The organism is Pseudomonas sp. GV047 (assembly GCF_003058245.1).
In the GTDB taxonomy this organism is placed as follows: domain Bacteria; phylum Pseudomonadota; class Gammaproteobacteria; order Pseudomonadales; family Pseudomonadaceae; genus Aquipseudomonas; species Aquipseudomonas marginalis.
The window spans coordinates 114806-172476 of record NZ_QCWA01000010.1; the positions used below are offsets into that span (position 1 = coordinate 114806).

Genomic DNA, 57671 nt, shown 5'->3' on the forward strand with positions numbered 1-57671 from the left:
GTGATCACCGCCCGTTGCGGCACGCCCTTGGCGGAGCTGGCAGAAGTGCTGGACGCCGCGCACCAGATGCTGCCCTGCGAACCGCCCTCCTTCGGTGAGCACGCCACCGTCGGCGGCATGATTGCCTGCGGACTCTCGGGGCCGCGGCGTCCCTGGTCAGGATCGGTCCGCGACTTTGTCCTCGGGACGCGGGTCATCACCGGACAGGGCAAGCATTTGCGCTTCGGCGGCGAGGTCATGAAGAACGTCGCCGGCTACGATCTGTCGCGCTTGATGGTCGGCAGTTACGGCGCACTTGGGGTGGTGACCGAAGTGTCCCTCAAGGTCCTGCCCAAACCACGGCAAACCTTGAGTATCAGCCTGGAAATGGACACCGACCGTGCCTTGCTGCGCCTGGCGGAATGGGGGCAGCAACCGCTGCCGATCAGCGCGGCGTGTCACGATGGCCAGCGCCTGCACCTGCGGCTCGAAGGGGGCGAAGGCTCGGTGGCGGCGGCCCATGAGCGCTTGGGCGGCGAGGTGCTGGACGCTGCCTACTGGCAAGACCTGAACGAACACCGGTTGAGTTTTTTCGATGAGGAACTGCCCCTTTGGCGCCTGTCCTTGCCGCACAACACGCCCCGACTGGCGCTGCCAGGTACCCAATTGATCGACTGGGGTGGCGCCCAGCGCTGGCTCAAATCCGACGCCGACGCGAGGGTCATTCGCGCGGTGGTCGAAAAAGCCGGCGGGCATGGGACCTGCTACCACCCGGGCCTGATCGACAGTCCCTTCCAACCGCTGCCCGACACGTTGATGCGCTACCACCGGAACCTGAAGCAGCAACTCGATCCACGGGGCATCTTCAACCCCGGTCGCCTGTACGCGGAGCTTTGAACCATGCAGACCACCTTGAGCGAAGACGCCCGCCGACTGCCTCGCGCCGAAGAAGCCGAACGCATCCTGCGCAGTTGCGTGCACTGCGGTTTTTGCAATGCCACCTGCCCGACCTATCAACTGCAGGGCGATGAACTGGATGGCCCGAGGGGACGCATCTACCTGATCAAGCAGGTGCTCGAAGGCAATGAAGTCACGCAAAAGACCCAGCAACACCTGGACCGGTGCCTGTCCTGCCGTAACTGCGAAACCACCTGCCCCTCTGGCGTCGACTATCACAACTTGCTCGACATCGGCCGGGCGGTGGTCGACGCGGCAGTGCAACGCCCACTCAGTCAGCGTTTGCTGCGCGAGGGGTTGCGCAGCGTCGTTCCCAATCCCGCCCTATTCAACCTGCTGATCGGCAGTGGCCAGCTATTTCGGGCATTGTTGCCCAACACCTTGCAGGCCAAGTTGCCTCGCCGCGTCTACCCGCCCAAACCGCGCCCTACCACGCGCCACGCCCGCCAGGTATTGATGCTTGAGGGCTGCGTGCAACCGAGTCTGTCCCCCAATACCAACGCCGCCACGGCGCGGGTGCTGGATCGCCTGGGGATCAGCGTCATATCCACCCGCGAGGCAGGCTGCTGCGGTGCGGTGGATTATCACCTCGACGCTCAGGCGGCGGGCCTTGAGCGCGCCCGGCGCAACATCGATGCATGGTGGCCGAGCATCGAAAACGGGGCCGAGGCCATTGTGCAAACCGCCAGCGGCTGCGGGGCCTTTATCAAGGATTACGGCCACCTGCTCAGCACCGACCCGGCGTATGCCGACAAGGCGCACAGGGTCAGTGCCCTGGCCAGGGACCTGGTTGAAGTGCTGCGCGGCGAGCCGCTGGATAAGCTCGGTGTACACAGCGACCAGCGCCTGGCGTTCCACTGCCCCTGCACCTTGCAGCACGCGCAAAAACTCGGCGGAGCCGTTGAAACCCTGCTGACAAGCCTGGGCTTCAACCTGACCGCGGTTCCCGACGGCCACCTGTGCTGCGGCTCGGCGGGCACCTATTCGCTGACCCAGCCCGAATTGTCGCGGCAACTGCGCGATAACAAGCTGAATGCGTTGGAAAGCGGCCACCCCGACGTCATCGTCACCGCCAATATAGGCTGTCAGTCCCACCTTGACGGAGCAGGACGCACCCCGGTCAGGCACTGGATCGAACTGGTCGAGGCCGCGTTGCCCTCACCAGGTACTGCAGAATCCTTGCAGCTGCACGCATCGAAGCCCCCAGCAAACTAGCCGGGGCGCAATGCCTGGATTGAATCGGCCCCCTGTGGTGAGCGGGCTTGCCCCGCGCTGGGGTGCGAAGCAGCCCCTGATGAAGACGAATGCGGTGTATCAGGCACGCCTCTGCGCCTGGTTTTGGGGCTGCTGCGCAGCCCAACGCGGGGCAAGCCCGATCACCACAACAAGCCCGCTCGCCACAGGTTTCTTTGCGCTCTCCCGGACAGGGTTCAGCCACGGCGGCCTTAAGCAAGCGTGAGGAACAATGCCGAGGTCCAGACCCGGGACTGGTCGCGTTGGCGCGCGCAGATGAACAGCGGATGCTCGCGCCCCGCGTGCAGATTGAGTGGCGCCAGCTCGATCTGCCCCTGCAGTTCACGGGGCAGCGCTTCGGCGGTGGTCCTTTCCAGGGAGACTTTCAGCTCCGCCCCTGGCAGCTCTTCGATCACCTGGGATTGCGCCAGCAGTTCTTCGCCGGACAGTTCCATCAGCACCGTCGGCGCATGCACGTAGGGCTGCGGTTCGGACGGATCGCCGACCTTGATGTAGTTGTCGATGCGGCTGCGGACCTGCAACGTCGCGCCGGCCAATTGCGACAGGTCGATTTCGATGCTGTCGGTGTCGCCGTTGGTGTCGGTGCGAAAGGCCAGGGTCGTGGCGTCCTTGCGCCATACGGTTTGCTCCGGATGATCGAGGCCCAAGGCGCGAAAACCATTGATGACCGCGCCCGTCACCCGGATTTCGCCGGTCCAGTACGCGCCGCGATAACGGTCCTTGATGCGTGCGCCCCCCAGGCGCAGCCGGATGCGTTGGGCGGAAAACCCCAGCTCCTGATGCAGGTTGCGCGACCAGATCAGTTTATCGCCGTCGAACAGGTCCACCTGCTCCCAGCCCGCCTCGCCCAGCAATCGATAGTCCAGCGTCGCATTCGAATCGGCGCTGAAGACCTCGCCCATGAAGTGCTGGCCCTGGCGCAGGCTGGCAAATGCACGCTCGCCCGTCGTGGCAAAGGTGCGACGGGCGCGAAGGGCCTTGCCGACACTCGAACGGTCGAAAGACTCGGCAATCACACCGGTCAACCCGCCGCGAGAGCCAAACACGGCCGTGGCCGGAACCCCGCCGCCGCAACGGCCCTGATGCTCATCGCTGTTCGCCGCGGCGCCGACCCGATAGCCACGCTGAAGGGCTTCGGCGTAGACCCAATGGAACTGGCCCCAGGCCGAGCCGACTTCGATCAAGCGTTCCAGCTCCGGATGGTGCCAGTCGAGGTTGCAGCGGCGCCCGCCGACATGGGGCATCATCAGGTGACCTTCCGGGTCTTTCGCATAGGCCGCGTACAACTCGTCCACCGGCCAGGCGCCCGGTTTGATGGTGCCGGCAGTGAACTCGTTCCACTCGAAAGAGCGCACCAGGCGCCCTTGGTTGTCGAACGGAAACTCGGGCTTGCGATCATGCAGGAAGACGACATTACGGTCGCCGCCCGCGCAGGAGTTGCCGCACCACTCGGTGCCGGGGTAGCAGACGAAACGGCCGGGCTCGTTGAGTTCGTGAATCAGCTTCACCGCCTGATCCCAGCGTTGCTCGGTAATATTGAAGTCGTTGGCGGTGTAGCCGAGCACATCGAGGCCGGCGACATCGCGGCCGTAGCTGAGGTTGTAGAGCGTGTCGTTGGTGCCCACGGTGTCATCGGAATGCACATGCAGGTCGGCGTACAGCGGGCGCAACGCGCTGCCGGCCGGGTCAACCGTCACGAAGGCCTGGGCGCCACGCACGCCGGGCGCCTGCACCTCGGCGGACAAACGCCACTCGCCCACCGCCCCGAGGTCAAACCCCTCGAGCCGCACCGTCGCCCACCCTTCATTGGCCAGGGTAAACGCTTGCTGGCGCTCGCCGCCTTCCGGATCAACCAGGGTCAGTACCCCGTTGAGCGGCAGGTTGCGGCACGTGTTGCCCCAGGCATCGTCGACTCGCAGCAGCACGTCGAACGCCTCACCGGCGCCGACCAGGCGCGGCACAATCAGCTGCACACTCTGCGCCGGTCCCGGCACGATGTTCAGCAACGGATCGCCGGGCACCTCGGCAAATTTCGAGCTGCCCAAGGGGTCGATAAACAGCCGGAAACGGAAGTCTTTCTCGACGAAACTCTGCACCCGTGTGCCCGCCCCGCCCTGGCGACGGTCACCCAGGCGAATAGTGATTTTGTCGCCGGGATTCAGGTAGCCGTCGATGATGTCGATGATGATCGCTTTCTGGAACGGCCGTTCGTGACCCTTCTGGTCGAAGCGCACTTTCAGGTGCTGCACGGTGGCCTGGCTCTGCCCGGGGACCAACTCGCCCGCCTGGTACTCGGCGCTGACGTAGTTGGGGCCGGCCGGGTTCGAGGTCTGGAACAGTGCCCAATCGGAGTAGAACTTGAACGCCAGTTTCAACCAGGCGCCATCCGCCAGGCCGCTGCCGCCGACCTCGTAGACCAGGGTGATTTCATCCCATTGCCCGGCAATCAGCGTGTACCGATCACAGTCGATGCTGCCGAGGAACGGGCGTTGCTTGTTGCGTTCGTAGAGGCCTTGGGGGGCGATGTAATGCCCGGCTTCGCGGGGATCGAATACGTTACTCACATGACACCTCGTGCAGTGGTCCACTGAAGGTTTGAAAGGGTTCGAAGGCAAAGGACGATGCTTACTGCACGCGCCATTTCTGGTAGTGACGCTCGATGCGCCGGAACACAAAACTCTCCATCAGCCAGGCAATCAGGCCGATCAGCACGATGCCCAGCAGCACCTGGCTGCTGTTGCCGATCTGCCCGCCGGTGGAGACCATCCAGCCGATGCCCTGGGAGGCGCCGATCATTTCTGCGGCGACCAGTGCCCGCCAGCCCTGGCTGAAACCGATGCGCAAGGCCGCCGTCACGAAGGGCAATGAGGCCGGCAGGTAAACGTGGGCCAGCAATTGCCAGGGGTTGGCACCCAAGGTGCGCGCCGCGCGGACTTCGCCACTGCGAATGCTCTGCACGCCTTCCTGGATGGTCACCGCCATGGGGAACATCGCGGCAATGAAAATCACCAGCACGATGGAGACATAGCCCAGGCCGAAAATGATCATGATCAGCGGCGCCCAGGCAATCGGCGGGATCGCCATGAACAGGCTGTTGAGCGGCGAGATGAAATCGCGAAAGCGCGAAGACAAGCCGCCGGCCGTGCCCAGCACAATCGCGACAAGCACCGCCGCACAGAAGCCGCCGACTTCCTCCAGGACGCTCGCCCTGAGGTGCTGCCACAGCGAACTGTCGCTGAGCCAACGCAGCGCTTCGCGCGCCACATCCCAGGGCTGCGGCAGGATGTAGGTGGGAAAGCGGCTGGCCAGGGCCATCCAGATCAACAGCAGGAATGGCAGCGAAGCCCATCCCCAATTAGGTTTTGGCAAGGACATGACAGGCTCAGACTCAGCGCGAGGCTTTTTCCAGGTAGGCGGTATCCACGATCTGCTCGGTCTTGAGCGTGGTGTCGATAAAGCCCAGGTCGTGGGAATAATTCATCAGGCGCTGGATGAATTGGATATCCGCAGGCTGCAAGTCCGCCGACCAGCCCAATCGCGTGCGCGCCTGGGCGACGATGGCCTCCGGGGCAATGGTCTTGCCGTCAGGCCCCTGGACCGCTTCAAGCTTGAACGCCTCGGCGATGATGCGATTCGACTCGTCGGGATGCTCGTTGAGGAACGCGATGGCCTTGCGGTGCGCACGCAGCAGCTTGACCACGTCGTCCGGTCGCTCCTGCAAGGTTTTGGGCAGCGCGATCACCACGTACCACGGGTAGTTCGGCAGCGCCTGGTTGACGTCGAGCAGAATCCGGCTCGACCCGCGCAGCAACGATTGGCTGACAAAGGGTTCCCAGGAAAACGCCGCGTCGACGATACCGCGCTCCAGCGCCGCGTTCATGTTGCCGGGTGGCATGTCGATGATGTCGAGGTCCTTGTCCGGGTTGAGCCCGGCTTTTTCTTTCAGCACATAGCCGCGCAACAACACGTCCATGCCACTGCCCTTCTTGACCCCGGCAAGCTTTTTGCCCTTGAGCTGCTCCAGGCTGTTGATCTGGCTATTTGCATCGACAATCACCGCCGCCTGACCGTAATTGACCTTGGCCAGAATCCGGCTTTGCAAGCCTCGGGAGAACCATTGGTACACCGGCGGCGTGCCGACATAGGCCACGTCCAGCTCATTGGCGGCCAGCGCCTGTTGGATCACCGGGCCATCGCCCAAGGCCTTGAGGTCGACATTCAAGCCTTCCTCGCGGTAGTAACCCTGCTTGTCGGCGATCAGCGCCGGAGCGTTGGCCATGGCGAACACATACCCCACGCGCAGGGGTTTCTCTTCAGCGGCCACGGCACCTGTGCTGCTTGCCAAGGCGGCAACAGACAAGGAAAGAGCAAGCAGCGAACGTTTGATCATGGGGTTAACTCGGGTTGGCAGGTGGGGTTAGGGATGGCTTCGGCCGCGCCCATGACCTGGGAAATGCGCTCCATCAGCTCATTGCGGTAATCGAGAAAGGCCGGCAGGCGTCGTGTTTTGAGGTTGGAACGCGGGCGCGGCAAATGGATATCCAGTTCGCTATGGATACCGCCGGGGGCGATGTTGAGCACGATGACCCGGTCGGCCAGGAACACCGCTTCGTCGATGTCGTGGGTGATGAACAGCACCGTCTGACCCAGCTCGGCCCAGATCCGCAGCGTCTCTTCATTCATGCTGTTGCGGCTGATGGCATCCAGCGCGGCGAAGGGTTCGTCCATCAGCAATACGCTGGGCTCCAATGCCAAGGTCCTGGCCAGGGAGACGCGCTGCTGCATGCCGCCCGACAGCTGATGGGGCAAGCGCTGTGCAGCGTTCTCCAGGCCGACCAGGCGCAAATACTGCAACGCCTGGGCACGCTGTTGCGCCTCGCTGAGCTGCGCCGTCATCCGCAGGCCGAAACGCACGTTCTCCAGCGCGCTCAACCAGGGAAACAACTGCGGCGCCTGAAACACATACCCCAACTCCGAGCGCTCCGGGCGCACGGCGGTCTGGTTGATGCTGATCCGGCCGCTCTGGGGTTGCTGAAAACCCGACAACAGATTCAGCAACGTGGTTTTTCCGCAGCCCGACGGCCCGAGGATCGCGACGAATTCGCCCGGCTTGGCATTCAGGCTGAACGCGTTGAACACCCGATGGCCGTTGGGGTAGCTGAAACTGATGTGATCGACCGTCAGGGCGTCGGCTTGCGGTGGTGCGTAAGGCAAGGAGTCGGGCATGGCAAGTATCGTCAGGTCGTTTACAATGGGAATGCCTGACATAATACGTATTAATACAAGTTATCCCAATAACCTATTTTTATAACCTTAGAAGTGAAGGCGCACCGCCCCACTCCTAGGCCCCTGGAAGCCGACCGTGTCCACGTCCATTCTGCGCGACAGCACCACCTCGCTCTACGAACAGATCGCCCATCGTTTGCTGGAAGAGATTCAGCGCGGCGATTTCGAACCCACCGGCAAACTGCCGTCAGAAGCCGAACTGGGCGAACGCTTTGGCGTGAGTCGCGTCACGGTGCGCCTGGCGGTGGGCAAGCTCAGCGACGACGGCGTGGTGGAGCGCAAGCAAGGCAAGGGCACGTTCGTCGCCGCGAAGCAGGTTCGGCATGGCCTGGATGCGTTGCGCAGTTTCCATGAAGCCTTGTTATTGCAAGGGCTCAAACCGAGCATGCAGGTGATCAGCCACACGCTGCAGCCCGTTCCGGAAGCCTTGATGGCGTTGTTTGAAGGCGCCCACGATTGCCTGCTGCTGGAGCGCCTGCATTTCGTGGATGATGAGCCCATCGCCCTGGGCCGCAGCCATCTACCGGCCGAGTTGGCCGGCGTGGTCTGGACAGACGTCGAGCATCAACCAATCTACTCGATCCTGGAATCGATCACCGGCCAGGCCGTCACCCGTGCCGACCTGGCCATCCGTGCGCAAGCAGCCGATGCAAGCCTGGCCAGTGCCCTGCACGTCAAACGCGGTGCCGCATTGCTGGTGATGGAACGCAGCTCTTACTTTGCCGACGGCCGTTGCTGCGACCGCACCACCTTCTTTATCCGTCCGGAACGCTATGCGTTTGTCCTCAGCGGCGTATTCAAATCCGGCCCTGCCAAATAGCGATCTGTACAGGTCATTTGAAGGGATCGGCAGACACGCGGCGCTGGGTCTTCTAGCGATAGCCCCGCGCCTGAACGTCGAACAGCTCGGCATAACGTCCACTCGCAGCCATCAGCTGGTTATGGCTGCCCTCCTCCAGAATCTGCCCGCGTTCCAACACAATAATGTGATCCGCACTGCGCACACTGGAAAAACGGTGGGAAATCAGCAGGGTCATGCGGCCCCTGGCATGCTCACGGAAGTGCTCGAACACCGCCGCTTCAGCCCCGGCATCCAGCGCGGCAGTGGGTTCATCGAGGATCAGCAGATCGGCATCCTGACGCATGTACGCCCGCGACAAGGCCACTTTCTGCCACTGCCCCCCGGACAGTTCCTGGCCTCCAAACCAGCGTCCCAGTTGGGTTGAATAGGTATGGCTCAAGCGCTCGATAAATTCCGCCGCCACGCCTTGAGTGGCAGCGCTGCGCCAGCGGGCCTGGTCGTCCAGGGCATCGACGTCCCCCACGCCGAGGTTCTCGCCGACACTCATCTGGTAGCGGATGTAGTCCTGGAAAATAACGCCGATGCGCTGGCGCAGGGTGTGTTCGTCCCATTCCTGCAGGTCGCTGCCATCCAGCAGGATGCGGCCTTCATCCGGGGTATACAGACGGGTCAGCAGTTTGATCAGGCTGGTCTTGCCGGAACCATTTTCACCCACCAGGGCCAGGCTTTTCCCCGGTGCCAGGTGCAGGCTGATATTGCGCAGCGCGGCGGATCCGGCGCCTGGGTAGGTGAACCCCACCTGCTCGCAGCGCAGGCCATCGCCGGGGCGCGCGCCCTCGGTGAGCCGGCCGCGCGGCGTGATCACCGGGGTTTCAAGGTATTCATACAGGTCCGAGAGGAACAGGCTGTCGTCGTACAGCCCGGCAATGGCGCTGAGGCTGGCGGTGATTGCGGCCTGCCCCTGCTTGAACAGCACGATGTACATGGTCATCTGGCCCAGGCTCGTCTGGCCACGCACGGTGTCGAGTACCACCCAGGCGTAGGCCAGGTAAAACGCTGCGGTGCCCAGCAGGCCCAATGCGAAGCCCCAGGCGTCGCGGCGCAGCGTCAATTGGCGGTCCTCGGTATACAAGCGCTGGGCGTTGTCGCGATAGCGCTGGAGGAACAGCGGTGCCAGGCCAAACAGCTTGACCTCCTTGGCATGGGACTCGTGGGAGAGCAAGGATTCCAGGTAGTTCTGCCGGCGCGTCTCCGGTGCACGCCGGTGGAACAGGCGGAACGCATTGCCGGAAAAATGCGTCTCGGCGAAGAACACCGGCAACGCACCGACCACCAGAATCAACAGGGCCCACGGCGAAAAGTGCACCAGCAGGACAGCAAAGCTGACCAGCGAAATGAGGTTCTGCACCAACCCCAGTCCTTTGGTCACCAGGCTCAGCGGGCGCGTCGAAGCCCCCTGGCGCACGCGCACCAGCTTGTCGTAGAACTCGGCGTCTTCAAATTGCAGCAGCGAAAGGGTCTGGGCTTTCTCCAGGACCATCAGGTTGACCTTCACGCCCAGCTTCACCCGCAACAGCGACTGCTGCATCGACAGCGCCCGTTGCGCCGCCGCCAACAAAGCCAGCACACCGGCCTCGGCCAGCACGTAGCGCATCACCGGCCACACGGGGGCCTGGCTGCCGGCCGCATGAACCTGCATGGCGTGGACCACGCCATCAACGATGCGCTGTCCAATCCAGGCGGCCAGTGCGGGAAGCAGTCCGGCGACAATCGTCGCCAGCAACAGCCCCGTGAACAGTGGCCGCGAGGTTTCCCACACCAGCCCCAGTGCCCTGCGCGCCTGGGTCGAAAACGCGCTCAATCGATTGAACAGCACCATGAATGGCACGGACTCCTTGAGGGGGGGTGAAATGAGGCCGGACGGCCGAGAGCCATGGAGATGGGCGGGTCACTGCGCCACTCGCTCCCGGATCCAGGCGCGCCCCGGATTATGACAGGCCGTGACACCAGAACCACGCGTATTCATCGATGTTCTTCCCAGGCGCGTCGTCGCCAGTGGTTGGCGTGACGTCTTTTGACTCGATGGCGGTTGGGCGCCCGACCTTAGGTCAAGTCCTGACGCCCCGCGCGGCCCAGCGACCAGCCAAAGTTCATGCCCGCAGCCGCCAACAGGATCGCGCCTGCGCCCATCACCTGCAGGGTGCTGAGGGGATGGGCGAAGGCTACCCAGTCGACCAGGATGGCGACAATCGGATAGATGAACGACAGCGCCCCGACCAGTGCCGTGGGGATTTTCTGGATGGCGCTGTACAACAGGGTCGACATCAGCCCGGTATGGACCACCCCGATAATGATCAGGTAAGTCCAGGCGCCCTTGAGCGTTTCGCCCCCAGTGAAGTCCACGAACGGTGCCAGCACCAGCACGCCGACCACCATCTGGATCAGCACGATCAGGTGCGCGGGCAAATCCTTGAGACGCTTGGTGATCGCCGCCGCCACGGCATAGAAGAAGGCTGAAGCCAGGGCCAGGCAGACACCCAGCACGTAGTCGGCACCGGTGGCCTGCCCACGGCCCTTGGCGGACACGATCAGCATCAGCCCGGCGAAGGCCAACAGCAGCCAGCCGACCTTGGCGATGCTGAGGCGTTCGGCAAAAAACAGCACACCCAGGCCAACCAGCATGAACGGCTGAACGTGGTAGACCACCGTGGCAATGGCAATGGAGGAATGGGTGTAGGCACCGAACAGCAGCACCCAGTTGAGGACCAACGCCACCCCGCCCAGGCACACCAGAAGGAATTGCCGGGCAGTGATCCGGGAGCGACGCAGCACCCCAAGCGCCAGGCACGCGACCAGCATCGCCAGGGCGCCGAACAGGCAACGCCAGAACACCACCGCCTCCGGGCCCTGCCCCGACATAACGACGAACCAGCCGACTGTGCCGGAGATGACCATGGCCGAGATCATTTCGAGCGTCCCACGGGTTTGCGACTTCATCACTCACGGCTTCCTTGCTATCGACATCACCATGGCCCAAACCACCGTTCGCGGAGAAATAGGCTGGCAAATACAACTTTATAATGAACGTATGGCCGATATACTGAACATGGTGCCCAAGAGCGTCAACCCATTTAGGGATGGTTTATAAAACAAATGACCGATATAACGAACGACCTACCGAAAAATAATCTGACTCGAATCGATCTGCTGGCGCTGTCAATCAAGCGCGAGCGCCTGGCCGCCGGGCTTTCCTTGACCGAGCTGGCGAAGCGCGCCGGGCTAGCGAAGTCGACCTTGTCTCAATTGGAGTCGGGCATCGGTAACCCCAGCATCGAAACCTTGTGGTCGCTGGCGATGGCCATGGGCTTGCAAGTCACCCGGTTCTTCGAGCAACCCCGGCAGGCCCTGCGGGTGATTCGCGCCAACGAGGGCATGACCGCCTATGCCGAGACGGCCCATTACGCAGCGACCCTGCTTGCCGATTGCCCGGCTGGCGTACAGCGCGACATCTACCGACTCAAGGTGCAGCCCGGCGAAGTTCGTCTGTCTCAGCCTCACCCGCAGGGCACCGTAGAGCATGTGGTGCTGTGCAGTGGCAGTGCACGTATCGGCCCGGCGAGTGGCCCGGTGTTGCTCAACGCCGGCGACTACATCAGCTACCTGGCGAATGTGCCGCATGTGTTCGAGGCACTTGAGGCGGACACCACGGCGGTGATGGTGATCGAGCATTCCTGAGGTGGGAGCACCTTGACGCCTGTCAAATCCGTAGCTGCCGAGCCCTGGCGAGGCTGCGTCGGCCGCGACTCGGGCTTGAATCGGCAGGGGGATCGCTAGCAACTTGACCCTTTCATCTCGTCCATTTTATCGAGCAGGACGCCAATAACCCCCGCCTTTTTTTGGGGGGGCCATCAGTTGCGCGTCAAGAGCGTGTGCGGCGCAACCCCAAACGCCTTGCGAAAAGCATGACTGAAGTGGGAGAAATCGGAAAAACCGAAGTCCAGTGCGGCTTGGGAAACGCTGCGCACCTGGCCGCACTCGATCGCCGCGCGACTGGCATTCAGCCGTTCTTTCCAGATCTCCGCGACCGGGCTTTTCTGATGACGGGCGAATGCACGGGTCACCGTGCGGGTGGACACGTGGTGGGCTTGGGCGATCAGTTCGATCGACAGTTCTCGGTCGCTCAAGTGGTGCTGGATGTAGGTCATTATCCGCGCGTACAGATCCAGCTCCTGGTGAGTGGTCTTCAGGTCCTGGAGTTCCAGGCTGATCACGAGCAGGTCGATTATCGTGTTGGAGTAACGATTGCAAATGCCTCCATCCTCCAGAAGCACGGGAGTGTTCGCCATCTGGCGCAGCATCTCGCGCAGCGGCACCACGCCGGGGCGGCGGTCATCCAGCACCATTGCGGTGCATTCCGCCACACGCGGCAACCGCTCGGTCAGCAACTGCCGAGGGATGCGCATCAAGTGGTTTTCGCTCCCCCCCAGGCTGAATCGGAACGGTCGGGTTGCGTCATAAAGGAACAAATTACCCGCGCCCAGTGTGGCCTTGCGCCCCTCTTGCTCAAGTTCGCCATACCCATTGAGGGTGAAGCCCAGCCACAGGTCGTCGGCGGGGCCACTGCGTAAATGCCGCTCGGAACGGACCCAATGGTGCAGCGGGGACGACAGCCTGGAGACATCCAACGCCCCTACGCCGGAGACCTGGAGCGTTCCGTTGAAATCGCTCTGGGTCGAGGGTTTGCTGTCAGCCATAAGACAATGGCGACACACCACTTCTTTCCAGTAATCGAAGCGACGCGGTTGCGAAACGGCAAGGGTGGAATAGTGATTGTTCTGAGCCATGGCACTCACCTTAATGCAACGACTTGAAGCAGCGACACGCTGCCGGTCGATCTTGGAAAGCAAAATTCAGACCACGCACAGCCCCCTTTATCGCGCCTGAGCCCTGGCATCGGGCATCTGTCTTTTCCAACCAAACGGTTGTCCTGGCGAACAAAGCGAGGCGGTTCGTACCTGCCTGACTATGACCTCACAGCCTGTCCAGCCCGCTACGCCTGAACCTGAAAAAAACAAGGAGCCGCCCATGGAATCTGCGATCGACAAACACCTTAGATGCCCACGGACGTTGTCCCGCCGGGTGCCCGAGGACTACCAGCCGCCCTTCCCTATGTGGGTCGGCCGCGCTGGCGAACAATTGAAGCAGGTAGCGATGGCCTACCTGGGCGTGCAGTTTCGCGGTGAGGCGCAGCGTGAGCGTGCCCTTAAAGCCATGCGCGACATCGTCGGCAGCTTCAGCCTGCCCGACGGCCCGCAGACCCACGACTTGACCCATCACACGGACAACAGTGGCTACGACAACCTGATGATCGTCGGCTACTGGAAGGACGCCGCAGCCTATTGCCGCTGGTTGCGATCACCGCCCGTCAATGACTGGTGGGCATCGCCGGATCGCCTGAACGATGGCCTGGGTTATTTTCGCGAAATCACCGCGCCGCGTGCCGAGCAGTTCGAAACCCTCTATGCGTTCCAGACGCAGTTGCCGGGGGTGGGCGCGATCATGGACACCACCAGCGGCGAGATCGAAGAGCACGGTTACTGGGGGTCGATGCGCGATCGTTTCCCGGCGTCCCAGACCGACTGGATGAGCCCCACGGGCGAACTGAAGGTGGTGCAGGGAGATCCGGCCAAAGGTGGCCGCGTCATCGTCATGGGCCATGACAACATCGCGCTGATTCGCTCCGGCCAGGATTGGGCTGACGCCGAGGCTGACGAGCGTTCACTGTACCTCGACGAAATCTTGCCGACATTGCAGGACGGCATGGATTTCCTGCGCGATAACGGTGCGCCCCTGGGCTGCTACAGCAATCGCTTCGTGCGCAATATCGACCTCGACGGCAACTTCCTCGACATGAGCTACAACATCGGCCACTGGCGCTCGGTCGAGAAACTGGAACGCTGGGCGGAATCCCATCCCACCCACCTGCGCATCTTTGTCACCTTCTTCCGTGTGGCGGCCGGCCTGGTGAAGTTGCGGCTGTACCACGAAGTGTCGGTCTCGGACGCCAAGAGCCAGCTGTTCGAGTACATCAACTGCCACCCGCAGACCGGCATGTTGCGTGATGCAGGTGTCTCGCAAAGCTGACACCCGGCACCGCCCCATTCGTCCCGATTATTTTTTGGCCCTCATCTCTAGCGCATGGGGTCGGGGCCACTTTTTGACAGGCATCTGACCACGAAGTGGCACCGCGCTGAGCTGTCCTGTTCAGCCAAGCGAGTGTCCTGTTCAACCAAGCCGCAGTGGCAAAAGAGGCCTAATTTGTTCTCCATTACGACCCGGAATGATCCGACCCCGACAGTGCTGGAAGTGTTTGAACAGTCTCAAGTCTTCCCGCCGTTCATCGATGACATCAAGGAAAATCATGGCCATTATTCGACCCACGCTTGATCAACTGCAGGACCTCGCCACCCAGTTGCACATGCAGCTGACGCCGGAGCAGGCTGCGCAGTACCTGGACCTGATGCAACCGAGTTTCGACGCGTACGACCTGGTCGATGAGCTGCCTGATTTCGTTCCGCCCGTACGCTACGAACGCAGTTCGGGCTATCGGCCCTCGGACAAGGAAAACCCGTTGAACGCCTGGTACTACCGGGCTGAAGTGAACGGGGCCCGGGAGGGCCTGCTGGCCGGCAAAACCGTCGCGCTGAAAGACAACATCGCCCTGGCAGGCGTGCCGCTGATGAATGGCGCCGCGCCCCTGGCCGGTTTCGTACCGTCATTCGACGCCACTGTGGTCACGCGTCTGCTGGATGCCGGGGCGACGATCCTGGGCAAGGCCACCTGTGAGCATTACTGTTTGTCCGGCGGCAGTCACACCTCAGACCCTGCCCCCGTGCACAACCCCCATCGTCACGGTTATGCCGCCGGTGGATCTTCATCGGGCAGTGCGGCGTTGGTCGCGGCCGGAGAGGTGGACATGGCCGTTGGCGGTGATCAAGGCGGGTCCATCCGAATCCCGTCGTCCTTCTGCGGCACCTACGGCATGAAGCCGACCCACGGCCTGGTGCCCTACTCCGGGGTCATGGCGATTGAAGCCACGATCGACCATGTCGGCCCCATTACCGCCAACGTGCGCGACAACGCGCTGATGCTGCAAGCCATGGCCGGCGCGGATGGGCTTGACCCGCGCCAGGCTGCGCCGCAAGTCGACGACTATCACAGCTACCTGACGAGGGGCGTGCGCGGGCTCAAAATCGGTGTGTTGCAAGAGGGCTTCGCACTGGCCAACCAGGACCCTCGCGTCGCCGAGAAAGTGCGTGACGCCATCGCCCGTCTCGAGGCGTTGGGCGCGCAGGTCGAGGCGGTGTCCGTTCCCGAGCACAACCTGGCGGGCTCGTTGTGGCACCCCATCGGCTGCGAAGGCTTGACCATGCAGATGATGCATGGCAACGGCGCGGGCTTTAACTGGAAAGGCCTCTACGATGTCGGCCTGCTGGACAAACAGGTCGGCTGGCGCGAGCAGGCCGACCAATTGTCCGCGTCGCTCAAGCTGTGCATGTTCGTCGGCCAGTACGGGCTGAACCACTACAACGGACGTTATTACGCCAAGGCGCAAAACCTCGCGCGCTTTGCCCGGCAGGGCTATGACAAGGCGCTGCAGACCTACGACCTGCTTGTGATGCCGACCACACCGATCATTGCCCAACCCCATCCACCGGCGGATTGCTCGATCACCGAGTACGTGGCGCGCGCGCTGGAAATGATCGGCAACACCGCGCCACAGGACATCACCGGGCATCCCGCCCTGTCGATTCCATGCGGGCGGGTCGACGGCCTGCCCGTCGGGCTGATGCTGGTCGCCAGACACTATGCCGAAGGCACCCTTTACCAGGCTGCGGCGGCGTTTGAAGCCTCCGTGGACTGGCGCACGCTCTGAGCCGTCTATGGGCGCCGCCGGCGCCCGTAGAACAATAAGAAATCCAATGACTTTACCACCGTGTTGACTGATAGGAGTGACCCCATGAATACAGCGACTTCAACGCCCGGCGAAAGAGCCTGGGCATTGTTTCAAGTCCTCAAGAGCAAGGAACTCATCCCGGAGGGCTATGTCGAGCAGCTCACGCAATTGATGGAGCACGGCTGGAGCCCCGAGAACGGCGCCCGTGTGGTGGCCAAGGCGTGGGTCGATCCGCAGTTCCGGGCACTGTTGCTCAAGGACGGCACGGCGGCCTGCGCCCAGTTCGGCTACACCGGCCCCCAGGGCGAATACATCGTCGCCCTGGAGGACACGCCGACGCTGAAGAACGTGATTGTCTGCAGCCTGTGCTCCTGCACCAACTGGCCGGTCCTCGGCCTGCCACCGGAGTGGTACAAGGGTTTCGAGTTCCGCGCACGCCTGGTCCGGGAGGGGCGCACGGTACTGCGCGAGCTGGGGACGGAGTTGCCCCGGGACATGGTGGTCAAGGTCTGGGATACCAGCGCCGAAAGCCGCTACCTGGTGCTGCCGGTCAGGCCGGAAGGCTCAGAACACATGAGCGAAGAGCAGCTTCAAGCGCTGGTGACCAAAGACGTGCTGATCGGCGTCGCCCTGCCCCGCGTGGGCTGAAAACAACACCTCATCATCGTTCACTCCCGGAGTTTTGATTATGGATGGCTTTCACGATCTCGGCGGTTTCCAAGGCTTTGGAAAAGTCCCCCACACCATCAACAGCCTGAGCTACAAACAGGTGTTCAAGCAGGACTGGGAGCATCTGGCCTACAGCTTGATGTTCATCGGTGCCGACCACTTGAAAAAGTTCAGCGTGGACGAAGTGCGTCACGCCGTCGAACGCCTGGATGTGCGCCAGCATGTCGGCACCCAGTACTACGAACGCTACGTCATCGCGACCGCTACCCTGCTGGTCGAAACCGGCGTGATCACCCAGGCGGAGCTTGATCAGGCCTTGGGCTCCCACTTCAAGCTGGCGAATCCCGCCCATGCCGAGGGCCGCCCGGCGATCACGGGGCGGCCGCCCTTCGAGGTGGGGGATCGGGTGGTGGTGCGAGACGAATATGTGGCTGGGCACATCCGCATGCCCGCCTACGTGCGCGGCAAGGAAGGCGTGGTCCTGCACCGCACGTCAGAGAAATGGCCGTTCCCGGACGCAATCGGCCATGGCGATGTGAGCGCAGCCCATCAACCCACCTACCACGTCGAGTTCGCCGTGAAGGACCTGTGGGGAGATGCCGCCGATGAGGGTTTTGTGGTGGTCGACCTGTTCGAAAGCTACCTGGACAAGGCCGCCGGCGCGCGCGCGGTGAACCCATGACAGACGGCGCCCAGGCAAGCCGACTGCCGGTGACGGTCCTTTCGGGCTTCCTCGGCGCCGGCAAAACCACCCTGCTCAACCACATCCTGCGCAATCGCGAAGGCCTGCGCGTGGCCGTCATCGTCAATGACATGAGCGAAGTCAATATCGATGCCGAAGAAGTGCAGCGCGATGTCGCGCTGCACCGTGGTCGCGATGAGTTGATCGAAATGAGCAACGGGTGCATCTGCTGCACCCTGCGCGCCGATTTGCTCGAGCAGATCAGTATGCTCGCACGCCAACAGCGTTTCGATTACCTGCTGATTGAATCCACGGGGATCTCCGAGCCGATGCCGGTCGCTGAGACGTTCGCCTTCCTTGACGCTGAGGGCTTCAGCCTCAGCGAACTGGCGCGCCTGGACACCTTGGTAACGGTGGTCGATGGCAGTCGTTTCCAGGAACTGCTCGAATCGCCGTACACCGTTGACCGCGAGGACGCCACGCCAGACGCACCCAAGCGCCACCTGGCCGATCTGCTGATCGAACAGGTGGAGTACGCCAACGTCATTCTCGTCAACAAGCTGGATCTGATCGATGCAGCGCAGTATCAGGCCGTGCAGGCGATCCTCACGGGGCTTAACCCGACGGCGCGGATCATGCCGATGGCCCACGGTAACATCCCGTCAGCCAGCCTCCTCGGCACCCATCTGTTTGATTTACCCAGCCTCGCGGCGTCGCCGGGCTGGATGCGGAAAATGGAGGCGGCAGACGCGCCGGCCTCCGAGTCAGACACCTATGGCGTGACGTCCTGGGTGTACCGTGAGCGCGCACCTTTCCACCCGCAGCGGTTGCTCGCCTTTCTCCAGCAGCCCTGGAGCAACGGGCGGTTGCTGCGCAGCAAAGGTTACTTCTGGCTCGCCAGCCGCCACCTGGAAACCGGCCTGCTGGTGCAAAGCGGCAAGCGGTTCCAATGGGACTATGTCGGGCGCTGGTGGAACTTCATCGAGCCGTCGCAATGGCCCCGGGACGAATACCGGCTGCAGGGCATCAGGGCCAAATGGGACAGCGTGGTCGGCGACTGCCGGCAGGAGTTGGTGTTTATCGGCCAGGGCCTCGACACCGACGCGTTACAGCGCGAGCTCGACCACTGCCTGCTGAGCGCCCAGGAAATCGCCGCCGGCCCACTGGCCTGGCAGGCACTGCCGGGGGCGACCGCCTTTGACCGACAGGCCCTTGCCCGCACCCCCACACAGCCCATGGCGATTGCCCCCATTTGATCCGAGATAGAGGTGCCCCATGCTCTTTTTCAGCCGAACCAACCGCTGGGTATTGGCTCCGCTTGCCGACAGACTGGATGAGCCTGACCAGGCGAGTACACCGCTGTCGTCGAGCAACCCGTTATTGCGACGCATCCTGGCGGGCGTCGAGACATTGCTGCAAGAGCGGCGAGCCCTGAAAGCACAGACACACGCGCTGGCATTGGAAGCCACCCAATTGACCGAGCACCTGGCCCGCCGCGACGCGCTTTTGCAGGAGCAGGAAGCGCGCTGGGCACTTATCGCCCAAGGCGCAGGTGAACTGTTTTGGGAACTGCAACCGGCAGGTATGGCTGCACCCGCACCGGAGTGGGCTATGAAGTGGACAGGGTCCGCGTCGATCCCGACCCAAGGTATTGATCAACTTGGTCGCTGGAACGAGCACCTGCACGCGACGGACCGGCAACGCTTTCTCGACGCGCTGGCCCGGCACCTGGCTGATCGCAGCGGGCGAACGCCCTTTGCGCTGGACGTACGCATGGCCCTTGCATCAGACGGTGACTATCGTTGGTGCAGGATCAGCGGTGTGGCGCGCCGCGATGCGCAAGGCGTACCGGTCGCCATCGGCGGAAGCCTGCGTGACATTCATGAACAGCGCCTGCACGAAGAGTCACTCGAACTGGCGGCCACACGCTTCGAGATTTCCCGTGAAATGCTCCATGACGGGCTCTGGGACATTGAGGTGGTGGCGGGTGACCCGGCGAACCCGAACAACACCATCTGGTGGTCTTCGCAAATGCGGCGACTGCTGGGGTACACCACGGTTGAGGAATTTCCCAACACATTGGAAAGCTGGACCTCACGCTTGCATCCAGACGACAGCGCACGGGCAATCGCGGCGTTTGTCGCCCACGTCGAAGACCACAGCGGTAAAACACCCTTTGATGTCGATTATCGGCTCAAGCACAGCAGTGGCAATTACCGCTGGTTTCGCGGCCGTGGGCAGACGCGACGCGCAGAGGACGGCTCCCCGCAAAGGGTGGTGGGTGCCATCACCGATATCCATGCCCACCATGAAGAAAACAGCATGCGTGAGGCTCAGGAACACCAGCACCGAGTGATGCAGGAGACCCTGCGCAAGCTGACGCACATTGTCGCCACCATCCAGGGCATCGCCAGCCAGACCAACCTGTTGGCCTTGAACGCCGCCATTGAAGCCGCCCGCGCTGGCGACGCCGGACGCGGGTTCGCGGTGGTCGCCGATGAAGTTCGCAAGCTGGCGACCCGCACCAGCCAGGCGACCCAGCAAGCGGCCGACATGATGGACAGCTAGCGCCACCGCGCCGAGTCGTGAGCAGCGCAACTATTGGCCGTACAAACCCAACAATAAGAACCAGGTATCGTTATGCGTGATTATCAAGCTGTGGCCACATCCTTCAATTACCAACAGACCGCCGAACTGGCTTTGCAAGGTGACCTGACTGCCCTGAACGCCTGCGTCGAATGCTGCGACCGGCACGCCCACGACGACGCCGTGGCGTTGTATTGCGAAGCACAGGATGGCAGCGCCGCCCAATACACATTCAGCCAATTGCAGGCCAGCGCCGCCCGCTTCGGCCATTTCTTGCGTGAGCAAGGGGTAAAACCGGGCGACCGCGTCGCCGGCCTGATGCCGCGCACGGTTGAACTGCTGATTGCCATCTTGGGGACCTGGCGGGTGGGCGCGGTCTATCAACCGCTCTTCACCGCATTTGGTCCCAAGGCGATCGAGCAACGATTGGGCTGCTCCAACGCGCGCTGGATCGTGACGGATGCGCAGAACCGTCCCAAGCTGGATGAGATCGGCAACTGCCCAAGCGTGATCGTAACCGGCGGGGGCCCGCAGAACCCCAGCGATTATCCGTTCTGGAGCATCCTGGACGGCCAAGACGTCGAGTGCGAACCGGTACTGCTGGACGCCAGCGCGCCATTCCTGTTGATGTGCACATCGGGTACCACGGGGCCGGCCAAGCCTCTGGAAGTGCCGTTGCGCGCCATTCTCGCCTTCAAGGGTTATATACGCGACTCCATTGGCCTGCAGCAGGACGACCGCTTCTGGAACCTGGCCGATCCCGGCTGGGCCTATGGCCTGTATTACGCGGTGACCGGCCCGCTGGCCTGTGGTCATGCCACGCTGTTCTACAACGGCCCTTTTACGGTGGAGAGTACGTGCCGAGTCATTGCCAAGTACGCCGTCAGCAATCTGGCCGGCTCCCCGACGGCCTATCGCCTGTTGATTGCCGAGGGGGCAGCGTTCGCCGACGCCGTGCGCGGCCGCCTGCGTGCCGTCAGCAGTGCCGGCGAGCCGCTCAACCCACACGTGATCCGCTGGTTTGCCGAGCAACTCGGCGTGACCATTCACGATCATTACGGCCAGACGGAAATCGGCATGGTGTTGTGCAATCACCATGGTTTGCGTCACCCGGTCCGTGAGGGCTCGGCGGGTTATGCGGTGCCCGGCTACCGCATCGTCGTACTGGACGACGCGCATCGGGAATTGCCGGCGGGTCAGCCGGGCGTCCTGGCGGTGGATCGCGAACGCTCGCCCCTGTGCTGGTTCGACGGCTACCTGGGCATGCCCACCCGGGCCTTTGTGGGGCGCTATTACCTCAGCGGCGACAGTGTGGAGCTGAATGACGACGGCAGTATCAGCTTCGTCGGCCGCAACGATGATGTGATCACCACGTCCGGCTACCGCGTCGGGCCGTTCGACGTCGAGAGCGCGCTGATCGAACACCCGGCGGTGATCGAGGCGGCGGTGATCGGCAAGCCCGACCCGCAACGCACCGAGCTGATCAAAGCCTTTGTCGTGCTCGACAGCCAGTACCAGCCCAGCGCCGAGCTGGCCGAAGTACTGCGCCTGCATGTAAGGCAGCGCCTGGCCGCCCATGCCTATCCCCGGGAAGTGGAGTTCGTCGAGCAACTCCCCAAGACCCCCAGTGGCAAGTTGCAGCGCTTTATCCTGCGCAATCAGGAAATTGCCCGGCAGCAGGCGCCGGGGGCATGAACCCGTGGCCGGCGTGCCGGAGCGCCAGGCGTGCGTGCAATACGGGGCAAAGCGTGTGCTGAACCGATCAGACTTCCAGCGCAAAGCCTCGGAGTTATTCAAGGAGCGCAGTTTCAACCAGGTCAGCATGCGTGAACTCGCCGCCCATGTCGGCATAAGCCCGGGGGCGATCTATCACCATGTGGAAAGCAAGGAGGCGCTGCTTTACGAACTGCTGATGGAGCTGTATCAAACCCTGTTGTCCCAGGTGCACGGCATCAAGAATCGCCGATTGGCACCCGACCAACGCCTGGCCCAACTGATCGACTGTCACCTTCAATTGCATGAACACATGACCGGACACTTCAAGCTGGCGGTCATGGACGCCAATTGCCTGGGCGACTCGATGCAGGCAAGCGTCCAGCGCCTGAGGCGTGCCTATGAGTCGGAAATAATGGATTTGATCGGCCAGGCAGGCCATCCACCGGGCGGGCCGTTGCGCGAGGGCGCGCTCACGGCCATCTTGCCCATGCTGAACAGTCTACCCACCTGGTTAAGCCCGATGCTCGATAACGCCCAGCGGCGAACGATTACGAAGACCATCGCCTGTGCGGTGTTACAGGCCATTGATTCCCTGCCCTGAGCCCACCATGACCCATACTGAAACCCCAGGCTGGCCCGAGGCGGATTGCCGGAGCGCCTTATCAATCAGCACAGAACCCCGAACCGTCAGCGCCGCTGGTGCATGGATTGCAGAATCGCCGCCGAGATCTGCTCAAGGGGCACCTCACGCTCCACCGCACCGAGCTTGAACGCCTCCTTGGGCATGCCATACACCACGCAGGACTCCTCGTCCTGGCCCAGGGTGCGGGCGCCGTTGTCGTGCATTTCCTTCAGGCCCCGGGCGCCGTCGTCGCCCATACCCGTCATGATGATCCCCAGTGCGTTACCGCCGGCACTGCGGGCCACCGAACGAAACAGCACATCAACGGAAGGTCGATGCCGGCTGACCGGAGGTCCGTCGACAATTTCCACCAGGTATTGGGCGCCGCTGCGCTTGAGCACCATGTGCCGGCCACCAGGGGCAATCAGTGCACAACCGGGGATAACCCGGTCACCGTTCTTCGCCTCCCTGACCTCGATCTCGCAAAGTCGATTGAGGCGCTCGGCAAACGCGGCGGTGAAGTGTTCGGGCATGTGCTGCACGATGACGATGCCCGGACAGACCCTGGGCAAGGCGGTCAACACCAACTCCAGGGCTTGGGTGCCGCCCGTGGACGTCCCAATGGCGACAATGTTCTCGGTGGTGCGCGCCATTGCCTGGGTGCCCGCCGGCAATATGACGTCGGCCGTCAGCCTGGCGGGAGCGCGTTCGCTGGAAGGCACCATGCGCTTCATGTTGGCCCGCGCAGCGGCCTTGACGGCCCCCGCCAATTCATCGGCACTGTCGGTGAGAAACTGGCGCAGGTTGAGTTGTGGCTTGGTCACAATGCTGACCGCGCCGGCCGCCAGTGCCTGCATGGTGGTGGCCGCGCCCTTTTCGGTCAGCGTGGAGCAGATGACCACGGGCGTGGGGTGTTCGGCCATCAACTTCTTGAGGAACGTGATGCCATCCATCCGTGGCATCTCCACATCCAACACAATCACATCCGGCCATTGCTTGTTCATTTTGTCCATGGCGAACACCGGGTCTGCCGCCGCGCCGATAACCTCAATAGCGGGGTCTTGCCCCAGGGTCGCCGTGAGTACCTGACGCACCACGGCGGAATCATCAATGATCAGCACTTTGATAAGGCTCATGTCGCACGTTCTCCATGAGGGCTCCTGGGGGTTCACTTCAAGGCCAGGTAGTTGAGTTCGATTTCGCCGTTGGCCAGATCGAACACAATGGTCCGATAACCCACGCCTTCCACATGGAAGTGTTGACACCGCAACTGATGCAGGTCGAGCAGGCGCATGGCCTGTTCGACATTGCGCTGGCCGACGTAATCATTGTCCGAGCGCACAAGCCCGGGAAACATGTTTCCACCGCCGAATACGCTGATCCTGAACTCCGTCGGCAGGGCCTTGATCGACTGTATTCGAGCGAGCAACAGTTCAAAGGCTTCGTTGCCGTAGCGACCATCCAGGACGCCCTGTTTGGTCACGGCGCGCTGTGGCAGCAGGTAGTGACACATGCCTCCCAGCAAGCGCCGGGGGTGCCAGAACACCAATGCAACACAGGATCCCAGCACCGTACGCAGGCGAATCGCACCCGAGCCGAAAAACCACTCGCCGGGATTCAGGAACACCTCGTTGGGCGGTCGACGGTCAGGCATGCGGCCTCCGGTAGATGGAAGGCTTGACCAGCCGCAGCTGATCGGTGATGCCATTGAGGCTCTCCGAATGGCTGACCAGAAAGTACCCGCCCGGCTTGAGGTGACTGACCAGGCGCTTGACCACCTGCACTTTGGTGTCGTTGTCAAAATAGATCATCACATTGCGCAGGAAGATCACGTCGAACATCCCCAGCTTCGGCAACGGGTTATTCAGATTGATCGACTGGAAATCGATCTTCGCCGCCAGCGCCGGGTCGACCATGAAACAACCGTGGTTGGCGCCCACGCCCTTGAGGCAATACTTGTTCAACAGCGCCTCGGGGATGCCGCGTATGCCGTCGAGGGGATAACGCCCAAGGCGGGCTTTTTCCAACACCCGGCTGCTGATATCCGACGCGACAATCTCCCAGGGCCGGCCGGCGAGGTTGTCCGCCAGCACCATTGCCAGGGTGTAGGGTTCTTCGCCGGTCGAGCAGGCGCCACTCCATATGCGCAACGGCCCGCTGCCCCGCAGCTCGGGCAACGCTACATCGCGCAGGAAATCAAAATGCTTGGGCTCACGGAAAAAGTAGGTCTCGTTGGTGGTCAGCATGTCCACCGCTACCTGCAACTCCACGCTGTCCTTCATCAGCACCTTGTAGTAAGCGCCGTAGGTATTGAGCTTGAACACCTGCAGTCGCTTGGCCAGGCGAGCGCTCACCAACTGTTTCTTGGCATCGGACAGGCTGATGCCGGCGATTTGATAGATGAGGTCACGAAACTGCACGAACTCGGCGTCAGAGAGGATCACGTTCATCAGGACATTCCCCCAGCCTGTTCAGGCGATCGAAGGTAGCGAAGACTCAAGGTTGACCAGCGCATCGACCTGTTCCAGGGACAACACGCGACCGATGTCCAGCAACAGCACGAAACCGCTCTCCAGTTTGCCGATGCCCAGTAAAAAGTCGGCCCTGACATCGGTGCCGAAATTCAACGACGGCTCGATGTCCTGGTCGGCGATTTCCAGGACCTCGCTGACCGCATCGACAATGATGCCCACTGGTTTGCGCTGGGCATTGGCCTGCACCTCGATAATCACAACGCAGGTCCTTGGAGTCTGCACCGTGCGTTCGCCGCGAAAGCGCACCCCCAGGTCGAGCACGGGGACCGCCGCGCCACGCAGGTTAATCACCCCACGTATGCTGGGAGGCAGCAACGGCACGCTGGTGATCGGCCCGTATTCGATGATTTCCCGAACGTTGAGCGTGCCCACGGCGAACATCTCCTCCCCCAGCACAAAGGTGAGGTACTGGCTTGGGCTCGGGACGCTGGCATTGCCTGGACTGTCGATGGGTGGGGCCATGATTCACCTCGGGTCACATACGTTTTCGTCTTCATCAGGGGCGCTTCGCACCCCGGCGCGGGGCAAGCCCGCTCACCACAACAGCTCTATCCGCCGGGGAGATACCTAGACAGCGATCAGGCCGGCTATCTCATCGACACACAGCACATGCTCGATCTGCAGGAGCGTGACAAACTCGCCTCGCACCTTGGTCATCCCCCCGATGAAGTCGGTGCGAATGTGATTGCCGAACGCCGGAGCGGGCTTGATATCGATCTCGAGTATCTCGATCACTTCGCTGACCGAGTCCACCACCACCCCCAGGACCTGGGATTCGCCCTCCTTCGCCGCCTCAAGGATGACGATGCAGGTGCGACTGCCCAGTACCGTCGTGCCCTTGCCGAAACGCGCCTTGAGGTCCACGACCGGCACCACCGAGCCGCGCAGGTTGATAACCCCCCGCAGGAATTCCGGCATCATTGGTACGCTGGTCACCTGGTTGTATTCGATGATTTCACGAACGCTCAGGGTATTGACCGCGTACATCTCCTCGGCCGCCAGGAAGGTCAGGTACTGCAAGGGTTCATCCACTGGCGACGTAGCTTCGACAGCGCCCTGCATGCCCGCTGAGGTGCCCATGGGTCAACTCCCGAAGCGGACGAAACCGCCGTCCGAGGAGCGACTGTCCAGGTCCTGGGTGGACATGGCTCGGCTGATCTGGGGCATCGAGACATTGCGCCCGGCACGTTTGCTTTGCACGGTGAAAAACCCCATGAGTTCCTGCAACTGCTCGGCCTGGCCACTCATTTCCTCGGCCGTCGCCGCCAGCTCCTCGGAGGCCGACGCGTTTTGCTGGGTCAGTTGGCTCATCTGCGACATCGCGCTGTTGATTTGTTCGGAACCGATGGATTGTTCTTCCGAGGCAGCCGCAATTTCCTGCACCAGGTCGGAGGTCTTGGCAATCGACGGCACAATCTCGTCCAGCAGGTTGCCCGCCCGTTCGGCCAAGGCCACGCTGTTCTTGGCCACCTCACTGATTTCCTGTGCGGCAATCTGGCTGCGCTCCGCCAGTTTGCGCACTTCGGCCGCGACCACCGCAAAGCCTTTGCCATGCTCGCCGGCCCGTGCCGCTTCGATTGCCGCGTTGAGCGCCAGCAAGTTGGTCTGGTAGGCAATGGAATCGACGATGCCGATTTTTTCGGCGATGGTTTTCATCGCCGCCACGGTGTCCTTCACGGCTCGACCGCCTTCCGAGGCTTCCTTGTTGGCTTTGCCCGCCATGCCGTCGGTGACCTTGGCATTTTCGGTGTTCTGGGAAATGGACGCTGACATTTGCTCCATCGACGCCGAGGTCTGTTCGACCGATGCCGCCTGCTCGGAAGCCGACTGGGCCATGCTTTGGGCGGTGGCGGAAATCTCTTCCGAAGCACTCGACAGCGAGTCCGCCGAGCCGCGCACTTCGCCGATGATTTCCGAGAGTTTTTCCACGGTGCCATTGACCGAGTGCTTCAGCTCCAGGAACTTGCCCTGGTAGTCGCCGGTAATGCTGCGGGTCAGGTCGCCGGCGGCCATCGCCGACAGCACCTCCATGGCCTCGGTGATCGGTACGATGATCGCGTCCAGAGAACCGTTGATACCGAGGATGATGCGGCGGAAATCGCCCTGGTGCCGGGCGGCGTCAGGGCGGGTGTCCAGCTTGCCGATCAGCGCACTGTCGCTGATCTCGCTGGTATCTTCCACAAGGGCCAGGATATTGGCGCGCAGTTGCTCGACGTTTTCATTGATAAAGGCTTTCTTGCCAGGGAAACGCTCCAGGGGCGCGGACAAATCCCCTTCGCCGAACGCGCGAATACAGGCCATGGCCTTTTTCTTCACGTTGATATGGCCGTTGACCATGTCATTGATGCCCTGGCCGATATCCCGATACGAACCCGCGAAGCGCTCGACATCGATCATCACGTCAATGTCACCTTTTTCATGCTCGCTGGACATGTGCTGCATTTCATTGATCAGCGCCAGGATGTTGCTGCGCAACAGCTCGATGCTGTCGTTGATAAAGACTTTTTTGCCGGGGAATTGTTCCAGGGGCGCAGACAGATCACCGTTACCGAAGGCGCGTATGCAGGCCATGGCTTTTTTCTTCACCGCGATGTGGCCGTTGACCATATCGTTGATGCCCTGGGCCATGGAGCGGTAACTGCCATGAAAGCGGCCGGCATCGATCTGTGCATCGATCTCGCCCTTGTCGTGCTCACTGGACATACGGTCCATCTCCACGATCAATTCATGCAGGTTCGCGCCCAACTGCTGCATGCTCGCCATCAGGCTGGTGGTGTCTCCCGCCCTGAGCGTCGCCTTGGCATTCAATTCGCCGGCCGATAGGCGTGCCGCATAGGCTTGCACCACGGTAGGTTCCGCCCCGAGCCGGCGCATCAGATTGCGCCCCAGCAAGACGCCGATCAGCAGGGTAGCCACCAGGGTCAGGCCGCTCACCAGCAGGATGAGGGTGCGTGCGTTCTTCTCGGTGGTGGTAGCGAGCACCTGGCCCTTGCGCCCCAGTTCCAGGTTGTATTCACGCAGCTCGCCGATCGCCGTGAGCACGGCGGTCTGCAGGGGCTGGCTGGTCTCGATCAATGCACGGGCCGCGGCCTGGTCACCGTCATCGATGAGCTTGTCGAAGTGGGTCTGCAACGCCGCAAACTCAGCCAAGTGGCCGCGCAGTTGTTTCAACAACGCCGCATCGTGCTCGTCGGAGGTCAACTCGGCCTGATAGCGATCCAGGGCTTTGCCAACGGCGCTGAAATCCTGCGCCACGCTGGCCGCGTAAGCCGGCACGCTGTTTTTGTCGGTCTCGTTCAAGCGTTGCCATTGCAAGGCATGCAGGTCGGTGAAGGCCGCGGCGGCGCGGTCGATCTCCAGCAGGCTGGGCACCGTATTGACGTTGGCATAGCTGGCGCTCGTATTGATTTCACCGGCCAGGTACAGGCTGGTGCCACCCAACACGAAGACACCCAGCATGGCTGTGAAAACCAGCAACATGATATTTCTGATAACAGTCATGGCGAGGCACTCCTGATGACGCTTCAATGAGTCGATAAAGGGCTTGGGATCGAACGATGGGGGGTTTCCTTGGCAACCTGTCCTAGCAAATTCGGGATATCCAGGATCAGCGCAACGGCTCCACTTCCGAGGATGGTGAACCCGCCCAGCCCATGGGCATCACCAAACACTTTGCCCAGTGGCTTGATCACGGTTTGGAACTCCCCCTGCAGGCGATCGACCACCAGGCCGGCACGCAAGCCTGCGTATTGCACGACGACCACGTTTTCCCGGTTGCCTCCAGGCTCTTGCACATCAAACATGTCGCGCAGCCGCAGGATCGGCAGCACCTCGCCCCGCAGGTCCAGGTAGCCGGTTTCGGTGCCCCGCTGAGGTGCCAGCTCGATGCACTCCTCCACCATGTTCAGCGGAATCACGTAAGAAGCCTTGCCCACCCCGATCAGGAAACCGTCAATGATCGCCAGCGTCAGCGGCAGGCGGATGCGCACCGTGGTGCCCTGCCCGACTTCGCTCTCGAGGCTGACACTGCCGCGTAACGCCGTGATATTGCGCTTCACGACGTCCATGCCTACGCCACGGCCGGACAGGTTGCTGACCTGGTCGGCGGTGGAGAATCCCGGCTCGAAAATCAGATTCAGAATGTCTTTGTCCGACGGCTGCTGGCCCTCTCCCACCAAACCACGCTCACGGGCCTTGGCCAGGATCTTGTCCTTGGCCAGGCCACCGCCGTCGTCGGACACCTCGATCACGATGCTGCCGGATTCGTGATAGGCATTCAGGCGGACCGTGCCCTGGGCCGGCTTGCCCCGCTGAAGGCGCGTCGACGCAGGCTCGATGCCGTGGTCCATGGCATTGCGCACCAAATGGGTCAGCGGGTCGCCAATGCGTTCGACGACGGTCTTGTCCAGCTCGGTCTCACCGCCGCCGATGTGCAGCACGATGTCCTTGCCCAACTCTTTGGAGACGTCCCGCACCACCCGCTGGAACCGCGTGAAGGTTGCGCCGATCTGCACCATGCGCAGGGTCAGCGCCGAGTCGCGGACTTCCTCGACCAGCCGCGATAACAGGCTGGTGGCTTCGATCATCTCGCCAATCCCACTGCGTACCGCCACCAGGTTGGCGCCGGCACCGGCAATGATCAGCTCGCCGACCAGGTTGATCAGTTGGTCCAGCTTGGCGGCATCGACCCGAATCAGATTGCCTTCGTTACTCGCCGCGCTTTTGCCGGCCTTGACCGGCGGCGTTGTCGACTCCTGGACATCAGGCTCGCTGCGCGTTTCGACCGGTGCCTGCTCGGCGTCCTGGGTCACGAGCAAGGCCTGGGCCTCGGTCAATGTGCCGCAACGCACCAGCAGCTCGACCAGCGTGGCGTTGTCTTCCGGCAACCCGTCGAGATGGGTCCGACACGCCTGCACCGTGGCATTCGGTGCAAGGATGCGAACCAGCGCGTCCTCGCGGACAAAATCAAAGGCGCCGTCGATGACCTCCAGGGAAGCGTCGCTGGCCAGTGCGAGTTCAAACCCGAGGTAGTTGGTTTCCGGGTCCATGGCGGTCATGGGCGGCAACCCATCGAACAAGGTAACGGTGTGCAGCAAACGCCCCAGCGTGCTCAGGTAACGCAGGAACGCCAAGGGGTCCATGCCATTGCGCAACACATCCGGGCCGAAGCGCAGCGACAAATGCCAATGGCCGGGACTGCCGCCTGGCTCATCCGCCGGCGCCGGCGCTTGAAGGGCCGGCGCCGGGGTCGAGACCGCCGCGTCCAGATACAGCGACAGCCGCTCAATGATAGATTGACCCTGAGCCCGCACCGGTTCGTCCAGGCGATCCAGGTTGCCGTCCTCGGCCAGCAGGTCGATCAATTGGCCAATATGGTCACGGGCGTCGAGGAACAACGCACTCAACGCCTCGTCGACGCGCACTTCCAGGCTGCGCACCCGGTCCAGCACGCTTTCGGCGACATGGGTGAACTCAACGATCGGCATCAAGCCAAACAGGCCGGCCGACCCCTTGATGGTGTGGGCCACGCGGAACAGGCCGTTGATGGTGTCCAGGTCCTGGGGCGACTTCTCGATCTGCAGCAGCGCATCTTCCATTTGCAACAGAAGCTCGCGACTTTCGGCAATGAACGTCTGCAGCACGTCATCCATGTTCATACGCTTACGCTCCGACCGACTGGGTGAAACTCGCATTGGTGAAGTAGTCGTCAAGGCCGCTGAGGCGAAAGGCTTCGCTCACCGTCGAGCTGGGGTTGCTCAGCAACAACTGGGTGCCTTCCTTGAGAGACTCGCGCTTGATGAGGATCAACAGCTGCAAACCGGCACTGTCGAGTTCATCGACACTGGACAGGTCCAACTCCACTTCATGGGCCAGGGGAAACAACGACAACAGCACGTCCTTTTGCTCGGCAGCCGTGTAGATCGTCAGGGGGCCTTCCATGACCTGGATTCGACGTAGCATCGGGACGGCGCTTTTCATGTAAACCTCCTGGCCAGCGGTCGCTGGTCATCGCTATGGCAGGATCAACTTGGAGACGGCGGTCAGCATTTGCGCAGGCTGGAAGGGCTTGACCATCCAGGCCTTGGCGCCGGAGGCCTGGCCTTGCTGCTTCATCGCATCGCTGGCTTCGGTGGTCAGCATGATGACCGGCGTGAACTTGTAGGCCGGCAACAGCTTGGCCGCCTTGACGAAACTGAGGCCATCCATGTTGGGCATGTTCACGTCACTGACAATCAGGTGGATTTTGCGGCCGTCCAGTTTGCTCAGGGCGTCTTTGCCATCACAGCCTTCGATCACGTCGTAACCGGCGCCTTTGAGGGTGATGCTCACCACCTGGCGGATGGAGGCCGAGTCGTCGACGATCAGAATGGTCTTGCTCATCGGAAAAACTCCTCTAGAAAAACGTGATTTCGTTGGCATCGGCCTGGGCAGGCGCCTTACCACCATGAATGGCGTGCTGCTCCGGCATGGTGTAGGCCGTTGACAGCTCCTGCAGCCAACGGTCACTGCTCATTGGCGCCAGGGACTGTCCGCTGAGGCTCGACTCATGACGTTCGTCCAACTGCTGCTGCAACTTGTCCAGGTCGCGGGTAATCAAGGTCAGCATCTGGCTGACGCGGTCCTGGAACTGCAGGGCAACCAGCACCTGGGCAATCTCGTCGGCGACGTTGGCGCTCTGCTGCTGCAGGTCATGGCTGTTGCGCACAATGGTCTGGGCGGTCGTGCGAAAATGTTCGATAACCTCCGACACCACGCGCTCCGAATCGGCGAGGGTCAGGGTGTCTTGTTCGGCGTGGTGGCGGGACATCTGCACCGTGCGGGCGATGGCGGCGTTGACGGTGATCACGGTTTCGCTGATCTTGCGCCCGGTCTCGCCGGACATGCTCGACAACTTGCGCACTTCATCGGCGACCACCGCAAACCCTCGCCCCGCCTCCCCGGCTCGCGCAGCCTCGATAGCCGCGTTGAGGGCAAGCAGGTTGGTTTGACTGGCGATGTCACCGACAAACTTGGCCATCTGCTGAAGCTGCTCGGTGAAGCTCGAGAGCTGCATGACTTCCTTGAGCTCATTCTCCTTATTGGTGAGCGCGGCGCGCAGGGCCATGACGATGGAGTTGAGGTCGGCCTGGCCGACCTCCAGCAAGTCGACCAATTGTTGCGAAGCGTCCTGGCCGCCATTGCTGGAGACGCTGTGGCTGATGTTGGATGACAGCGTGCCAAAACGCTCGCTGAGGCTGAGAATCGAGGTTTCACTGATCGAACGCGCCGCTTCTATCTGCCGCGACCAGATCGGCAGCACGCTGACGCACACCTGTGCCAGGCCGTTATCGACGGCCAGTGCCGGAGCAATGGATGCCTGTTGATCGAGCTGCTGCAGGCCCCTCCACTGCGCCCGGCTCCTGCCGTTTGCCCACAGGCCCATGCCGATACACAACGCCAACACCGCGCCGCCGGCGGCCAGCGCCCCGATGCTGAAGCGCTCGCTCCAGGCAATCGCAAGCCCGCCCAGCAGGCCCGCGAACGCAACCGGAAACAGGGTCAAAGCAGCGGAAGGGGGTGGTGTCGGTGCGCTCACGGTCTGTCTCCCTGTCAAGGCTTGTCGTCACGACCTGACCGGCCATTCGACTGCTTGAAAGAGATACTGGCCCGATAATGGCACTGCCACCATCGGAGCATCCCTATTCTGGGGTAGGGATCCTGGAAAACCGCCTAGGAAAATCCCTACCCCCGTACACGCTTCAGGAAATACCCAGGGTCATGGCGAAACGCACAATGTCGGCGGTGGAGGAGAACCCCATCTTTTCCATCAGCCGGGTCTTATGGGTGCTGACCGTCTTGTTACTGATGACCAACTGCTCGGCGATCTGGTTGACGCTCATGCCGTGCGCCAGCAGGCGCAGGATCTGGAACTCGCGATCGGACAAACTCTCGACAAAGGTCTGCTGCTTCAAGCCACTGCTTTGCAGCGCGATCTGTTCCGCCAGCCCGGGGTCGAGGTAGCGTTGGCCACTGACCACTCGACGCATCGCGATCAACAGGGTTTCGGGATCGCGATCCTTGGTCAGGTAGCCCAGTGCACCGGCGCGTAATGCCCGTTGCGCGATATGGATTTCGTTATGCATGCTCAACACCAGAATCGGCAGTTTCGGGTATTGGGTATGCAGGCGGGCAATCAAAATCTCGCCGCTGATACCCGGCATATTCATGTCGAGCAGCAGCAGGTCGATCTCGACCTGGCGCAACAGTTCGATCAGTTGCGTGCCACTCTCGGCTTCGGCCACCACCTGCACGTCGGCGACCAGCGAGAACAGTTGCTTGAGCCCTTCGCGCATGATGGTGTGGTCATCGGCGATCAGCATGCGAATCATCAATACCTATCCTTATGCATCGGAATGAACGCCTGGACCGTAGTGCCCTGCCCAGGATGACTGAAAATGATCACTTTGCCGCCCAGCATCAGGCCGCGCTCACGCATGCCGGCCAAGCCCAGGGTCTGGCGGCCGACGGCATCCGGGTCAAAGCCCTTGCCGTTGTCCTGGACCTCGAGCACCCAGTGGGTCTCCTGCGGGCTCAGGGTGACGCTGACCTGAGTCGCTTCGGCATAACGCGCGATATTGGTCAGCGATTCCTGCACGATGCGAAACGCTGCGGTCACGTGGGTATCCGGAAGGGTCAGGGCAATCAGCGGCAGGTTCAACGCACAGGGGACCTGGGTCAGGGTGACGAATTCGGCTGTCAGCCATTCAAGACCGGACACCAGCCCCAGGTTCAGCGCGGAGGGGCGCAGGCTCGTGGACACGTTGCGCACCACCTGGATGGTCTTGTCGGTCAGCGCCATCAACCGCTCGACCTGAGGGGTGAGTTCAGGCGTATCGGTGCCGAACTGAAACCTCAGCAACGAGATGCCCATGCGCAGCGCCGTCAGGTGCTGGCCCAGTTCGTCATGGATCTCCCGGGCAATCAGTTTGCGTTCCTCTTCCCGCGCCGTTTCCCGGCGGGTCGACAGGTCGCGTAATTGCGCGTTGGAATTGGCCAGGCGCCGCTCCGCCGCGCGCAGCTTGGAAATATCGCGCCCGACGGCCAGCACGCTGACGACCCGCTGGCCGTCGACCTCGGGAACAAAGTGGATCAACACCACCTTGGGCGCGGTTTTCAAACCCGACAATAAGAACTCCTGTTCCGTGGCTTTGTTCTGGCGAATCACCTGGGCCACCAATTCTCGAAAAAGCTGGGACTGGGCGTTCAGCGGCACCACTTCATCCATGGGCATGCCCATCAGTTCCGGCCAGGCCCCGCCCACCCATTTTCGCAACTGCGCATTGACGTAGAGCACCTCCCCGAAAACACTCAAGCGCGCGACGGCGTCCGGGCTGTTTTCCACCAGGGCGTTGATGTCGTGCTGGCGTTCCAGTTCTTTCTGCCGGGCCCGGGTCAAATGGGTCACATCACGACCGATCACCAACACCCGCGGGCCCACACTGCCCGAGTCGGCGACCGGCACCAGGGTAAAGTGCAGGTTGCGCACTTCGTTGCGCAGCACCATGCTCTCCTCAGACTCCACCACCCGTTCGGCGGCCCTGCACTGGTCATGGAGGGTCTGGATTCTTTCCGCGTTGAGCCGGCCAAATATCGACGCCAGCGTCTCGCCAATAACCTCGCCATGGGGTTTCCCAAGCACCTGCAACAGGGCCGGATTGACCTCGACACAGCGCAGCTCACCCCGTGGCGCAGCCTCCAGCAGGCACAACATGTCCAGGGTATGGTCGAAAATATCCCGGTAGCGGCGCTCGCGCTCCCTGAGCAAGGATTCGGAGCGCCAGCGTTCGATGGCAATCGCGGCAATGTGACAGGTCTGGCGCACGCGCTGCCGGTCGCTCTCGTCCAGCGCAGAACCGGGTGAGCGCGACAACGCGAAAGCCCCAAGGACCTGCCCCTGATTGCCGAGGATGGGCTCGTACCAGCCTGGGGAAGAAGCCATGGGCTCCCACGAGCCGGGGCTTTGCGGGTCAGCAAGCACGACGCCACAGGAGCAGTGAGGCAAGGCCAGTTGAAGATAACTCACCAGCAACCCCAGGGTTTCGTCCAGTGAGGCGCCCGTGGCCATTGTTTCGAAGATGCGCAGACGTGCATCTTCAAGTACCTGCTGTTTGCGCCACTCAGTGATGTCGTGGGCCATGGCCAGTACGCCTGCCACCTCACCGGATGGGCCGCGTTCAGCCATCAGGCTGACGACACAACTCACCGCTTCACCACCGGCGCCGACCGTCCAACTGTTGAGGAATTGAGCGGTCTGGCCTGTGGATGCCACATGGCGCAGATGGTCGAGGTAATCGCCGGGCTGCTCCTCAGGGCCGGCGCCTATGGCTTCGTCATAAGACATGCCGGTCAAGAGCAGGAACGTCGGGTTGACGTACGTACGCGACAGGTTGCGATCGTAGCGCACAATGATGTTGGGTGAATTCTCCGCCAGGGTGAGGAATTTCAGCTCGCTGCCCAGCAAGGTTTCGCGAAGCTGCCAGTTCTCGGTGATGTCTTCCAGCTGGGAGACAAAACAGATCGGCTGCCCCTGGTCGTCCCGCACCAGCCCCACGGTCAGGCGCACCCAGACAACCTGGCCGTCGTGGTGGATGTAGCGTTTATGCAAGGTGGCGCCCTGCCGTGTACCGCCCTTCAACTCTTCTATCAGCTGCTTGCCCACTTCGCGGTCTTCGGGGTGGGTCAATGCCATGAACGTGGTGTTTTGCAGCTGTGCCTCGCTGTAGCCAAGCAGCCTGCAAATGACGCTGTTGGCCCTCAGCCAACGACCGTCCAGTGACACAAGCGCCAAACCGGTGCCGGAGGAATCGAAAATGGCTTCAAGGGGGATCTCGGAGAAGCGCTCGCTGTGGGAATGCGCGGTTGGGGGCCCAGGCAGGGGAAGGATTTCAACAATAAAATAGTCGTCGCGCCACGGTGTCATCGACAGGTTCAACCGGCCGGACTGCCTCGCGGTCGCCTCGAAACACACCCGGGATCGCCCATCGGCCTTTTCCAGTGCCGCATAAAAAAGCCGGCTGTCCTGGGGGCGCAGCAAGGAGAGAAACTCAGTGGTCGTCTCGGGAGGGACGCCGTTCTGGCACTGCAACCTTGAAAACCCAGGGTTGCCCAACACGACCCGGGCAGATCGATCCAGGACCACAACCGCGCCCGACAGGCAATCCAGCACACCTTCAAGGGTTTGCAGCACATCCTTGTCTGCCATTACCGCTCCTGCATGCGTTCACGCTTACGATGAAAAACCCAGCGTAAATACTTCATCAGTCCGTGCTGGCTCGCTCCATAAAAGCCTGAAACCCATTCAATTGAATGTATGCCCAACGGGTGCCCACAAAAACAACACCCTATGGATAGCATTGCCCGGCACTTGATGGAGACTATCGTAGTCTCATTTACAGCCGGCGCCAGCCAGACTAAAGATTTACGTTCAGCCGCAAGGAATCCTCACGCCGGCCTCCGGCATGCCACCCCACGTCGATGTTTTGGATGTCGAACACTCAACCCACGCCAAGGCCCTGCACATAATAAAAATAGATGATCTTATAAATTCGCAAGATAACAATATCTAATAATTAGCTTATTCCAAAAAAGACTTTCCCCACGGTTTTTTATAGGGATATCTTCATTCCACACACCGACCCCATGCCTGGCGGAGGACGTACCCCCGATCACCAGGAGCCTTCAGCAGGCTTACATGGACCCTTTCCGACATGCCAGACATCGCCGCCCCCCTACCCCGCAGAAGACTCCACCTGTCACTGCTGACCAGTTCCCTGCTGCTGGCCGGCGCACCCTCCTTCGCCGAGGCCGCCGCCGACGAGGCCAAGCTCGATACGGTGACCGTGATCTCCACCGGTTTGCGTGGCCAGCAACGCACCGTGGCCGACAGCCCGGCGCCGATTGACGTGATCAACAGCGAACAGCTGCTCAAGACCGGGCGCGCCGAGTTGTCCGAGGCGATTGCCAAGCTGCTGCCGTCGTTCAACTTCGGCACCAATATCGCCGGCTACAACTCGGTGACGCGTCCGCTGAGCAACCGCAGCCTCGGCCCGGCCTATACTCTGGTGCTGGTCAACGGCAAACGCCGACACAACGGCGCCACCGGCCAGCGCGGGTCGATCGACAACAGCGGCGCCAATGCGGTGGACATCGACCTGATCCCGGTCAGTTCGGTGGACCATATCGAGGTGCTTAAAGACAGCGCGGCGGCCCAGTACGGTTCCGATGCCGTGGCCGGGGTAATCAATATCATCCTCAAGGCCGGCAATAGCGGCGGACACCTGGAAACCAGTTACGGCCAGTTGTTTTCCGGCCAGGGGGAAACGATCAAGGTGGCCGGCGACCAGGGTTTCAAGCTCGGCGACGGCGGCTTTTTCCACCTCTCCGCCGACGCCCGCAAGCGCGGCGAGGCCTCTTGGAACGACAAGGCCGACAGCAGCGTGCGCGCTTTCAACGACCCGGCCAGGGAAGCGGCCTGGGACCGCGTGGCCATCAAGAACGGCGACCCGGACCTGAAAGCCTTCAACCTCGCCTATAACGCCGAACTGCCCCTGGAAGACCTGACGCTCTACTCGTTCTCGACCTACGGCGAGCGCGATGCCGAGGCCGCCAACTACTTCCGCCTGCCGACCGGCCGGGCCGCCGTGCCCGAGGTGTTCCCCGACGGCTACTACCCGCTGAACAACATCAAGGACCGCGACTACCAACTGCTGTTCGGCGGCAAGGGCCAGGCGGCCGAGTGGAACTGGGACCTGAGCACCACCTACGGACGCAACAACGTCCACCATTCCAGCGACCTGAATATCAACCCGTCCCTGGGCACCGCGTCGCCGACCAGGTTCGACAACCTGGCCACCTTCCGTTTCGAGCAGTGGGTGAACAATCTGGACGTCACCCGCCGCTACGACAGCCTGTTCAACCTGACCTCGCCGGTGCAAGTGTCGGCCGGCCTGGAGCATCGCTGGGAACATTTCAGCACCTTCGCCGGTGACCCCGAAGCCTATATCACCGGCACCTACCCGGCGGCATCGGGCGCACAGGCGGCGGTGACGATTCGCCCGGAGGATGAAGTCAGCCTGATCCGCAACAACTACGCCGGCTACCTGGACCTGGGCTTCGACCTGACCGAACGCTGGTTTCTCGACGTCGCCGGGCGGATCGAACATTACGATGACGACTCGGGCAACACCTTCGGCCTCAAAGTGAATTCGCGCTACGAGTTGACCGACAGCGTCGCCGTGCGCGGCACCGTCGGCACCGGCTTCCGGGCGCCGTCGCTGACGCAGATCGGCTACACCGTGGCCGACAACCGGGTGGCCGTGGATGTGAACGGCAACGTGGTGCCCGCCGTGACCCGCCTGACCCCGTCGGGCAGCAACCTGGCCAAGGCCTTGGGTGGCGACGACCTCAAACCGGAAAAGTCACGCAACCTCGGGCTGGGCTTGACCTGGCAGCCGGCACCGCGCACCAGCGTCACCGCCGACGCTTACCTGATCGACATCGACGACCGCATCGCCCTGACCAGCAATATCTACGACCAGGGCAACGGCGTGATCAACGGCATCCTCAGCGCCCAAGGCGTGCCCTCGGGGACCTGGGTCAACTACTACACCAACGCCTTCGATACCCGCACCCGTGGCCTGGACGTGGTCGCCGACCACACCACGCCGCTGGATGCCTGGGGCGATGTGCGCTGGAGCCTGGGCTTCAACTGGAACAAGACCACTATCGAAGGCACACGGGACACCCCGAGTGCGCTGGCCAACTCCGGCGTCACCCTGGTGGGCCGCGACCGCGAAGGCGATCTCACCCAAGCCTCGCCCAAGACCAAATGGATCCTGGGCGCCAACTGGAAGGTCGAGGACCTCGCAGTGAACCTGCAAACCAGCCGCTACGGTGCGGTCAAGACCCTGGCGGTAAACCCATCCGGCGACCGCAGCTTCGGTGCGAAATGGATCACCGACCTGGACGTCAGCTACACCTTCGTCGACCAGATCACCGTCAGCATCGGCGGCACCAATATCTTCGACGTGCGCCCCGACCGGCACGCCGTGTACAGCAACCTGGGCTTGGCGCCCTACGGTAACCCGCCGTTCTACCCCGGCGGCGGCTACTGGTACACCAAGCTGGCCTACGACTTCTAAGCCAATCGCCATACGAGGGCATCCCATTGAACACCTCCAACTTGATGAGCCGTCTATTGGCCCCTTGCGCCCTGGCATTGAGCCTGGCCGCCTGCTCGCCTGCGGGCACTGACAGCCAGGCCGGCAAGACCTTGAACATCGCCTTCTTCGGCGACAACACCACCCTGGTCAGCGTCGACCCGTTCCAGGTCTATTGGCTCGAACACCGGGTGCTGCTGCGCAATATCGCCGAATCCCTCACCGACCAGGATCCGCAGACCGGCAGGATCATTCCCTGGCTGGCGAAAAGCTGGGAAGTCAGCGACGACGCGTTGACCTACACCTTCCACCTGCGCGACAACGTCACCTTCAGCAACGGCGAACGCTTCGATGCCAAGGCCGTGAAAACCGCCTTTGACAGCAACAAGGCGCTGGCGACCGAGCTGCCGGCCACCTTCGGCGCGACGTACCTGGCGGGCTTTGATCGCGCCGAAGTAGTCGACGACTTCACCGTCAAGCTGGTGCTCGCCAAGCCCAATGCGGGCTTCCTGCAGGCGACCTCCACCACCAACCTGGCGATCCTCGCGCCGGCCTCCTACGCGCTGAGCGTCAAGGAGCGTTCGCTTGGCAAGATCATCGGCACCGGCCCGTTCGTATTGGCCAGCTACACCCCGGAAGTCGGCGCGCACCTGACCAAGCGCAAGGGTTACGCCTGGGCGTCGGCGAATATGAAAAACCAGGGCGAAGCGCACCTGGAGGCGGTGGACGTCACCTACATCCCCGAGGAAAGCGTGCGTAACGGCCTGTTCCTGCAAGGCAAGGCCGACATCCTGTGGCCCCGCAACCCGTTCTCGGAAGTCGACCTGAAACTGTTCCAATCCAAGGGCGCCACCATCCAGAGCCGCTCGCTGCCGGGGCCGGCGCTGAACCTGTACCCCAACACCCGCGGCGAGCGGGCACTGGCCGACAAGCAAGTACGGCTGGCGGTGCAAAAGGCCATTGACCGCAAGAGCTACGCCAGCACCGTGTACAACGCCGAATTCCCGGTGGTGGACGGTATCTACGACGTCACCACGCCCTACTTCAAAAGCCAGGGTGCCAAGCTGGCCTACGACCCCGCGGGTGCCGAGCGCCTGTTGGACCAGGCCGGCTGGGCCAAGGGCACCGATGGCTACCGGCACAAAGACGGCAAGCGCCTGAGCCTGAGCTACAACATCACCCCGGCGGAAACTGCCGGGGATGTGCTGCTCCAGGACCAGCTGCGCAAGGTCGGTATCGAGGTCAAGCTCAACGTGGTCACTCGTGCCGAATGGGTTGCCAACAACTCGGCCGGTAACTATGACCTGACCAGCACCTACATGACCCGCGCCGATCCGATCATCTTGCAGACCATCCTCGACCCTCGCACCGCCAACAGCTCGACCCTGGCCACCAACCTTTACGCAGCGCCGACCCTGGAAAAAGCCAAGGGCCTGTTCGATGCCGGCATCACCGCCACCCAAAGCGCTCAAAGGGCGACAGCCTACGGCGACCTGCAGGACCTGCTGATCGACGAAGGCTCGGCGTTCCCGGTGTATGAGCGCGTGTGGCAGGCCGCGACGTCGCCCAAGGTGAAAAACTTCCGCTGGACCGCCGAAGGCTTCGCGCTGCTGGGCGATATCGAGGTCGGCACGCCATGAGCCGCTACCTGATCGGCCGGGTCGGCCAGGCGCTGCTGGTGCTATGGGGGGCCTATAGCATCACCTACTTCATCCTCTATCTGCTGCCGGGCGATACCTTATCGATCATGCTCAGTGCATCCGGCATGGAAGCCGACGCCCTGTCGGTGGAAGACCTGGCCAAGGCGCGCGCCTACTACGGGCTGGATAAAGGCCTGTTCGAGCAATATATCGACCTGCTGCTGGGGGCACTGCACGGTGATTTCGGGCAGTCACTGTCGCTCAATCGCCCGGTGGCCGAGTTACTCGCCGAACGCCTGCCCCAGACCCTTTCCCTGGCCGGCCTGGCGATTGTGCTCTCGCTGCTCGGCGGTATCGGCCTGGCTTACCTCACCGCGTATATCCGCTGGCAACCGTTGAAAAAAGCACTCGCGCGCTTGCCGTCCCTGGGCTTTTCGGTGCCGGTGTTCTGGATGGGCTTGCTGCTGATCCAGGTATTTGCATTTGGCCTGGGCTGGTTTCCCGCCACCGGCAGCAAGGGCTTCGAAAGTCTGGTGCTGCCGGCAGTCACCCTGGCGATTCCGAGCGCCGCGGTGTACGCCCAGGTGCTGCAACGCAGCTTCCAGGGCGTGTGGAAAGAGGCCTATATCGTCACCGCCTACGCCAAGGGCTTGAGCCGCGGCCAGGTGCAGGCGCGCCACGGGTTCAGGAACGCCGCGCTGCCGATCCTCACCCTGATCGGCCTGCAGGTGGGTAACACCGTGTCCGGCGCGGTGCTGGTGGAAACCATCTTCGCCCGCTCCGGCATCGGCCGCCTGGCCCAGGAAGCGGTGCTGCGCCAGGATATTCCGGTGGTGCTGGCCATCGTCGCGGTCTCGGCGGCGGCATTTGTCCTGGTGAACCTGCTGGTGGACCTGCTTTATCCCTGGCTCGACCCGCGCATCTCCCACACGCCCAAGGTGTCCTAGACCATGACGACGCTTACCCGGAAACTGATCCGCAGCGAAACACTCTGGCGCCGCCGCAGCCCCTTACAACGCGCAACGGCGACACTCCTGCCATTGCTGCGCCGCCCAGGGTTCAGCCTGGCGGTGCTGGTGGTGCTGTTCTCGCTGGTCGCCGCTGTGACGCCGCAGCAGCTGAGCAGCTTCGACCCTTACGCCACCGCGCCGGCCGCCAAACTCAGCGCCCCCAACCTGACCCACTGGTTCGGCACCGATGAACTGGGCCGCGACCTGTTCACCCGCGTGGTCTACGGCGCCAGCCTGTCAGTGCTGGCCGCCTCCCTGGCGGTCGGCATCGCCCTGGTGGGCGGGTTGGGGCTGGGCATTTTGTCCGGGTTTGCCGGTGGCCGTATCGATGCGCTGATCATGCGCGTTGTCGATGTGCTGCTGGCCCTGCCCGGCCTGTTGCTGGCCCTGGCGATTGTCACGGCCATCGGCTTCGGTACGGTACCGGTGGCGATTGCCGTGGGCATCGGCATCATTCCCGGCTTTGCCCGCACCACCCGTGCCGAAGTGCTGCGGGTGAAAACCCTGCCCTATGTCGAAGCCGCTCGCCTGGGCGGTGCCAGTTGGGGCCGCACGTTGTTGCGGCACATCCTGCCCAACGCCTGGGGCCCGGTAGCCGTGCTGGCGACCCTGGATTTCGGCGCCGCGATCCTCGCCACCGCAGGCTTGAGTTTTCTCGGTTTCGGCGCCGCCCCACCGGCGGCGGAATGGGGCACCTTGATCGCCAACGGCCGCCACTTCCTGATCACGGCGCCGTGGGTGTCCTTGCTGCCCGGCCTGTTCCTGGTGGCCGTGGTGTTCAGCCTCAACCATATCGCCCGCACGTTCGAGGAGATCCAGCGATGAGCAGCCAGCCGCTTTTAATCGATGTGCGCCAACTGAGTGTCGACTACCGTTCCGGCGGCCAGCTCAATCCGGCGGTGCGCAGCCTGTCGTTTTCACTCACCCAGGGCGAGACCGTGGCGATTGTCGGCGAGTCCGGCTCGGGCAAATCCACCCTGGCCAATGCGATCCTAGGCCTGCTGCCCGAGAATGCGCAGATCGGCGCCGGTGAACTGTGGGTGGATGGCCACCACCTGACCCACGCCAGCGAACGGCAGAAACGCAAGCTGCGCGGGCGCACCATCGGCCTGGTGCCCCAGGACCCGATGGTCAGCCTCAACCCCACGCTGCGCATCGGCCAGCAGATCGCCGAGGCGCTGATACTCGCCAAGGGCAAACGCTACCCCGGCGTCGATGCCGACATTGTCGAGCTGCTGCAACAGGTGGGCATCGACAACCCGGTATTGCGCGCGCGCCAGTACCCCCATGAACTCTCCGGCGGCATGCGCCAGCGCGTGCTGATCGCCATCGCCCTGGCCGGCAACCCGCGCCTGATCATCGCCGACGAACCCACCAGCGCCCTCGACGTGACCGTGCAGCGCAAGATCCTCGACCACTTGCAGCGCCTGGTCAGTGAACGCGGCATTTCCCTGCTGATCATCACCCATGACCTGGGCGTGGCGCTCGACCGTGCCGACCGTATCCTGGTGATGCAACAGGGTGAGGTGGTGGAACAAGGTCCGCCACGGCAGATCCTCGCGCAGCCCAGCCACGACTACACGCGCGCGCTGATCGCCGCTGCACCCGCCTTCGCCAGGCGGCGTGAACCGTTGCTCAACCTCGACCTGGGACGTGAGCCGATCCTGAGCCTGGACAACGTCGGCAAGACGTTTGCCCTGCCCAAGGTCAAGGGCGAAGCCTCGACCTTCGTGGCCCTGGAGGATCTGAGCCTGGAGGTCTACCCCGGCCAGACCCTGGCCATCGTCGGCGAGTCCGGCTCGGGCAAGAGCACCGCGCTGCGTATCGCCCTGGGCCTGGAGAAGCCGACCCAGGGCCGCGTCCGGTTCGAGCAGCAAGACGTCACCGACCTGAGCTGGCGCGACTTCCGCCCGTTGCGCCAACGCCTGCAACTGGTGCAACAAAACCCCTTCGCGGCGCTGGACCCGCGTTTCACCGTGTTCGACAGCATTGTTGAGCCGCTGGTGTCGTTTGGCTTGCTCAAGGGCGCTGCCCTGGAACAGGCGGCGCGGGCGTTGATCAGCCGCGTGCACCTGCCGGCGAGTTTTCTCGATCGTCTGCCCCGTGAACTGTCCGGCGGCCAGTGCCAACGGGTCGCCATCGCCAGGGCCCTGGCGTTGAAACCCGACCTGCTGTTGCTGGATGAACCGGTCAGCGCCCTCGACGTGTCGGTGCAGGCGCGCATTCTTGACCTGCTGGAAGAGCTGCAACGGGAAATGGGCATCGCCTACGTGCTGGTGTCCCACGACTTGTCAGTGGTGGCCAACTTCGCCCATGAGGTGCTGGTGCTGCGCAATGGCCGCGTGGTTGAACAGGGCTCGGTGGAACGCATCTTCAACCAGCCGGCCAGCGACTACACCCGTGAATTGATTGCGGCCATCCCTGGCCGTCACGTCACGGCAAGCGCCGCCTGAGGTTTACTGTGCCGAGCAATCACGCGCCACGATGCCCTTCTCCTGGGCATACGCGGCGGACTTGGCTTCGATCAACGGGCGCAAGGTGGCGCGGTCGGCCTGCAGCCAGTCGGTCACCAGCACCCACTTTTGCCCATCCCATTGCTGCACCCGGGCGGAACCGCCACCTTCGTGGTCGGCGCAGGACAGCTTCAACGGTGCCAGCAGACCTTCGAACCCCATGGCCTTGAGGCGCGCGGCGTCGATGTCCAGGTGCTCGAACGCCCAGCGGGTTTCCTCGCCGTTCAGCGCGCGGTTGCCGAATTTGGCCTGGCCGGTGCGCAGCGCTTCGACGGCAATCGCGGCGTTGATCAGGCCGATGTTGTAGTAGACCTTGCCGAAGTAGCTGGGGTCCTTGAGGTTGCTCTTGCCGGGATCGAGGATGAACTGCTTGAGCTTTTTATGGATGTCGAAACTGTCGCCACCGGGGAACGGCGCCAGCGCCTGGTAGCCCTTGGCGGCGGTGCCGGCGGGTATCACATCGGCTTCGGAGCCGGCCCACACATCGCCGATCAGGCGGTCCACGGGGATGCCAAAGCGCACGGCGGTCTTGATGCCGACGGGGGTGGACACGCCCCACGTGCGCAGGAACACCCAGTCCGGGTTGATCTGCCGCACCTGGCGCCACTGGGTGGACTGCTCGTTGCCGGGATCGGCCACGGGGATCTGGATGTTCTCGAACCCGTACTTTTGCGCCAGCAACTGCATGGCCGCCTGGGTTTCGCGGCCGTAGGCGGAGTCGTGGTAGACGGTGACGATCTTCTTGCCCTTGAGCTTGTCCAGGCCGCCTTCGCGCTGGGCGATGTAGTTGATGCCCACCGACGCCTGGCCGTAGTAGTTGAGCAACAGCGGGAACGCGTAGGGGAACACGCGGCCATCGGTGGATTCGGTACGCCCGCCGGCGCCGTCGATCAACGGGATGTGGTCAATGGCGGCACGGTCCATCAGCGCATAGGAGGCCGGTGTGCTGTGGGTGAAGAAGAACCCGGTGGGTGCGCCGTCGAGACCGGCTTTGTAGCGCTCATAGCATTCGATGATGCGGTCGGTCTTCCACTCCGTCTCGCATTCCTGCCAGACCAGCTTGACGCCGTTCACGCCGCCTTCGACCTCGTTGATGTAGCGGAAGTAATCAATCTCCCCCGCCCACCACGGAATGCCGCTGGACGCATAGGCGCCGACCCGGTAGGTGGCCAGCGGGATGAACTGTTGATCATTGGCGGCCTGGGCCACCGGCCCGCCCAAGGCGCCGAGTGCCAGCAGGCTGGCGATGACTGTGCGTTGCAAGACGTTGTGCATGGGTGTGGTTTCTTATGAAAGGTGAGGTTTCCCTCCCGTTGTCGGGTCAGCGCCAATCGGGTCACAACACAATTCATGCCAAGCCTGGAAGCCCTCACATTCGAGGGTTGGCGCTGTACCGGTCACCCTTCACGACCAGGACAATCGAACACTTTATTGAACCGCTGTTGCGCCACCAACACCGCGCTCGGTCGTCAGCGTCGACCTGCAACTGAAAAGCCTCACCAACCGCTACTACGAGTACGCCTGGTATGACCCGGACGGCGCCAAAGCGTTGCTGCACTCACCGGGTGACGGGTACACCGAGTCTGGGCGAGGTGCCGAGTGGTGAGGGTGGTTGCTTCCGTGGCGGCCTTCGGGCCGACCATGCGCTGGAGTTGGAATGAGTACATATCCGTTGCTGCGGTCACGACCACCTATGGTTCCGCTCTTACAGCGGGTCACTTTGGAAAAGCCCCAAAGTAACCAAAGGGCTCTTGCCCCAACACTCGGCACCTCGCCCAGGCTCGGTGTGCCCGAACGAAGGCTTGAATCCGTGGGCCGCCGTCATGGGCCATCCTTGGCCCAGGACGGCTAACCCGGCGTCCTGCCGGGTTACCCACGGATTCAAGCCTGCGTTCGGCCAGCGTGTTTGACGGGGCGCCTAGGATCAAGATCAAAAGCCAGAGCAAAAGCAGAGCAAAAGCAGAGCAAAAGCAGACCGAGTTCTAGCTGATATGTGGAGATCCAAATGTGGGAGGGGCGGTGCGACGATTCGACTTGCCCCCGATAGCGCCGGGTCAGTTAAAAAATAAGTGACTGACACTCCCTCATCGGGGGCAAGCCCCCTCCCACATTTACCCAGTACACCAGACCCAACTCCGGTCGGCTCTAAGGCCGCCACGGAAGCAAGCCACAGACCGCTGAAAGTTGTGTAGATACCTATGGCCATCGGGGGGATAAGCGCCCTCCCACATTCAGGTCGCGGACCATCAGTTAGACAGGCGCCGGTTCCCGAGCCGTCACAGGAACAATCTCCCAGCCCCAACAAAAAAATGCCCACCCCCGGTAAGGGATGGGCATTTTCCCTCCAACCATTACTGCTTGGCGTGCTTGGCCTGGACTTCAGGCATCGCCGAAGAATGATGGTTAAGAATTTTCCACTGGCCACCCACCTGCTCATAGACGAAGGTGTAGCGCGCCTGCACCTGACGCACCTTGCCATCCGACTCGGTCAGGGTGAAGGTGTAGACGCCACTGTCCATGGCCACGTTGCTGCCCAGTTGGCGGATCTCGCGGTAGTTGATCTGGCCCACCGGCTTGAGCGCCAGGAAGTGGTCGAAGTAGTCGGTGATCTGCTCCGGCGTCGTGCGCACCTGGTTGGACACGGTCGGCTGCAACACAGCGCCCGGCGCGTAGAGGTCGACCACGGATTTCACGTTGCCGGTCTGCAGGGCGCTGTTCCAGCGGTCGAATAAACCGGCAATCTCGCGGTCTTTGACATTGGCCGGCGCCTGGGCGACTTCACGGTAGACATACGGGGCCGTCTCGGCGGCATGAACAAACGGTACGCTCAGGGCAAACATCAGGGCGATCGGGGCAATCTTGAATTTCATGGCGATACTCCAGTGGTCGTCGTTGCGGCCACTTTGCCAACCTGCCCACCGGCCGCCATCGGCCAACCGGAGGTATTTACCTATGCCATTTGGCAGATAGCGCCCAAGGTGTCCGACCCTGTTTAATAGCTGCCCTCGCGCCCGCAGCAATGGAGCATCAACCATGCATGACACGCCCCATGATCCCGGCAGCGCCCTGGCCATGCGCGCGCACTTTCGCCAATCGCAAAGTCGTACGGCGCGCCTGCGGCTGTTGGTGGATACCGGCCAGGAGTTGCGCCAACTGTCCCCCGACGCCATGCGCGAACGCGTGCTCGCGCGGGCCTGCGCGTTTCTGGCCATGGACCACGGGCTGCTGCAGGAGTGGGACGCCGAGGGCATCGCCTATACCAGCGCCCGCCATGGCAACCCGTCGCGCTTGGGCAGCCTGGCCGCCCTCGCCGACCGCAGCCTGCGCACGGCGTGTTGGCAGGAGCGGCCATCCGAGGACGTGCCCAGCGTCTTGCAAGTGCCGTTGCGCGCCGGTGACGGCGATGCCTTTGGTGTACTGGTGCTGGGCAATAGCGTCAGCCTGCGGGCGCCGGAGCACGAAGACAGCGAATCCCTGCAACTGCTCGCCACATTGCTGGCCGCCCACCTGGAAAACGACCGGCTGCTGAGTACCCTCAAGCTGCGCGACAAAACCCTGTCCGACCTGGTCAACCGCTTGCTCCGCGCCCAGGAAGACGAACGCAAGCGCGTCGCCTACGACCTCCACGATGGCCTGGCGCAAACCCTGGCGGGCCTGCACCAGCGGCTGCAAGGCTTTGCCGGGCGCTGCCCGCCGCTGCCGGAGGCATTGGCCGCCGACCTCGAGGCGATTCTTACCCTGGCCCAACACTCGGTTGGCGAGGGCCGGCAACTGATTGCGGGCCTGCGTCCCACGGTGCTGGATGATTTCGGCTTGTTCAAAGCCCTCGATAAGGAGGCCGACCGCCTGCGTGACGCCGGCATCAACGTGGTGTGGCAGGCGTACTGTGAGGCGCGCTTACCCAGCCAGGTGGAAATCGCCTTGTTCCGGATCGGCCAGGAAGCCATCAACAATGTGCTCAAGCATGCGCGCGCCAGCCAAGTGCAACTGGCCCTGGCGCTGCACGACGGCCAGGCGTCCCTGCGGCTGGACGACAATGGCCGAGGCTTCAAGGCAGAGCCATCAACGGATGACGCCCAGCATCTGGGCCTCGCCACCATGCAGGAGCGCGCCAGCCTGTTGGGCGGCAGCTTCACCTGCGTCAGCACCGTCGACGGCGGTACCCGGCTGCACGCGCGCGTGCCTGCGCACTTGATTGGAGTCCCCCAATGACCCACGTCCTGCGCCTGGTGCTGGCGGACGACCATGAAGTCACGCGCACCGGCTTTGTCTCCCTGCTGGCCGGCCATCCGCAGTTCGAGGTGGTCGGCCAGGCCAGCGATGGCCTGCAAGCGGTGGAGCTGTGTGAGCAACTGCTGCCGGATATTGTCATCCTCGACATTCGCATGCCCGGGCTCAATGGCCTGGGCGCCGCACGCTTGCTGCAACAACGCCTGCCGGCGGTGAAGGTGGTGATGTTCACCATGGACGACAGCCCCGAGTACCTGGAGGCGGCCATGAATGCCGGTGCGGTGGGCTACTTGCTCAAAGACGCCAGCCGCGCCGAGGTGATCCAGGCGCTGCAACACGTGGCCGCCGGTGGCGAAGCGCTCAACACGGCGGTCAGCGCCCGGCTGTTGCGGCGCATGACCGAACGCCAGGCCAGCGGTGCCGCCCCCGGCGAACCGCTCACCCCACGGGAACGCCAGGTCCTCGGCCTGGTCGCCAACGGCATGAGCAACCGCGCCATCGGCGAACACCTGGGCATTACCACCGGCACGGCCAAGGCCCATGTCGAGCGGGTGATCGGCAAGCTCGGCGCGGCTGACCGTACCCAGGCCGCCGTGCGGGGCATCGCCTTGGGCCTGGTGACACCCACATGAGGCGGCCCAAATGAGAAAGCGTTGGGCCGACCTGCCGCTGCGCGGCAAGGCGCTGGTGGTGATTTCACTGCCACTGGTGGTGCTGTTGCTGTCCCTGGTGCTGATCTACACCACGGAACGCCAGACCGCCCGTGCCGAAGAGGATGTGCGCCGGGTTTTACGCGTGCAAGGCGATATCCAGGCCGTGCATACCCTGCTCGCGGAAGCCGCCGCCAGTGTGCGCGGTTACCTGCTCACCCGCCGCGAAGACTTCCTGCCCAGCTACCTGAACGCCAAGCCCCAGATCGAGTCGGCCCTGCACCGACTGGACCGCAACGTGCGCGATCCACGGGTGCGCGAGCAGCTCAGCGCGATCAAGCCGCTGATCGACGGCAAGGTCGACGGGCTGGAGGAAATGCTCAAGGACAGCGACGCCACACCGGAGTCCATCAGTGCCATCCTGATCAGCAACAAGCACATCCTCGACGCCCTGCGCCAACACATCAGCACCATGCTCACCCTTGAGGCGTCGTTGCTGGCCGAGCGCAGCGCCGCTGCGTCCGAGACCCGCCAGCGCTTGTTGCTGTCGACCTGGCTGGCGGCGATCTGCGGGTTGTTCGGGGCGATTGTCGCGGTGCTGTTTCTGTCCAAGGGCATTGTCGCCCGGGTGCAGAATGTGCAGCGCAATGCCCAGCGCCTGGCCCTGGGCTCGCCGCTGCTGCCACAGCCGCCGGAAAAAGACGAAATCGGCCAGTTGGGCACCAGCCTGGTGGAGGCCGGACTGTTGCTGGCCGAGCGCGAGCGCGCCTTGCGCGACAACGAAGAGCGCTTGCGGCTGATCATCGATGGGGTCAAGGACTACGGGATCTTCGCCCTCGACACGGCGGGCCATGTCACCAGTTGGAACAACGGCGCCGAGCGGATCAAGGGCTATACCGAGCAGGAGATCATCGGCCAGCATTTCTCGCTGTTCTACCTGCCCCAGGAATGCCCGCAGCACCCGGACATGGCGTTGCGCGAGGCCACCCGCAACGGCGATTACACCGAAGAAGGCTGGCGCTGCCGCAAGGACGGCACGCGGTTCTGGGCCAGCGTGGTGATCACGGCGCAGTACGACGGCACCGGCGCCCTGCGCGGTTTTTCCAAGATCACCCGCGACATCACCGACCGCCGCGCGGCGGAGATCGCCCTGCGCACCGCCCGCGAGGAAGCCGAACGCGCCAGCCGCGCCAAAAGCCAATTCCTGTCGCGCATGAGCCACGAACTGCGGACCCCGCTCAACTCGATCCTGGGCTTTGCGCAACTGCTGGACATGGACGCGCCCAAGGCGCAAAAGGCCGATGTCGGTCACATTCTGCGCGCCGGCCAGCACCTGCTCACGCTGATCAACGAGGTGTTGGACATCGCCAAGATCGAGGCCGGAAGCCTGGCGTTGAATATCGTGCCGATCCCGCTGGCGGGCACCTTGCAAGAGGCGCTGACGCTGGTGTCGCCCATGGCCGCCGACGCAGGCGTGCAGTTGCGGCCGCTGCCGGCACTGGCGGCGGATACGGGCATCGTTGCCGACCGCCAGCGCCTGACCCAGGTGCTGCTGAACCTGCTGTCCAATGCGATCAAATACAACCGGCGCGATGGTCAGGTGAGCCTTGAGGTCGATATCCGTGGACAACGAGTCAGCGTGGCTGTGTGCGATACCGGCAACGGCATCGCAGCCGATCATATGGGGCAACTGTTCAAGCCTTTCGAACGCCTGGGGGCCGACCCGAATGTGGAAGGCAGCGGCCTGGGCCTGGCACTGAGTAAAAGCCTGCTGGAGAACATGGACGGCCGACTCAAGGTGCAGAGCCAGCCTGGCGTCGGTTCGCGCTTCACCCTGGAACTGCCCTTCGTGCGCGTGGCCCACGCCCAGAGTATTGCCACGCCCGGCATCGACACCGAATTGAAGCGCCCAGCTCCCGTCGTCAACACCTTCGAGGGCAAGGTGTTGTGCATCGAGGACAACCTCTCCAGCCTGGCGCTGATCGAAACCCTGCTGCAACGCCGGCCCGGCATACGGCTGCTGTCGAGCATGCAAGGCCAACTGGGCCTGGACCTCGCCGCGCAGCACGCACCCCAGTTGATTCTGCTGGATGTGTCGCTGCCGGACATCAATGGCTTGAAGGTGCTGCAACGCCTGCGTCAGTCACCGATCACCCGCGACACACCGGTGCTGATGATCACCGCCGACGCCAGCGACCTTACCCGCCAGGCCTTGCAGGAGGCCGGCGCCACCGCGGTATTGAACAAACCGATCAACGTGCCGGCGTTTCTCGCCCACCTCGACCAAGCCTTTCCGGAGCCCGCGTGAACCTCGACCTGCGTATCCTGATCATCGACGACCAACGCCCGAACCTCGACCTGGTGGAGCAACTGCTGGCGCGCGAAGGGCTGACCAACGTGCTGAGCAGCACCCAGCCACTGCGCACCCTGGAGTTGTTCAACAGCTTCGAGCCGGACCTGGTGATCCTCGACCTGCACATGCCGGAATTCGACGGCTTTGCCGTGCTGGAGCAACTCAACCGGCGCATCCCCCAGGGTGAATACCTGCCGATCCTGGTGCTCACTGCCGACGCCACCCGCGACACACGCCTGCGCGCCCTGGCCCTGGGCGCCCGGGACTTCATCAGCAAACCCCTGGACGCGCTGGAAACCATGCTGCGGGTATGGAACCTGCTGGAAACCCGGGTGCTGTACAAGACCTTGCGCACGCTGGTGCCGGCGGACCGGATTGAGTTGTTGCAGCGCAGCGGATCAACGGCTATTCGACGCTGCTAGGGCGATTGGCTCACAAATCCACCACGTAGCCAGCGCCGGGCAGTTGTATACGGCGGCCCGACACCGGACAATCCTGCGCCCGTCCATTTCGCCCTACAGGGATATTCCGCGCATGGCTGCTTCCAATAAATGGCTGATGTCATCGGTTGCTTATTACCTCGATTTCTTCACCGTTCCGCTGTTCGTGGTGGCAGCCCTCTATCTGGCGCCCTTTGAGCCTTGGCTGGCACTGTCGGGCCTGCTGGCCTGGACCTTGGTGGAATATTCGGCGCACCGTTTCCTGTTCCACTCGCTGTATCGCCGCGAGCATTGGACCCACCACATCGACGTGCTGGCCTACATCGGCGTGTCCAGCTGGAAAACCAGCTCGACCTTCGCCGTGCTGTTGCTGCTCGCCTGGTCCACCGGCCTAGCCTCGGCCTTTATCGGCGCCGTAGCGGGCTATTTCGTCTACATCTCGCTGCATTACGTGATGCACCGCCCGCAGCATTGGGCCTATGGATTTATTCCGGGGCTGGTGGCCAATCACGACCTGCATCATCGCAAAGGCATCGAGAAGAACTTCGGGGTGTCTTCACCGCTGTGGGACCATGTGTTTCGCACTTACATTCGAACAGGGCGCGCCTGAACCGCCTCTTGGCGATTGTTTTTATTACGAACAAATCTAGCCGCCCATACACCTGCGCCGCCAACCTTATCTACGCTCTAGCCCGTGCCAGGAGGCGCATTGAAGAGTCCATGACGGACCCACTGTCTCCCGGCGCCTGATGCCTAGGAGATACCGATGAGAATGGAAACCCATCGCCCCCGGCCCGGGTTCGGCTGTGCGCTGTTTGGCGCGTTGCTGAGCCCCCTGGTCGTCGCGGCCCCCACGTTGTCTACGCAAATACCCTTCGATGTCACGGCGACCCCGCCCTTTTCCCTGTCCAGCCTGCAAGCCAACTTCGATGAAATGTCGTGGCAGACGTTCATCGCGCTGAACTGGCCGGCCCTGGACACGGGTCAACCCAACAGCGCTGTGCAGATCGGCCAGCAGGACGCGGCCACCGTGTGGGAAAGCTATAAGGAGAGCTATCAGATATTCCTGGCCCAAGGGCAGAAGCCGCTGCCTTTTCATGCGCCCGCCAGCATACCGAAAGCCTGTGAAGGCAAGGGTTCCGGGCGCTTGCTGCAACAGATGGGCAAGGTTCCGGATGTGCTCGACGAGTTTATCCAGCCGTTTGAAAGCGGCCCCCTGGTGGACCAGAGCGGCGTGTACACGCGCAATGAAATCGTGGTCAACCAAGCCATGTTCGACGGCATCGTCAACAACGGCCTCTACAGCATCCAGGGCCAACAGGCGTTTTTTGCCGCCAGCCCGACCAATGCGGTGGCGTTCAGTTGCGGTAACCCGAGCACCAGTGAGGTGGGTTCGCTGATGGTCAAGGCCGCGTGGAAGGTGTTGGACGGCAACGACAATCCCGCCAGCTTCCATAGCGTTGACGCCCTGGTGTATACGCCGGGCAACAGCGACCCGAGCAAGGGGCCGGTGGTGGCCGAGTCCTGCGTGGCCGAGCCGGTCGGGCTGGTGGGCCTGCATATCGTGCACAAGACCACCAGCGCGCCGCAGTGGGTGTGGTCGACCTTCGAGCACGTCGACAATGTGCCGGAAAAGACCACGCCGCCCGCCGAGCGCAAAGGCCCGTACCTGTTCTACAACGCCAGCAGCCAGGCCGAGGTCAACCAGCCGCCGCCCCGGCCATGGAACCCGGCGGTGAAGGCCACGCCCTCGCAGATCGTGCGCGAGATACCGTTGACGGATGAAACCAAGGCCCTCAACACCACCTACCAGACCCTGCTGCGCACAGTGAATCCCAACAGCGTATGGGCCAACTACCAGCTGATCAGCACCCAGTGGCCGACGCTCAGCGGCCAGCCGCCGTGCCAGATCTCCGCAACCCGGCCGCTGGGCAACCCGGCGCCGTCGTTCCTCGCCAATGCCACGCTGGAGACCTATATCCAGGGCACCGTGCCCCAGGCGTCGTCCAGTTGCATCGCCTGTCACGGCAATGCCGCCACCCACGTGACCCAGTCGCCGCGCACCAGCTTCGCGGACTTCACCTACCTGCTCGAGCGCGCCCAATCCACCGGTGTGACAAGGAGTCAGCCATGAGTACCGACCTGGACAATTTCACCGGCCTGAGCGTGGTGCTCACCGGCATCGATCAGGAACTGCTGGCGCCCTCCGTGGATCCCATCGGCCTGCCCAGCACCTTTCTCAACTTCATCGGCCCGCGTGTCGGCCAAAGCGTGCTCAGCGCCCTGCTGGCCCAGTACGCCACGCTGGCGGCCGAGCAGGCGACACCGCAGCAAATCGGCACAGCGATCCTGATGCAGAACGGCCAACCGGCACCGACGCAAACCGCCCAGGTGGCACGCGCGATCATGAAGCTCTGGCTGCTGGGCGTGTGGTACCAGCCGTATACCCAGGGTGCCTTCCCGGTCGACGAGCAAACCGTGGTGAGTGACGAGGCCTACACCCAGAGCTGGGCGTGGAGTATTGCCCAGGCCCACCCCATGGGCTACAGCGAGTTCTTCTTCGGCTACTGGAACAGCCCGCCGCCCAGCCTGGAAGACTTCACCGGGGTTAACGCCAGCACGCAGCCAGGAGCATCGTCATGAGTAGCGAACAAGCAGATGTGGTGATTGTCGGTGCGGGCCTTGCGGGCAGCCTCATTGCCTATCAATTGGGCCTGGCCGGAGTGCAAGTGCTGGTGCTGGAATCGGGGCCGGAGATCCCGCCCAATCGTAACCAGTACCTGGAGCGTTTCTATACCGCGACGTTGAAGACCCCCGAATCACCCTACCCGCCGGTGAGCACCCTGAGCCCGGCGCGCAACCCCGCCGAACAGAACGCACCGCGCGCGACCATCGCCGACCTGATCAACGGCTGGAACAACCCCGACATCAGCTATCTGGTGCAAAAAGGCCCGCTGCCGTTCACCAGTACCTACGAGCGCGTGGGCGGCGGCACCACCTGGCATTGGGTCGCCACCTGCCTGCGTATGTTGCCGAATGACTTCAAGATGAAGACGCTGTATGGCGTAGGGGTGGACTGGCCGATCAGCTACAACGACCTGCAAAGCGCCTATTGCCGTGCCGAGGCGGAAATCGGTGTGGCCGCGAATGTGGCCGACCAGGCGTACCTGGGCATTACCTTCCCGGCCAACTATGAATACCCGATGACCAGTATCCCGCTGTCGCTGGTCGATGGCAGCTTCGTCAGCGCGGTGCAGGGCCAGTCGTTCGAGGGCCTGCCCCTGGTGGTCAGCCCGACGCCGGCCGGGCGCAACTCGCAGCCGTATGCCGGGCGACGGGTGTGCGCGGGTAACACCAACTGCACGCCGATCTGCCCGATCCAGGCCAAGTACGATGCCACGGTGACCATGAACAACGCGCTCAACACCGGCAATGTGCGGGTGCTGTACAAGACCGTGGCGAGCAAGGTCACCGTGGCGGCGGACAACAGCATCAGCGGTATCGAGTTCATCCAGTACCAACTCGGCGATGGACCACCGACCGGCACCGGCGTGGCCGTGGGGCAACGTTATGTGATCGCCGCCCATGCCATCGAGACGCCCAAGTTGCTGCTCAATTCCACCAGCAGCGCCTGGCCCAACGGCGTGGCCAACAGCAGCGGCCAGGTCGGGCGCAGCCTGGCGGACCACCCGATCTACCTGGCCTGGGGCCTGATGCCCGAAGGCAAGACGGTCTTCCCGTATCGCGGCCCGGTGTCCACCTCCGGCATCGAAAGCCTGCGCGACGGCGCCTTCCGCAGCCAGCGCGCGGCCTGGCGGATCGAGATCGGCAACGAGGGCTTCAACTGGCCGATCGGCGATCCCTACACCACCGTCGCCGACCTGATCGATGGCACTAACGTCAGCCACACCAACCCGCTGCCAAACGCCACGGGCGCGTCCCAGGTGCTGTTCGGCACGGCGCTGGTGCAACAGCTGAACAACCTGCTCACACGGCAATTTCGGATAGGTTTCCTGGTGGAGCAAGTGGAGGAAGATCCCAATAACGCCAACTGCTATATCGTGCCTTCCAGCCAATACAAGGACCGCCTGGGCATCCCGCGCCCGGAAATCCACTACGACCTGTCCGACTACACCAAGGAAGGTTTCAAACAGGCGCGGATCCTGGCCAGCCATGTCATCACCGAACTGCTCGGGGCTACCGAACTGACTGCCGACATCCCGCCCGGGGTGTTCACCTACCAAGGGCAATCCTATTCGTTCCAGGGTGCCGGGCATTTGATGGGCACCTACCGCATGGGGGACGACCCCAAGACCTCGGTGGTGGACAAGAGCCAACGCAGTTGGGACCACAACAACCTGTTCCTGGTGGGTGACGGCGTGTTCCCCACCACCGGCACCTCCAACCCCAGCCTGACCATCGCCGCGCTGTCGATCCAGGCCGGCGACACCCTGTGCAACGAGCTTAAGGCCGCGACGCTACAGGTGCAGGCCAACCAGCCATGGCAAGGCACCGGCGTGCAGATCAGCGGCCCGAGCCCGCGCCGGGTGCGGTATGTCAGCGGCAAGTGGCTGGCCAGCCCGGTGGGCGGCATGGTCGATGGCAACGGCAGCCCGGGGTTGATCGCCAAGGCGGGCTACACCTTGCCGGGTGCCAATGAGGGGGCGCTGATTGGCCGGGTGAGCAGCAGCGGGACACCGTTTCTGGTGGGTGACCTGGCGGAGATTCCGGCGGGGCAGACCGGGGAATTGCAGCTGTGTATCAATGATGATCTGGAGGGGCGTTATGGCATTGGTTTGGGGGATAACCAGGGGGCGCTGACGGTGCAGGTGGGGTTCGGTACCGCCTGACGCACCCTGGAGATTGGCGCCCGGCTCAGGTGAACCGGGCGTTTTTTTACCCATCCTGGCCTTCGTCGCCCCCTGCAAACCGCTGTTGAAATAGTTCCTTGCACCCTCGACAACAGTCCTTTGTCATCACGCCCATTGATAGCCCCCTAACGAAAGCCCCATGCTAGAGGGCTAATCCCGCGCTTATATCATTCCGAATGATAGTTACCTTTGCTTCATTCGATTCGTGACATACCGCGTCGCCGCGCATGATCCGCCCATCTCAAATACATTGGCGGATGCACCTCATGGAACAGTCACTCAAACATTTGCGCTTCCCCCTGGCGATCCTGGCCGTGGTGGTGATGAGCGCGTGCGGCAAGACCCCGGAACAAGCGGCCGCCATGCCACCGGCAAAAGTCAGCGTGGCCAAGGTGCTTGAGCAGCCGGTCAACGAGTGGGATGAATTCACCGGTCGCCTGGAAGCGCCCGAAACCGTACAGATTCGTCCACGGGTCTCTGGCCAGATTGACCAAGTCGCTTTCACCGAAGGCGCTTTGGTCAAGAAAGGCGACCTGCTGTTCCAGATCGACCCGCGTCCGTTCCAGGCCGAAGTGCGCCGCCTTGAAGCCCAGCTGGCTCAAACCAAAGCCGCCGCCACCCGCAGCGATAACGAAGCCCAGCGCGGCGAACGCCTGCGCCAGAGCAATGCGATCTCCGCCGAACTGGCCGACTCGCGCACCACCGCCGCCCAGGAAGCCCGC

45 protein-coding genes and 4 pseudogenes (2 of these 49 running past the window's edge) are annotated in these 57671 nt (G+C 62.8%); 27 read left to right on the top strand and 22 right to left on the bottom strand.

All coding sequences use genetic code 11. The annotated features are described in order from the left end of the window. Together glcE and glcF are read left to right on the top strand one after the other, a co-directional pair. Positions 1–876: the 3' portion of a glycolate oxidase subunit GlcE gene (gene glcE, locus C8K58_RS23575; RefSeq protein ID WP_108574447.1), read on the top strand. The gene continues 189 nt to the left of window position 1, outside the view; 876 of the gene's 1065 nt are visible here — the last part of the coding sequence; the start codon falls outside the window, past its left edge; it ends in the stop codon at positions 874–876. A 3-nt stretch (positions 877–879) separates the two neighbouring features. Further along, positions 880–2151, top strand: a complete 1272-nt coding sequence (glcF, locus tag C8K58_RS23580) for a glycolate oxidase subunit GlcF (protein WP_108574448.1) — start codon at positions 880–882, stop codon at positions 2149–2151. A gap of 230 nt (positions 2152–2381) precedes the next feature. Here the strand turns inward: glcF and C8K58_RS23585 are convergent, their stop codons facing one another. From C8K58_RS23585 to C8K58_RS23600, 4 genes are all read right to left on the bottom strand, one after another. Beyond that, on the bottom strand, positions 2382–4754 hold the full coding sequence (locus C8K58_RS23585) for a hypothetical protein (protein WP_108574449.1): 2373 nt from the start codon (positions 4752–4754) through the stop codon (positions 2382–2384). Positions 4755–4815: 61 nt separating this feature from the next. Continuing rightward, positions 4816–5565, bottom strand: coding sequence for an ABC transporter permease (locus C8K58_RS23590; protein ID WP_092358122.1), 750 nt, complete (start codon positions 5563–5565; stop codon positions 4816–4818). A gap of 13 nt (positions 5566–5578) precedes the next feature. After that, on the bottom strand, positions 5579–6580 hold the full coding sequence (locus C8K58_RS23595; RefSeq protein WP_027605708.1) for an ABC transporter substrate-binding protein: 1002 nt from the start codon (positions 6578–6580) through the stop codon (positions 5579–5581). Further along, complete coding sequence (locus tag C8K58_RS23600) at positions 6577–7416, bottom strand: ABC transporter ATP-binding protein (RefSeq protein ID WP_092358126.1); 840 nt, start codon at positions 7414–7416, stop codon at positions 6577–6579. Before C8K58_RS23600 ends, C8K58_RS23595 begins: the two co-directional genes overlap by 4 nt. 136 nt (positions 7417–7552) lie before the next feature. Between C8K58_RS23600 and C8K58_RS23605 the strand changes: the two genes are divergently transcribed. Further along, a complete protein-coding gene (locus tag C8K58_RS23605) occupies positions 7553–8296 on the top strand; it encodes a GntR family transcriptional regulator (protein ID WP_108574450.1) in 744 nt (247 codons plus the stop codon). Between the two features lie 52 nt (positions 8297–8348). On the opposite strand, the gene C8K58_RS23610 is transcribed toward C8K58_RS23605, so the two are convergent. Further along, entirely contained in the window at positions 8349–10157 is a 1809-nt protein-coding gene (locus C8K58_RS23610) for an ABC transporter ATP-binding protein (protein WP_108574451.1), read from the bottom strand. A 224-nt stretch (positions 10158–10381) separates the two neighbouring features. After that, complete coding sequence (locus C8K58_RS23615; RefSeq protein ID WP_092358130.1) at positions 10382–11275, bottom strand: DMT family transporter; 894 nt, start codon at positions 11273–11275, stop codon at positions 10382–10384. A 156-nt stretch (positions 11276–11431) separates the two neighbouring features. Here C8K58_RS23615 and C8K58_RS23620 point away from each other — a divergent pair, with 156 nt between their 5' ends. Beyond that, positions 11432–12013: a helix-turn-helix domain-containing protein gene (locus C8K58_RS23620; protein ID WP_027605703.1), complete on the top strand. Its 582-nt coding sequence runs from the start codon at positions 11432–11434 to the stop codon at positions 12011–12013. A gap of 173 nt (positions 12014–12186) precedes the next feature. Here C8K58_RS23620 and C8K58_RS23625 read toward each other — a convergent pair whose 3' ends face one another. Beyond that, positions 12187–13122 carry a helix-turn-helix domain-containing protein gene (locus C8K58_RS23625; protein ID WP_027605702.1) on the bottom strand — a complete coding sequence of 312 codons (936 nt, stop codon included), beginning with the start codon at positions 13120–13122 and terminating at the stop codon, positions 12187–12189. 241 nt (positions 13123–13363) lie between these two features. Here C8K58_RS23625 and C8K58_RS23630 point away from each other — a divergent pair, with 241 nt between their 5' ends. From C8K58_RS23630 to C8K58_RS23665, 9 genes and pseudogenes are all read left to right on the top strand, one after another. Then, positions 13364–14422: a phenylacetaldoxime dehydratase family protein gene (locus C8K58_RS23630; RefSeq protein WP_108574452.1), complete on the top strand. Its 1059-nt coding sequence runs from the start codon at positions 13364–13366 to the stop codon at positions 14420–14422. A 277-nt stretch (positions 14423–14699) separates the two neighbouring features. Beyond that, positions 14700–16214, top strand: coding sequence for an amidase (locus C8K58_RS23635; protein WP_098479612.1), 1515 nt, complete (start codon positions 14700–14702; stop codon positions 16212–16214). An 84-nt stretch (positions 16215–16298) separates the two neighbouring features. Then, positions 16299–16883, top strand: a complete 585-nt coding sequence (gene nthA / locus C8K58_RS23640; RefSeq protein WP_074846646.1) for a nitrile hydratase subunit alpha — start codon at positions 16299–16301, stop codon at positions 16881–16883. A 40-nt stretch (positions 16884–16923) separates the two neighbouring features. Then, the gene (gene nthB, locus C8K58_RS23645; RefSeq protein ID WP_108574453.1) at positions 16924–17586 is read left to right on the top strand and encodes a nitrile hydratase subunit beta; all 663 of its coding nucleotides are present in this window, start codon (positions 16924–16926) and stop codon (positions 17584–17586) included. Beyond that, on the top strand, positions 17583–18842 hold the full coding sequence (locus C8K58_RS23650; protein ID WP_108574454.1) for a GTP-binding protein: 1260 nt from the start codon (positions 17583–17585) through the stop codon (positions 18840–18842). Before nthB ends, C8K58_RS23650 begins: the two co-directional genes overlap by 4 nt. A gap of 355 nt (positions 18843–19197) precedes the next feature. After that, positions 19198–19875, top strand: a pseudogene (locus C8K58_RS33145) (PAS domain-containing protein); the annotation flags it as partial. Between the two features lie 15 nt (positions 19876–19890). Beyond that, positions 19891–20130: pseudogene (locus tag C8K58_RS33150) on the top strand (methyl-accepting chemotaxis protein); the annotation flags it as partial. Positions 20131–20226: 96 nt separating this feature from the next. Continuing rightward, positions 20227–21867, top strand: a complete 1641-nt coding sequence (locus C8K58_RS23660; protein ID WP_027605695.1) for an AMP-binding protein — start codon at positions 20227–20229, stop codon at positions 21865–21867. 55 nt (positions 21868–21922) lie between these two features. Next, on the top strand, positions 21923–22489 hold the full coding sequence (locus C8K58_RS23665; protein ID WP_027605694.1) for a TetR family transcriptional regulator: 567 nt from the start codon (positions 21923–21925) through the stop codon (positions 22487–22489). An 86-nt stretch (positions 22490–22575) separates the two neighbouring features. On the opposite strand, the gene C8K58_RS23670 is transcribed toward C8K58_RS23665, so the two are convergent. The 13 genes and pseudogenes from C8K58_RS23670 to C8K58_RS23725 all read right to left on the bottom strand — a co-directional run bounded on the left by C8K58_RS23670 (position 22576) and on the right by C8K58_RS23725 (position 36286). After that, positions 22576–23646: a chemotaxis response regulator protein-glutamate methylesterase gene (locus C8K58_RS23670; protein ID WP_092358144.1), complete on the bottom strand. Its 1071-nt coding sequence runs from the start codon at positions 23644–23646 to the stop codon at positions 22576–22578. Positions 23647–23678: 32 nt separating this feature from the next. Next, a complete protein-coding gene (locus C8K58_RS23675) occupies positions 23679–24164 on the bottom strand; it encodes a chemotaxis protein CheD (RefSeq protein ID WP_092358146.1) in 486 nt (161 codons plus the stop codon). Further along, positions 24157–24960: a protein-glutamate O-methyltransferase CheR gene (locus tag C8K58_RS23680; protein WP_027605691.1), complete on the bottom strand. Its 804-nt coding sequence runs from the start codon at positions 24958–24960 to the stop codon at positions 24157–24159. The genes C8K58_RS23675 and C8K58_RS23680 overlap by 8 nt, the downstream gene beginning before the upstream one ends. 21 nt (positions 24961–24981) lie before the next feature. Next, complete coding sequence (locus C8K58_RS23685) at positions 24982–25506, bottom strand: chemotaxis protein CheW (protein ID WP_108574456.1); 525 nt, start codon at positions 25504–25506, stop codon at positions 24982–24984. Between the two features lie 105 nt (positions 25507–25611). Then, complete coding sequence (locus C8K58_RS23690; RefSeq protein ID WP_223841580.1) at positions 25612–26124, bottom strand: chemotaxis protein CheW; 513 nt, start codon at positions 26122–26124, stop codon at positions 25612–25614. A 123-nt stretch (positions 26125–26247) separates the two neighbouring features. Continuing rightward, positions 26248–27225 (bottom strand): annotated as a pseudogene (locus C8K58_RS32775) (methyl-accepting chemotaxis protein); the annotation flags it as partial. Positions 27226–27294: 69 nt separating this feature from the next. Next, positions 27295–28545, bottom strand: a pseudogene (locus C8K58_RS32780) (MCP four helix bundle domain-containing protein); the annotation flags it as partial. A gap of 23 nt (positions 28546–28568) precedes the next feature. Beyond that, positions 28569–30701 carry a chemotaxis protein CheA gene (locus C8K58_RS23700; protein ID WP_108574458.1) on the bottom strand — a complete coding sequence of 711 codons (2133 nt, stop codon included), beginning with the start codon at positions 30699–30701 and terminating at the stop codon, positions 28569–28571. Positions 30702–30705: 4 nt separating this feature from the next. Beyond that, positions 30706–31023, bottom strand: a complete 318-nt coding sequence (locus C8K58_RS23705; protein WP_027605686.1) for a lipid asymmetry maintenance protein MlaB — start codon at positions 31021–31023, stop codon at positions 30706–30708. A gap of 33 nt (positions 31024–31056) precedes the next feature. Then, positions 31057–31425: a response regulator gene (locus C8K58_RS23710; RefSeq protein ID WP_027605685.1), complete on the bottom strand. Its 369-nt coding sequence runs from the start codon at positions 31423–31425 to the stop codon at positions 31057–31059. A 13-nt stretch (positions 31426–31438) separates the two neighbouring features. Next, positions 31439–32467 carry a methyl-accepting chemotaxis protein gene (locus C8K58_RS23715; RefSeq protein ID WP_371914530.1) on the bottom strand — a complete coding sequence of 343 codons (1029 nt, stop codon included), beginning with the start codon at positions 32465–32467 and terminating at the stop codon, positions 31439–31441. 316 nt (positions 32468–32783) lie between these two features. Continuing rightward, a complete protein-coding gene (locus tag C8K58_RS23720) occupies positions 32784–33413 on the bottom strand; it encodes a response regulator transcription factor (RefSeq protein WP_108574459.1) in 630 nt (209 codons plus the stop codon). Then, complete coding sequence (locus tag C8K58_RS23725; RefSeq protein WP_108574460.1) at positions 33413–36286, bottom strand: PAS domain S-box protein; 2874 nt, start codon at positions 36284–36286, stop codon at positions 33413–33415. The genes C8K58_RS23720 and C8K58_RS23725 overlap by 1 nt, the downstream gene beginning before the upstream one ends. 505 nt (positions 36287–36791) lie before the next feature. Here C8K58_RS23725 and C8K58_RS23730 point away from each other — a divergent pair. Genes C8K58_RS23730 through C8K58_RS23750 form a run of 5 tightly spaced genes read left to right on the top strand, consistent with a single transcriptional unit; the run spans position 36792 to position 44345 of the window. Further along, positions 36792–39224: a TonB-dependent siderophore receptor gene (locus C8K58_RS23730; protein WP_108574461.1), complete on the top strand. Its 2433-nt coding sequence runs from the start codon at positions 36792–36794 to the stop codon at positions 39222–39224. 44 nt (positions 39225–39268) lie between these two features. Continuing rightward, positions 39269–40882, top strand: coding sequence for an ABC transporter substrate-binding protein (locus tag C8K58_RS23735; protein ID WP_043293540.1), 1614 nt, complete (start codon positions 39269–39271; stop codon positions 40880–40882). Continuing rightward, complete coding sequence (locus C8K58_RS23740; protein WP_098479622.1) at positions 40879–41829, top strand: ABC transporter permease; 951 nt, start codon at positions 40879–40881, stop codon at positions 41827–41829. The genes C8K58_RS23735 and C8K58_RS23740 overlap by 4 nt, the downstream gene beginning before the upstream one ends. Before the next feature lie 3 nt (positions 41830–41832). Next, positions 41833–42717 carry an ABC transporter permease gene (locus tag C8K58_RS23745; protein WP_108574462.1) on the top strand — a complete coding sequence of 295 codons (885 nt, stop codon included), beginning with the start codon at positions 41833–41835 and terminating at the stop codon, positions 42715–42717. Continuing rightward, positions 42714–44345 carry an ABC transporter ATP-binding protein gene (locus C8K58_RS23750; RefSeq protein ID WP_098479624.1) on the top strand — a complete coding sequence of 544 codons (1632 nt, stop codon included), beginning with the start codon at positions 42714–42716 and terminating at the stop codon, positions 44343–44345. The genes C8K58_RS23745 and C8K58_RS23750 overlap by 4 nt, the downstream gene beginning before the upstream one ends. A 3-nt stretch (positions 44346–44348) precedes the next feature. On the opposite strand, the gene C8K58_RS23755 is transcribed toward C8K58_RS23750, so the two are convergent. Both C8K58_RS23755 and C8K58_RS23765 read right to left on the bottom strand, forming a co-directional pair. After that, a complete protein-coding gene (locus C8K58_RS23755) occupies positions 44349–45680 on the bottom strand; it encodes an ABC transporter substrate-binding protein (protein ID WP_027605676.1) in 1332 nt (443 codons plus the stop codon). 1076 nt (positions 45681–46756) lie between these two features. After that, complete coding sequence (locus tag C8K58_RS23765; protein ID WP_027605675.1) at positions 46757–47275, bottom strand: SgcJ/EcaC family oxidoreductase; 519 nt, start codon at positions 47273–47275, stop codon at positions 46757–46759. Between the two features lie 163 nt (positions 47276–47438). On the opposite strand from C8K58_RS23765, the gene C8K58_RS23770 reads away from it, so the two are divergent. The 9 genes from C8K58_RS23770 to mexE all read left to right on the top strand — a co-directional run. Beyond that, entirely contained in the window at positions 47439–48617 is a 1179-nt protein-coding gene (locus C8K58_RS23770) for a sensor histidine kinase (protein ID WP_108574463.1), read from the top strand. Beyond that, positions 48614–49267 carry a response regulator transcription factor gene (locus C8K58_RS23775; RefSeq protein ID WP_027605673.1) on the top strand — a complete coding sequence of 218 codons (654 nt, stop codon included), beginning with the start codon at positions 48614–48616 and terminating at the stop codon, positions 49265–49267. The genes C8K58_RS23770 and C8K58_RS23775 overlap by 4 nt, the downstream gene beginning before the upstream one ends. 10 nt (positions 49268–49277) lie before the next feature. After that, on the top strand, positions 49278–51593 hold the full coding sequence (locus C8K58_RS23780) for an ATP-binding protein (RefSeq protein ID WP_027605672.1): 2316 nt from the start codon (positions 49278–49280) through the stop codon (positions 51591–51593). Then, positions 51590–52060, top strand: coding sequence for a response regulator (locus tag C8K58_RS23785; RefSeq protein WP_065927726.1), 471 nt, complete (start codon positions 51590–51592; stop codon positions 52058–52060). The genes C8K58_RS23780 and C8K58_RS23785 overlap by 4 nt, the downstream gene beginning before the upstream one ends. Before the next feature lie 112 nt (positions 52061–52172). Next, the gene (locus C8K58_RS23790; protein ID WP_098479627.1) at positions 52173–52688 is read left to right on the top strand and encodes a sterol desaturase family protein; all 516 of its coding nucleotides are present in this window, start codon (positions 52173–52175) and stop codon (positions 52686–52688) included. A 156-nt stretch (positions 52689–52844) separates the two neighbouring features. Next, entirely contained in the window at positions 52845–54212 is a 1368-nt protein-coding gene (locus C8K58_RS23795; protein ID WP_108574464.1) for a cytochrome C, read from the top strand. Then, on the top strand, positions 54209–54721 hold the full coding sequence (locus C8K58_RS23800; protein WP_027605658.1) for a sorbitol dehydrogenase: 513 nt from the start codon (positions 54209–54211) through the stop codon (positions 54719–54721). Before C8K58_RS23795 ends, C8K58_RS23800 begins: the two co-directional genes overlap by 4 nt. Next, positions 54718–56928 (top strand): GMC family oxidoreductase, encoded by a 2211-nt coding sequence (locus C8K58_RS23805; RefSeq protein WP_108574465.1) that lies wholly within the window; start codon positions 54718–54720, stop codon positions 56926–56928. Before C8K58_RS23800 ends, C8K58_RS23805 begins: the two co-directional genes overlap by 4 nt. A 287-nt stretch (positions 56929–57215) precedes the next feature. After that, positions 57216–57671, top strand: partial view of a multidrug efflux RND transporter periplasmic adaptor subunit MexE gene (mexE, locus tag C8K58_RS23810; protein WP_065927800.1) — the beginning only. Its footprint extends 786 nt past the window's final position; only the first 456 of its 1242 coding nucleotides appear in the window; its start codon is at positions 57216–57218; the stop codon falls past the right edge of the window.

What these genes read in the sequence shown, in the direction of transcription:
- glcF (WP_108574448.1), top strand. Translation starts at nt 880, where the DNA reads ATGCAGACCACCTTGAGCGAAGACGCCCGCCGACTGCCTCGCGCCGAA.
- C8K58_RS23590 (WP_092358122.1), bottom strand. Translation starts at nt 5,565, where the DNA reads ATGTCCTTGCCAAAACCTAATTGGGGATGGGCTTCGCTGCCATTCCTG.
- C8K58_RS23595 (WP_027605708.1), bottom strand. Translation starts at nt 6,580, where the DNA reads ATGATCAAACGTTCGCTGCTTGCTCTTTCCTTGTCTGTTGCCGCCTTG.
- C8K58_RS23600 (WP_092358126.1), bottom strand. Translation starts at nt 7,416, where the DNA reads ATGCCCGACTCCTTGCCTTACGCACCACCGCAAGCCGACGCCCTGACG.
- C8K58_RS23610 (WP_108574451.1), bottom strand. Translation starts at nt 10,157, where the DNA reads ATGGTGCTGTTCAATCGATTGAGCGCGTTTTCGACCCAGGCGCGCAGG.
- C8K58_RS23615 (WP_092358130.1), bottom strand. Translation starts at nt 11,275, where the DNA reads ATGAAGTCGCAAACCCGTGGGACGCTCGAAATGATCTCGGCCATGGTC.
- C8K58_RS23620 (WP_027605703.1), top strand. Translation starts at nt 11,432, where the DNA reads ATGACCGATATAACGAACGACCTACCGAAAAATAATCTGACTCGAATC.
- C8K58_RS23625 (WP_027605702.1), bottom strand. Translation starts at nt 13,122, where the DNA reads ATGGCTCAGAACAATCACTATTCCACCCTTGCCGTTTCGCAACCGCGT.
- C8K58_RS23630 (WP_108574452.1), top strand. Translation starts at nt 13,364, where the DNA reads ATGGAATCTGCGATCGACAAACACCTTAGATGCCCACGGACGTTGTCC.
- C8K58_RS23635 (WP_098479612.1), top strand. Translation starts at nt 14,700, where the DNA reads ATGGCCATTATTCGACCCACGCTTGATCAACTGCAGGACCTCGCCACC.
- nthA (WP_074846646.1), top strand. Translation starts at nt 16,299, where the DNA reads ATGAATACAGCGACTTCAACGCCCGGCGAAAGAGCCTGGGCATTGTTT.
- nthB (WP_108574453.1), top strand. Translation starts at nt 16,924, where the DNA reads ATGGATGGCTTTCACGATCTCGGCGGTTTCCAAGGCTTTGGAAAAGTC.
- C8K58_RS23650 (WP_108574454.1), top strand. Translation starts at nt 17,583, where the DNA reads ATGACAGACGGCGCCCAGGCAAGCCGACTGCCGGTGACGGTCCTTTCG.
- C8K58_RS23660 (WP_027605695.1), top strand. Translation starts at nt 20,227, where the DNA reads ATGCGTGATTATCAAGCTGTGGCCACATCCTTCAATTACCAACAGACC.
- C8K58_RS23670 (WP_092358144.1), bottom strand. Translation starts at nt 23,646, where the DNA reads ATGAGCCTTATCAAAGTGCTGATCATTGATGATTCCGCCGTGGTGCGT.
- C8K58_RS23675 (WP_092358146.1), bottom strand. Translation starts at nt 24,164, where the DNA reads ATGCCTGACCGTCGACCGCCCAACGAGGTGTTCCTGAATCCCGGCGAG.
- C8K58_RS23680 (WP_027605691.1), bottom strand. Translation starts at nt 24,960, where the DNA reads ATGAACGTGATCCTCTCTGACGCCGAGTTCGTGCAGTTTCGTGACCTC.
- C8K58_RS23685 (WP_108574456.1), bottom strand. Translation starts at nt 25,506, where the DNA reads ATGGCCCCACCCATCGACAGTCCAGGCAATGCCAGCGTCCCGAGCCCA.
- C8K58_RS23690 (WP_223841580.1), bottom strand. Translation starts at nt 26,124, where the DNA reads ATGGGCACCTCAGCGGGCATGCAGGGCGCTGTCGAAGCTACGTCGCCA.
- C8K58_RS23700 (WP_108574458.1), bottom strand. Translation starts at nt 30,701, where the DNA reads ATGAACATGGATGACGTGCTGCAGACGTTCATTGCCGAAAGTCGCGAG.
- C8K58_RS23705 (WP_027605686.1), bottom strand. Translation starts at nt 31,023, where the DNA reads ATGAAAAGCGCCGTCCCGATGCTACGTCGAATCCAGGTCATGGAAGGC.
- C8K58_RS23710 (WP_027605685.1), bottom strand. Translation starts at nt 31,425, where the DNA reads ATGAGCAAGACCATTCTGATCGTCGACGACTCGGCCTCCATCCGCCAG.
- C8K58_RS23715 (WP_371914530.1), bottom strand. Translation starts at nt 32,467, where the DNA reads ATGGGCCTGTGGGCAAACGGCAGGAGCCGGGCGCAGTGGAGGGGCCTG.
- C8K58_RS23720 (WP_108574459.1), bottom strand. Translation starts at nt 33,413, where the DNA reads ATGATTCGCATGCTGATCGCCGATGACCACACCATCATGCGCGAAGGG.
- C8K58_RS23725 (WP_108574460.1), bottom strand. Translation starts at nt 36,286, where the DNA reads ATGGCAGACAAGGATGTGCTGCAAACCCTTGAAGGTGTGCTGGATTGC.
- C8K58_RS23730 (WP_108574461.1), top strand. Translation starts at nt 36,792, where the DNA reads ATGCCAGACATCGCCGCCCCCCTACCCCGCAGAAGACTCCACCTGTCA.
- C8K58_RS23735 (WP_043293540.1), top strand. Translation starts at nt 39,269, where the DNA reads ATGAGCCGTCTATTGGCCCCTTGCGCCCTGGCATTGAGCCTGGCCGCC.
- C8K58_RS23740 (WP_098479622.1), top strand. Translation starts at nt 40,879, where the DNA reads ATGAGCCGCTACCTGATCGGCCGGGTCGGCCAGGCGCTGCTGGTGCTA.
- C8K58_RS23745 (WP_108574462.1), top strand. Translation starts at nt 41,833, where the DNA reads ATGACGACGCTTACCCGGAAACTGATCCGCAGCGAAACACTCTGGCGC.
- C8K58_RS23750 (WP_098479624.1), top strand. Translation starts at nt 42,714, where the DNA reads ATGAGCAGCCAGCCGCTTTTAATCGATGTGCGCCAACTGAGTGTCGAC.
- C8K58_RS23755 (WP_027605676.1), bottom strand. Translation starts at nt 45,680, where the DNA reads ATGCACAACGTCTTGCAACGCACAGTCATCGCCAGCCTGCTGGCACTC.
- C8K58_RS23765 (WP_027605675.1), bottom strand. Translation starts at nt 47,275, where the DNA reads ATGAAATTCAAGATTGCCCCGATCGCCCTGATGTTTGCCCTGAGCGTA.
- C8K58_RS23770 (WP_108574463.1), top strand. Translation starts at nt 47,439, where the DNA reads ATGCATGACACGCCCCATGATCCCGGCAGCGCCCTGGCCATGCGCGCG.
- C8K58_RS23775 (WP_027605673.1), top strand. Translation starts at nt 48,614, where the DNA reads ATGACCCACGTCCTGCGCCTGGTGCTGGCGGACGACCATGAAGTCACG.
- C8K58_RS23780 (WP_027605672.1), top strand. Translation starts at nt 49,278, where the DNA reads ATGAGAAAGCGTTGGGCCGACCTGCCGCTGCGCGGCAAGGCGCTGGTG.
- C8K58_RS23790 (WP_098479627.1), top strand. Translation starts at nt 52,173, where the DNA reads ATGGCTGCTTCCAATAAATGGCTGATGTCATCGGTTGCTTATTACCTC.
- C8K58_RS23795 (WP_108574464.1), top strand. Translation starts at nt 52,845, where the DNA reads ATGAGAATGGAAACCCATCGCCCCCGGCCCGGGTTCGGCTGTGCGCTG.
- C8K58_RS23800 (WP_027605658.1), top strand. Translation starts at nt 54,209, where the DNA reads ATGAGTACCGACCTGGACAATTTCACCGGCCTGAGCGTGGTGCTCACC.
- C8K58_RS23805 (WP_108574465.1), top strand. Translation starts at nt 54,718, where the DNA reads ATGAGTAGCGAACAAGCAGATGTGGTGATTGTCGGTGCGGGCCTTGCG.